Here is a 57671-nt window from a genome sequence, read left to right on the forward strand (position 1 = left end):
TCTACGGCTATGCCGCCGCGCAGACTCTGGTACAGACATTGAAGCAGTGCGGCGACGATCTGACCCGGGAGAACGTGATGAAGCAGGCCGCGAGCCTGAAGGATTTCGCACCCGACACGCTGATCCCCGGCATCAAGATCAATACCGGCTCCGGCGACTTCGCCCCGATCGAGCAGCTCAAGATGATGCAGTTCAAGGGCGGCAAGTGGGACCTGTTCGGCGACATCATCAGCGCCGAAACGGGCGGCTGACCCGACGCGATGCCCCGCACAGACGATCGGGAGCCGTCCCTGACGGAGACGGCTCCCGCCGCGATCGATGCGGCGGGCGCTCCGCCGCTTTTCTTTCTGCACATTCGCAAGACCGCGGGCGTTTCGCTGCGCGGCTTGCTCGCAAACCGCTTTCCCGCCGACCGGGTCCTGTTTCAGGCCCATTCGCTCAGCGGTCGACAACAGCCGGGCGATGCGCACTTCGTCACCGGTCATGTCGGCTTTGACTATGCCGAACGCTTCAGGGTGCGGCCGACGATCTTCACGGTTCTGCGCGAGCCGATGGCACGTTGCACCTCGGCCTATGATTTCTTCCAAAGCCACAGCGAGGCGTTCTTTCGTACACTCGCCATGGAGCTCAGCACCGAGGAATACCAGGCTCGGCGCCGGTTCCAGGATCGCGCGCGCCAGCTCGGCGCAGCACGCTTTCTGGCCGAGGAGGCGACGCTGGCGCGCTACTGGCTTGCAAATGTGCAGACGAGGCAGCTGGCCGGCGCCACGTGCCAACATCTGCGCGACGATGATCCGCGCCTGCTCAGTGTGGCACAACGACATCTCGCCGACATCGATCTGGCGGGCATCCTGGAGCGGCAGGCGGATACGCTGCAGTTGCTCGGACGGATGATGGGCTGGGGCGCGCTCGGTCCGCTGCAGCACCTCAACCGAACGCCGCGATCAGGCGAGGCGGTAATCGATCCGGATTCGCTCGAGGTCTTGCGGTCGTGGAACGAGCTCGATTTGCAGCTCTACGATGGGGCACGCCGATTGTTCGAACAGAAGCTTGGCGCGTCTGCCAGCGAACCGGTTCCGGAACTTGCGGCTTCGATCCCAACCGATGGCTTCACCCCGGACCAGCCGCTGCATGGGTCGGGTTGGCATGAGCGGGAGCGTCATGAGGGCGGTGGCTGTGCTGGAATTCCGGGTCGATCGCGACATTGAACCTGCGAAGTGCGACTGCAAGCCCATCCCGGTTTCAATGCCGACTCTCCCATGTCTTCAACGAGGATGCGCTGAAACAGCTCAGTATCTCGCTCAACAGCCGTAGGCTCACATTGCGCCGACGCACAGACAAAGGCGGCTTCCTGCTCGAAAGCGAGGTCCCCGTCGAAGCATGGACAGCAGACACCCATCGCGCATCATTCGCGTACCATTGTCCGATCATGGGACGTCCGCAACAGCTTAACCCATCGTCGCCCGACGCCCGACAGCTCGGCTTTGCGCTCGAACGGCTCAACTTGCTTTGAACAATCGCATGCCTGAATGCGGAGCGGCCGGAAGGCTGTCAGGCGGCTCGGAGCTCGATTGCTGCCACGGCGAGCCCGAGGCGGCGTGAATCACCGGCACCTCTGAATACGGGGCACGCCCATGCAAGAATTGCGACACCTGAGGCCGGCAGATCGAGGCTCAGCGTATAGCTCTCGCGGTCGATTGTGACCGCCGAAGAGGCGACGTTCGCGCCGTCGAGGTAGAAATGCACACCGATCTTGTCCAGCGGCGCGCGGAGTCCGGGGCTTTGGATGCGGGCAATATTGCGACCGGGAGCGCCTTTGATGCGGACCGCAGCCTCCGGCTCACTCCAGCAAAATCTGTAGCCAGCCCAGGACTCCATTCCGTGGAATCCAAGCTGCCCGAGGACGCTGTCGCCGATCAATTTCGCCGGTGACCTTGAATACGAGCGAAGGCGACGGATGCAATCGAGCCTTTGCTGGTGGATCAGCGCTCCGATATAGCACCTCAGCCACCGCGCAATGGCTGCGGGGGATCCGAACACCGCAAGCCCGCTCAGAACCGTGCGCGCATGCGAGACAGCTAGCCACGCCGCCATACGCGCGCCGAGGTCGCCGAACAGTGCCGTCGTGGCCCAGCGCCAGAAGGCACGCAGCTTTTCGTCAGGTCGCTTCCAGCCCCGGCCCGTGAGGCTGTAGCGGACCAGCGCGTTCAGCGCATTGCGGGCGAGCGCTGCGTCATCTTCGTACCACGCGCTCCATTCGGCCGGGATGTCGAGCAGCTCGCCGCCGGGATCGCGGCGGCCCTCGCTGAGATAGCGGATCTCACCTTCAACGAAATCGAGCGTGAATTTCTTCAACTCGCCGATCTCGCCGATGTAGTAGTGATGGAAGCGCGCTTCTTCGAGATAGCCGATCGCATGGCCTCTGGCGTAATATGCGGCGGCGAGCACCCATTCGGCAAAATGGCCGAGCTCCTCGCGCAGGCCGCCGCATTCCTCATATACGTCGCGCCGCGTCACGAAACATTGATCCAGGACCTTGCGCCATGGGTGCACCTTCATGCCGAACTCTATGTCGGCCTGGTATATCGCGGCCTCCGCCTCAGACAGACGGTTGTGGCAGATCGGCACCGATCTGCAGGAGAACCCGACCCAATCGGGATGCTCGTCGATCGCGCGGATGCAGAGCTCGATTACATCCGGCTCCGGCCGACAGTGCGATTCCGTGAAGAACAGATAGCTGCCGCGAGCCTTGGTTGCGCCGAATGCGCAGAGCCCGATGTCGTGCTCCGATGCCGTGAATTCCAGGCGCGCCCGGTCGCCGGCGAGCGCCCTCAGCTCGTCGCGCGCCGTGAAGTCGGGCGGCACGACCAGGATGATTTCGTAGAGAGATTTCTCAGCGGTCTGCGACACCCAGCCGAGCCAGGATTGCTCCCACTGCCCGCGATGATATTCGAGCGGGATGATGACGGAGAACACGGGCTGGTCGGGACTCACGCCGGATCTCACTCCTCAACATGATCGCGCACGTCGCCGACTCATGCGCAGGGTCTAGGCGGGCAGAAACAGAGCAAACGATTCGTCGACCGTGCGGCGAAGGTGATCCCGATATAATTTGTAGTTTGCGTGGTCGGATGTGACCCGTCCCACGGACGGATTGGAAATATTTCTTGCGGGCACGTAGGCGATCGGTGCTGCGATCGGCGTCAGTTGCGAACCGGGGCCGGCCCGGAGAGTCGAGATGATGCCGTACATCTCGCCGGCCACCGTCGGCCGCGACACCGTGATCACGCGATGCTGGCCGTGCTTGATGATGACAAGATAGATGAAGCCGGACTGGTGCGGCACAGCGACCTCGCCGGTGTGCTCATAGGCCGCATCGGTCCGCTCGCCCTCGCGGAACACCAGTGCAGAGACCTTCGGCTCCCAGACGATTTCGGTGCGGTAGGCGAAGATCGCGTCCTTGTCGCCGAACGACGGCCGCAGCGTGATGTAGACGTCCTCGAGCCAGGTCACGGCGCGATGCGCATAGGAACCGAGGCTGTCGGGCGCGACATCGCTTGCGGCCGGAGGCGTCACCACGACGGCACTTTTTCGCAAGGACACGCCAAGTGCCTGCTCCAGCCGCACGGTCGTCGCCAGCGTGAATGGCCGGCGGCCGCCAAGCACCTTCTCCAGCGTCGACAGGCTGAGCTTGGCCTGCTCGGCCAGCGCCTGCCGGGAGATCCGGCGCCGGGCGAGCTCCTCGCGAATGGTCTCCGCGATCTCGCGGCTCTGCTCGTCCGACAACTGCTTGTCGGTGAATTTATCCTGCGTCTGCATCGTGGCCCTGCCTTGGAAGCACCAGTGTAGCAGGGCGGACAGACCGGCACAAAACCGCACATGGCCGCCTCGACGCGGGCCAGCCGGGCCGCCCGCGGCGGAACATTGCCGATCGTTCTGCTCGCGAAGTCTCCCCTCCCGGCGGAAGCTGACCCCACCACACATCCTTCGGGAGCAGGTCAAATGGACACCTACGACGCAGCCGACAGCGACGAACACCCCATGCTGGGCCGGCTGATCAAGCTCGGATTGTTTCTTCTCGTGCAGGGCATCGCGGTAATGCTGGTCGCCTTCGTGGCGCTGCTGGTGAGCTTCGAGCCGGGTTGGTCGGCAACGACGGAGCAGGCCAGCCTGCTGCAGCCCGGCGATGCCAAATCCGGATCCCTGCTGCTGAAGGACGACGGCGCCACCATCGAGGCGATCCGGCTCGGCGTCGACGTCGACATCACGGTATCAGGCCCGACCTTGCGTGCCCGGGTCACCCAGATCTTCCGCAACCCGACCAAGGACTGGGTCGAGGCGACCTATGTCTATCCGCTGGCAGCCAACGGCGCCGTCGATACGCTGAAGATGGTGGTCGGCGACCGCGTCATCGTCGGCGACATCAAGGAGCGGCAGCAGGCCCGCGTGATCTACGAGCAGGCGCGCCGTGCCGGCCAGAAGGCGACGCTCACCGAGCAGGAGCGTCCGAACATCTTCACCAATTCGGTCGCCAATATCGGCCCCGGCGAGACCGTGCTGGTGCAGATCGAGTACCAGGAGCCCGTGCATCAGAGCGGCAACGAATATTCGCTGCGCCTGCCGCTGGGGGTCGGGCCGCGCTACAATCCGTCACCGATCGTGCAGAGCGTCGACTTCCGCCAGGATGGCTCCGGCTGGGGCGCGACCAATTCGGATCCGGTGCCGGACCGCGACCGCATCTCGCCGCCCGTGCTGGATCCCGCCAGGAACGCGCCGGTCAATCCGACCAGCATCACGGTCCGTCTGAAGGCCGGCTTTGCCCTGGGCGAAGTCAGGAGCCACCACCACAACGTCAAGGTCGAGAGCCCGGACAGCACGACGCGAATCGTCACGCTCGCCGATGGCGCCGTGCCCGCCGACCGCGATTTCGAGCTGACCTGGAAGCCGGCCGCCGCGAAGGCGCCGTCGGTCGGCCTGTTCCGCGAGCGGGTCGGCGATGCCGACTATTTGCTCGCCTTCGTGACCCCGCCCAGCGCCGAGCAGGCGACACAGAAGCCGCTGCCGCGCGAGGTCGTGTTCGTGATCGACAATTCCGGCTCGATGGGCGGCACGTCGATCGTGCAGGCCAAGGCCAGCCTGACTTACGCCCTCTCCCGGCTTCAACCCAATGACCGCTTCAACGTCATCCGCTTCGACGACACGATGGACATGCTGTTCCCGACCTCCGTGCCGGCCGACGCCGCGCATGTCGACGAAGCCACATCGTTCGTCAGCGCCCTGCAGGCGCGCGGCGGCACCGAGATGGTGCCGGCAATGCGCGCCGCGCTGACCGACAAGCTCGGCGACACCAGCACCGTTCGCCAGGTCGTGTTCCTGACCGACGGCGCGATCGGCAACGAACAGCAATTGTTCGAAACGATCACGGCGATGCGCGGCCGCTCGCGCGTGTTCATGGTCGGCATCGGGTCCGCGCCCAACACCTATCTGATGACGCGCGCTTCCGAGCTCGGCCGTGGCGCCTTCACTCATATCGGTTCCGTCGAGCAGGTCGAGGAACGCATGCGCGGCCTGTTCGCCAAGCTGGAGAACCCGGCAGTGACCGGCCTCAGCGCGAAATTCTCCGAAGCCAGGGCCGACGTGACGCCGGGAATCATTCCCGACGTCTATCGCGACGAGCCGCTGGTGCTTGCGGCAAAGCTCGACAAGCTCGCCGGCTCGCTCGAGATCAAGGGCCGTGTCGGCGACCGTCCGTGGTCGGTGACGCTGCCTCTGCAAAACGCGGCCGAGGGCAAGGGCCTGTCGAAGCTCTGGGCCAAGCGCAAGATCGGCGATGCCGAAGTGGCGCGCTCCCTGCGCGAGATGACGCCAGACGACTCCGACAAGGCGATCCTGGCGCTCGCGCTCGACCATCAGATCGTCACGCGGCTCACCAGCCTGGTCGCAGTCGACAAGACGCCGAGCCGTCCCGAAGGCGCACCGCTCAAGCTCAGCGAATTGCCGATAAACCTGCCGGCCGGCTGGGATTTCGAGAAGGTCTTTGGCGAACGGCCGCATTTGACGCCGACACAGTTGCGCGAGCGGCATGCCGACGCAGGCAACCAGCCGGCGGCCCGGCGGCCGGCACCCGCCGCACCCGATGCGATCCGCCTGCCCAAGACCGCAACCTCGGCCGAGCTGAAGATGATCGCAGGCCTGATCCTGATCATGCTCGCCCTGATCCTGTTCGTGTTCAACCGTCGTCAGTCCTTGCTCACTGACGCCGCTTGAGAGAGGAGCCCCCCGAACTCCTCTGCTTGGCGCGCGCGGCTGCCCGTCCCGCAACAACGGCCGCGCGCGCCCTTTTATCTCGCTGTCACTGAGCCCAAAATGTTTCGCTTCATCTCTCCCCTGGCTCTCGCACTGACCGGCACCCTCCTGTTCGGCGACGGCGCCTATATTCATGCCAAGGCATGGCTCGCTCAGGTGCTACTCGAGCGCGCGTTCGACCGGAGCGTTGCGACCGGCGAGGCCGTCAAGCCATGGTCGTGGGCCGACACCTGGCCGGTCGCGCGGATCGAGGTGAAGCGGATCGGCGCCAGCGCCATCGTGCTGGAAGGCACCAGCGGCCAGGCGCTCGCCTTCGGGCCCGGCCATCTCCACCGAACGGTTGATGCCGGAGAGCGCGGCATTGCTGTATACGCTGCGCATCGCGACACGCATTTCCGTTTCTTGCGGAATGTTGCCATTGGTGACGTGATCGATGTCACACGCGGTGACGGCAAGCACTTTCGCTATCGGGCGGATTCCTCCGCCGTGGTTCGCTTCGATGAGTCTGTCATCGATCCTGTAACGCAGGATGTGGAACTCGTGCTCGCGACCTGCTGGCCGTTCGACGCGGTCACGCCCGGCCCCGAGCGCTACATCCTTCACGCGACCTTGATCGGAACCGGTGAATAGCCATTCCCAATCGACCCGCCGGGATCGAAGATCGACGGAAGCAGCGCCAAATAGCCAGCGAACCGCGCCGATGGCACCGCTGACTGGCGTCATCGTCCGTAGCCCTGTATGGATGGGCGATTGACGTTTTGACGCTACAATTTTCAGGACCACCAGTAATGGACGACGAGTGCAGGCAGCGTCTGGAACAACTCGAAAACCGCGTCGCGCTGCTGGAAAGAAATCTGGACCTCATGTCCGCCGGGCAAAGACGCTCGAGTCTACGCAGCCTGTGGCGGCGCCCGCCGTTATGGACCTTCGAGCAGTATCCGCCCCGCCTCCTCAACCTGAATACCTTGGGACCCGCGCCTGCAATCCCCGCCGATGCGCCGCGGATTGCGATGGTCACGCCGAGCTACAATCATGCGCAATATCTCGGCGCCACGATCGCGAGCGTCACGGGCCAGGGCTATCCGAACCTGCATTATCACGTTCAGGACGGCGCCTCGATCGACGGTACGCTCGATCTCCTGAAGAGCTTCGGCGAGGGCTTCAGCTGGAAGAGCGAGCCGGACGCGGGGCAGTCGAGCGCCATCAATCTCGGATTCGCCGGTGTCGACTGCGAGATCATGGCTTACCTCAACAGCGACGACATGCTCCTGCCAGGAACACTCGCCTATGTCGCCAATTACTTCACGTCGCACCCCGACGTCGACGTCGTCTACGGCCATCGCGTCTTCGTCGATCGCGATGGGCTTGAAGTCGGGCGCGCCGTGCTGCCGCCGCACGACGGCAACGCGTTGCAATATGCCGACTACATTCCGCAGGAGACGATGTTCTGGCGCAAGCGCGTGTGGGACAGGATCGGGCCGATCGACGAGAGCTTCCACTACGCCATGGACTGGGACTTCATCCTGCGGGCGCAAGCGGCGGGATTCAAATTCGCGCGCCTGCCGCGATTTATCGCCTGCTTCCGCATCCACGATGCACAGAAGACAGCGGCAACCTATGCAGTCGGCGTCAGGGAGATGGGTATCCTGCGTCGGCGCGTTCTCGGCTTCGATCCGTCGCAGATGCAGATCCGACGCGCCATCGCTCCCTATCTCACGAAGCAACTGGCCTACCACTACGCGTACAAGCTGAGCCTGCTGCGCTACTGATCGGGCGCAGATCGGCGAAGTCGTGAGGCAGGGACGCCATCGTCGAGCCAGATCCGCTCAAGGCCGATGCCGAGCGGGCGCACGTCGGAGCTCAAAGCCAGATCGGCAGGCGAGCGAGGATCGGAGAGCGCCAGACTGATGGTCAGCGTCCCGTCGGCGCCGATGGCAGCCGGATCGAGCCTCAACCTGCGCAATCCGGCGAACGCGGCTGTCGAGAATGTCAGCGGCTGCGGCACTCCGCCGCCGACGCGGCAGTCGACCCGCAATTGCGGATTCTTCTCGGACACGAACGCCCGACACGCCAGGACAATCTCGATCGGACGTGACGGGACGGAACGGACCTCGAAGCGGAGCACGCAATTCCTGGCGATTGACCAGGTGCCCCATTGCTCCGGCTCGCTCCAACCCTCGATCAGCGCGGCGACGCCGGTCCCGTCACGCGTGAATTCGAGCTCTCTCGCGCCCAGGATCGGCGTGGATTCGGAAGCCTCGAGAGCGGCCGGATCGAACGGCTCCTGATCCGGAACGAACTGCGCGATCACGCGCACCGCATCCGCGATCGAAGCCAGCCCAAGCACAGACCCGTCCAGCTCATAAGCCACACGGTTCGGCCCGGTTACGCGGACGCCCCGGCCAGGCGGCGGGCGCTCCGCGCCGCGCGCAGGGATGATGATATCGGCGACGTCGAAGCCATGCGCACGAGCGAGCTCGCCGATCGTGCGCGCGGTTCGATCATAGAGCTGCGGCCGATCGTTGATGCCGATCGCAAGCGCCTGTGCCAGCCCCCTGTAATCGAGCCGCACGCCATCGTCATCCGCCAGCAGCAGACGTTTGAGGGTGAGCATGTCCCTGGCGATGAAGAGCTGGAGCGCGTTGAGATCGGGAAGCCGGGGATCGCCGTCGATGGCTCCGAAATCGCGTTCACCGCGCGCGGTCTCGAGCAGATCCATCGTCTCGAAGAACAATGCATGGCCGGTGCTGTGCCTCGAAATACCGGACATGCCTAGCGGGCGCGACAGGCGGACAAAGCTGTCGGTCAGCGCTGCGTTGGCGATGCCCGAGGCGACGTCCGGCGACAGACCGATGAAATACCGGCCACCGATCGCGCGCATTCGCTCGATGACGCTGCGGCGGACGAACGAATTGTAGATCATCGGCAGATACGCATAGTGCGCCTGAAAGGCGAAGATGCGCGCCAGTTCGCGGCGTGACGAGACACGTTTGGCAGACGAGGTGAGGTCGATCTCCGCCAACAGCCGGTTGCGGAAAGCCGGATGGTAATAATTCGGCCAGTGATAGCTATAGGCACGCCAGCTCAACAGATCGATTGCGCCGCCCGCGAGAATGTCCGTCGCGGTGGTGCAGGCGTAGGGCATCAGCCCGTCATCGTCGCCGATGAAGGTGACGTATTCGCCCGCGGCATGGCCGAGCGCGCGCTCCCAATTGTCTGTCATCGTGAGTACGGTGTCGCTGGCGAAGTGCTTGAAGCGCGCGTCCCTCAGGCCCGCGACCATCTCCGCAATCTCGGGATTTCCGCCGTTGTTCTGGACGATGAACTCACAATCCGCGTCGATGGGCTGGCACGCCATGGTCGCCAGCGCGTGACGAAGCGTGTCGGGACGATCGAGAGTCGGCACCACGACGGAGAGCAGCGGCATGATCACCAATGAGAGAATGAGCGTCACGAAGTCGTAGCACGTCGTCCCGCCGTTCGCACTTTCGCCAGAAGTCTGGTGATGCTAGCCTTTCTCGCGAAGCCCGACCATTCCGCCACGCGGCATGGGGTTCGTCACGATCAATCCCGCCAGATGCCGGCGCATGGCAGCGCGCTGCAACAAGAACAATAGGTGAGGAAGCGCCATGGAAGCCCAAGCGCCTGCGTCCGTCTCTCCCCGTCCATGGTCTCCCTCGCCAAACGCCAGCGACATCGTCAAAGGCATCCACGCCATGCTGCACCCGCACAACATCGTGCTGGTGGGGGCGACCGACAAGCCCGGCAACTACGCCGAGCGCATCTGGAACAATCTGGTCAAGTACGGCTACGAGGGCGGGCTCTATCCGGTCAACGCCAAGCGGGAGACCATCTGGGGGGTGCCCTGCTTCAAGGACTTTGCGAGCCTCCCGGAAAAGCCCGACCACGTGCTGGTGCTGGTGCCGGCGCGCTTTGCGGTGCAGGTGATCCGGGATGCTGCGGCGGCCGGCGCGCGTTCGGCCACCATCGTCACCTCGGGCTTCAGCGAGCTGCAGGATGAGGAGAGCCAGAAGCTCGCTGCCGAACTGCAAGCCGCGGTGCGCGAGACGGGCCTCGCGGTTACCGGCCCGAACTGCCTCGGCAATCTGAGCGCGGGCGAAAAGCTCTTCACAAATATCGACGACCGCATCGTCACCATGGCGCAGGGCGCGGTGGCGATCGCCGGGCAGTCCGGCGCGATCGTCATGGCGATCCGCCAGGCGCTGGAGGATCGCGGCGTCGGCGTCGGCTACATGGTGACGACCGGCAACGAGGCCGGGCTCGAGACGCCGGACCTGATGCGCTATTTCGCCGAAGACCCGAGCATCAGGGTGATCGTGGTCTATCTCGAAGGCGTGCGCAATACCAAGGCCTTTCGCGACGCCTGCAAGGCGGCCCGCGCCGCGAGCAAACCCGTGATCGCGCTCAAGCTCGGATCGTCGGAAGGCGGCCGTGCCGCCGCAATGGCCCATACCGGCGCGCTTGCGGGCTCGATCGAGACATTCGACGCCATCGCAACGAGGGAAGGTGTGATCCGCGTGAGCGGACTCGACGAGTTGATCGAGACCACCGAATGCTTCGTCCACGCAACGGTGCCCAAGGGCGGCCGGCTTGCCGCGGTCACGCTGTCCGGCGGCAAGCGCGGCATGCTGATCGACGCTTTCCATGCAGAGGGCTTGAACTTTGCGCCGCTGAGCCCGCATGTCAGCTCGGAACTGGCAAAGATGCTCGGGCCGGGCTCCATCGTCGGCAACCCGCTCGACGCCGGTTTCGCCGCGGTGGTGGATCCCTCCGTCTACATGAAATCGATCGAGCTGATGATCGACGATCCCGAGATCGACATCGTCATCATCGACGCGGAGCTGCCGAAGGCGCCGCACGAGCTGCGTGAGCGCAATCTGCGCATCGTCGACGGGATGGCCAGCCGGGCCTCGAAACCCGTGATCTACATCAGCGCGATGTCGATCGGTTTCACTGAATTCACCAAGGGTCTACGCAAATCCCTGCCTCATCTCGCCGTCATGCAGGGCATGGACCGCGCCGTGAAAGCGATCAAGTCACTGCTCGACTATGCGAAGCTGCGCAAGGAGGTGCCCGACATCGTCTCGAGTTCCAGGCCTGCCGCACGGGCCGTGCTGGAGAGGGCGCTGAAATCGGCCAGCGGCGCAGCGCTCGACGAGGTCGCCTCGAAGAAGCTGCTGAAGGCCTATGGCATTCCGATCTCGAAGGAAGCGATCGCGCAGACGGCGGCGGAGGCCGTGAAGATCGCCAAGCAGATCGGCTTTCCGGTCGTGGCAAAGCTCGTCAGCGCCGAGATCCTGCACAAATCCGATATCGGCGGCGTGGTGCTGAACCTCAACAGCGCGGCCGAGGTGAAGAGGGCATTCACCGACATCACCGCGCGGGTGAACCGATTGAAGGGCAAGCCGAAGCTCGACGGCATCCTGATCGCGCAGCAGGTCAAGGCCGATCTCGAACTGGTGGTCGGCGCCTCGCTCGACGCCGAGATGGGACCGGTGGTGCTGTTCGGCACCGGCGGCATCGACATCGAGCTGATGAAGGACGTCGCGCTCGCCGGCGCACCGCTGGACGAGGCCGAGGCACGACTCCTGATCGGCCGCACCAAGGCCGGCATCAAGATGCGTGGCTATCGGGGCAAGCCGGCCTTGCACGAGGCCTCGGCGGTCAAGGCGCTGGTCGGCCTGTCCAACCTGATTGCCGATGCCGGCGACCGGATCGCCTCGATCGACATCAACCCGTTCCTGATCAATGCCAGAACGGGCGTCGCGGTCGATGCCCTGATCGTGCTGAACAACGCTGCAGCAACACGCGCGGTTGAGCACTGATGTATCGCAGGGTGGATTAGCTCAGCGTATTCCACCAATTGTACGGCGGAAGAAGTGGCGGGTTACGCTTCGCTAACCCGCCCTCTTTAACATTGCGGCTTCTTCCAACTTCCCGGCTTTGGCCGTAGAATCGCACCTGATGGCACGCGCGAGCAATCTTGTGATCGGAACGGCGACGCTGACGGTGATTGCCGTGGCGTTCGGCGGCCTGCTCGGCGTGCAGAAATGGCGTGCCGCCCAGAGCCGCAGCCAGTTGCGCGTGGTGTTCGAAGGCGGTTCCGCCAGCGGCCTGCGCCGCGGCGGTCCGGTCAATTTCGACGGCGTGCTTGCGGGCCAGATCCTGTCGATCAAGCTGGACAATCCCCGCAAGGTCGTGGCGCTGGTGATGCTCGACAACTCCGCGCCGATCCGCAAGGACACCGTGGCCGGCATCGAGTTCCAGGGGCTCACCGGCGTCGCCGCGGTCTCCTTGATCGGCGGAGCGCCTTCCGCGCCGCCGGTGCCGCTGGATTCGGACGGCATTCCCGTGCTCACCGCCGATCTCAGCGACGTCGAATCCATCGTCGACACCCTGCACAGTGTCGACCGTACCATCGTCAGCAACGCACCTGCGATCAAGGACGGCTTGCGCACGTTCGAGGGCTACACCGCCGATCTCAGGAGCAAGGGCGGCGAGATCGATTCCGTCATGGCCAAGGTCGACAGCGCTTTCGCGGGATTCGACAAGGCGGTCACCAAGATCGAGAGCGTGATGCCCGGCTTCGCCGACGGCAAGGCCGACGAGCTGTTCGAGAAGATCAAGGGGCTGCACGAGCTTGCCGACACCATGAAGAAGAAATCGGCGAGCTTCCTCGAGGACACCCGCCGCTCGCTGCTCGATGTCAGCGAGGCCGCCAACAAGATGAGCGGGACGCCCTCGCCCGCCGCCGCTCCGCGGCCACCGCGCAAGCCTCCGCAAAAGAAGCAGTAAGGCCTCACCACGCGTAGCGGACGACGCCCTTGCCGGCGTAGGAGCGGGTGACGTTCGAGAACTCGCCCTCGAAGGTCGCCGCAGCAGACCAGCCGTTCATCCAGCTCATCTGCACCGATGCCGTGGTCAGCGCGGAATCGCGCGCCTGCGCGGCACCGTTCACGACGAAGGCCGAGCCCGGCAAAGTCTGGAACACTGCGCCGACGGTACGATCGGGATTGTAGTCATGCGCCCAGGCGAGGCGGCCTCGCAGGGTCATCAGGCCGCCGGCCGCGGCAAACGACCTGTCCGCGCGCAGGCCGAGCTCGGTGCGGGTGCTGGTGACATCCTTGGCAGCGTAGTTGAGCGCGAAGGTGTTGCTGCCGACCACCGCGAACTCCGAATAGCTCGGCAGGCTGAACAAGGTGGCCTGCGCCGCGGCATAGGGCGTCAGGCCGATCCACTGCGTGGCATAGCGATAACCGCCTTCGACACGGCCCGAGAGGGCGTTGGCGTTGAACTGCGCGCGCAGCTGATCGGTGCCGGCCGCCGTGACAATGCGGTTGGTCGTGACGTCCTGCCAGCCATAGGCGAGTGCGGCCGAGATATAGGCCGGTCCCGCCGTATGGCGCACGAAGGCCCCGGCCTGGAACAGGTCGGAGCGGCCCCAGCCGAGCCCGTTGACGTTGAAGCCGGTGCCGCCGCCGGCCAGCGCGAAGCCGGCGATCGTCGACGGCGAGAAGCGGTAGTCGAGGCCGACGGCCGTGCCATAGACGTTGCTGCTGGTGCTGTTCGAACCGAGCACGGCACTGCCGTCGGTGGTCTGCGAGCCGCCATAGCTGGCCGCCCACACATCCCAGCGTTGCTCGAACGTCGCAGCCGGTGCCTTGCGGTAGATCGAGGCAAAGGCATCGCGCGCATCCTTGCCGCGCGCGCTCTTGCCGGTCGCGGCATAGGCACTCGCGCTGGTGTCGTCGGCGTAAGGCGTCGCACCGGGCGTGCCGCTGCGCCCGGAGCCGAACACGTCGGTCAACAGGCTCATGAACAGGTTCATTGCGTTGAACGTCGTCTGCTGCGAACCGGTGCCGGACTCGCCGGAGGCTTGAGTCAGGCCGTTGGGCCCGAGGCCTGCAAATCCGGCCTGCAGGACGCCATTGGCGTTGAAGAAATTCTGAAGCGTCGCGGCAACGTTCTTCTGATTGACGTTGAGGGCGTATTTCGTCCCGTAGTCGAGTGTGAAATCGAGGAAGACCTCGTTCGATCCGACGGTGGTCGTGCCGATGAGGCCGCCTGGCGCGGCGACGCCGGCAAAATTGCCGGTGGCAGTCCCGAAAAATTCCATGATCGAGTAGTGCCGCATCACCGTGCTGCCAGGATACAGCGAGACACCGACCGTGCCGTCCAGCGTGACAACCGCGACATCGCGCAGATTCTGGGCCTCAGCCCGCGCACGGTCGACAAGCATCTGGAGCAGATCTACGCCAAGCTCGGAGTGGAGAACCGGACCGCGGCGGCAGCGATCGCGACGAATGCGACGCGGCGGAATTCGTAAGCGGTACTGCGAATGAGCTGAGACGCCACCTGCCCAACAAACAGTGTCGTCCCGGACAAGCGCAGCGAAGCGGAGCGCAGATCCGGGATCCATAGCCACAGGGAAACATTTGGCGAAGACTCGGAGTTGCCCGCTCGCCCTATAACCACTCCCTGGGAGTATGGGTCCCGGGTTCGCTTCGCGCCCCGGGACGACAGCGGAAGGTGTCGCGACCGCTATCGCCCCTTACACGAACAACCTCCTCACCCGTACACGAACGCCTTGTCATCCAGATCCGTCTTCGGGATCTCGTCCTTTTCGGTCCAGTAATCCTGGCTGTGCTGCCATTCCGGCTTGTCGCCGCGCTTGGGCAGCAGGTTCATGTCGCGCATGATGTAGCCCGGGTTGAAGTTCTCCGGATCGATCCAGGGCAGGATCGGCATGTTGTGGTCTTCGGCGCGGAGCTTGACCTCGACCTTCTTCGCGCCTTTGGCCTTCATGTGACCGAGCAGACGGCAGACGAAATCCGCGACGAGATCGACACGCAGCGTCCAGCTGGCACGAAAATATCCGAACACCCAGACCAGGTTCGGCACGCCCGTGAACATCATGCCGCGATAGGTGACGGTGTCGCCGAAGGCGAGCGGCTTGCCGTCGATCTCGAAGGCGATGTCGCCGAGGGCCGAGAGATTGAAGCCGGTCGCGGTGACGATGACATCGGCCTCGAGCAGCTTGCCGGACTTCAGCTCGATACCGTTTTCGACGAAGCATTCGATTTCGTCGGTGACGACGGAAGCCTTGCCGCTGGCGATGCCCTTGAACAGATCGGCATCCGGCACGAAGGCGATGCGCTGCCGCCACGGCCGGTAGGTCGGCGTGAAATGCGTCTCGACGTCGTAGTCCGGGCCGAGCACCGCGCTGATCTGGCCGATCAGCTCTTTCTTCACTTGCTCTGGCTTGGAGATGCAGAGCTTCGTGAACGCATCCTGCTCGAACAATATCTTGCGACGGACGATCTCGTGGATCCAGGCCTCGTCGACCTGGAGCCTGCGCAGCTCCTCCGCGATCTCGATGGCGTTACGGCCGAGACGGAAATAGGTCGGCGAACGCTGCAGCATGGTGACATGCTCGCATTTGTCCGCGATGTTCGGCACCAGCGTCGCCGCCGTCGCGCCCGAGCCGATCACGACCACCTTCTTGCCGGCGAGATCGATATCGTCAGGCCAGGTCTGCGGATGGACGATGCGGCCCTTGAAGCGATCGGCGCCCTTCCACTCGGGCGTATAGCCTTCGGAATGGCGATAATAGCCCTGGCACATCCAGAGGAAATTCGCGGTGAAGGTCTTTGCTTCACCGGTATCGGTCGTTACCGCCTCGATGGTCCAGAGATTCTGCTCGGTCGACCAGCTCGCGGAATTGATCTTGTGCTTGTAGCGGATGTGCCGGCCGATATCGTTGTCGTCGATCACCTCGTTCATGTAGGCGAGGATTTCCTCGGCGGTTGCGATCGGCGGCCCCACCCAGGGCTTGAAGCTGTAGCCGAAGGTGTGGAGGTCGCTGTCCGAGCGGATGCCGGGATAGCGATGCGTGCTCCAGGTGCCGCCGAACGTCGCCTGCGTTTCCAGGATGACGTAACTCGTGCCCGGAAGCTGCTTTTCGATGTGATAGGCACTGCCTATTCCGGAGATGCCGGCACCGACGATCAGCACATCGAAATGTTCAGAAGCCTGCTTGGCCGTGGCGTGACTGCGAACAGCGACATTCATTGTTGCTTCTATGCCTTGCTTGTTTTTGTGGCCGTCCTTGATTGGACGACGCGTTTCCTCCGCGACAGGCATCGTCACCCATCGCGCGTCCACTACAAAATGACATAGATCAATTCGCGGTCAAATCACAGCGCCGCACCCCAGCCCCGCGCGGTCTGCAAGATCCAGTCGCGATAGAGCGTGAGAGGCGTGACACCGGTCAATCCGCCGCAGCCGGCGGCACCGTTCGGTCCCGTGGACCAGCTGATGACGCCGACGAGCACGGGGCCGTTCGCCTTGTCCTCGAACACGGGGCCGCCGGAATCGCCGGTACAGGCGCCAATTCCGTCGCGAACACCGCTGGTTACGGGATCGACCAGGCGAATTTGCAGCGTGCCCGGCTGCCCCGTGGCAACAAGGCCGGCAACGCGCGTCGTGCCGCCGCTCTTGCCGTCGCCGCGCACAGTGACGCCAATACCGGCGATGACGAAACGGCTACCGACCTGGATTGGAATATTCGGCGCACCGACCGCGACCGTCGATTTTCCCTTGAGTGGAATATCGAGCTGCAGCAGTGCCACATCGGCAGTGGCGCGATGGGCCTGCATCGCCTGCATGTTGAAGCTCGGATGGATCGCGACAGTGCGAACGTTCAGCAATTGCGGCACACCGTCGGCGCCACGATCGACGATCTTGTAGTCCGCGCCAGGCTGCACGCAGTGAGCGACCGTGAGCACCAGCTTCGGTGCGATCAGGCTGCCGGTGCAGAAATTACCGCGCGAGCCGACGATGGTGACGATAGCGCGCGCGACGCCATCGGTCTGCGGCGTACCGCCACCGACAATGGCGAAAGCGGGCGTGGCGAGCAGCAACGCAGCAATGACGAGAGTTGCAGGCTTCTTCATGGGAACACGCTTTGGCATCGGCATCGGTAAGGCGGGTGATTGCTTCGGACTGGTCCTTGCCGATAGCGCATGCTAGCCCTCTTGGAAAGGAATTGACGAGGGCAGGATAGTGGCGATCGAGGCTGTGATCTTTGATTTTGGCGGCGTGCTGACGAGCTCGCCGTTCGAGGCATTTGCGCGATTCGAAGCGGAGCGCGGCCTGCCCATCGACATCATCCGGCGCACCAATGCCGCCAATCATCTGGAAAACGCCTGGGCGAAATTCGAGCGGGCCGAGGTCGATATCGACACCTTCGATCATTTGTTCGCGGAGGAGTCACGCGCACTCGGCGCAGAGGTGCGCGGCCGCGACGTGCTGCCGCTGCTCCAGGGCGATCTGCGCCCCGCGATGGTCGAAGCGCTGAAGCGCATAAAGGCGCAATTCAGGACCGGCTGCATCACCAACAATCTGCCGGCCAACGCGATCGGCAGCATGACAGGTCGCTCGCTCTACGTCGCCGAGGTGATGGTGCTGTTCGACCACGTCATCGAATCCGCCAAGATCGGCCTGCGCAAGCCTGATCCGCGCATTTACCAGCTGATGGTCGAGACGCTGAAGGTCGATCCGAAGGCTTGCGTCTATCTCGACGACCTCGGCGTCAACCTGAAGCCCGCGCGCGAGATGGGCATGACTACGATCAAGGTCACGAGCGGCGCCCAGGCCATCGCCGAGCTCGAGGCGGCGACAGGGCTGAAACTGGGGTAACGGCAGTAGGGTGGGTTAGCGCAGCGTAACCCACCACGTCTCGTCGATCGCCGAACGTTCTTGGTAGGTTACGGCTTCGCCTAACCCACCCTACGCTTCTTTCACCGCGATCCGCTCCGGAAAGGCGGCCGCCAGCGAAGCACGATCCGGCTTCAGCACGCCGCGTTCGGTGATGAGGCCGGTAACGAGCCGCGCCGGGGTCACGTCGAAGGCGTAGTTCGCGACCGGCGAACCTTCCGGCACGATCCTGACCGTCTCGAGCCGTCCATCGGCGGCACGGCCGGTCATGTCGGTCACTTCCACTCCGCTGCGCTGCTCGATCGGAATGTCGCGAATGCCGTCATCGACGGCGAAGTCGATCGTCGGCGACGGCAGCGCGACGTAGAACGGAACGCCATTGTCGTACGCGGCAAGCGCCTTCAAATAGGTGCCGATCTTGTTGCAGACGTCGCCATTGGCCGCGACACGGTCGGTGCCGACGATGGCAAGATCGACCATACCGTGCTGCATCAAGTGCCCGCCGGTGTTGTCGGGGATCACGGTATGCGGCACGCCGTGATGGCCGAGCTCCCAGGCAGTGAGCGAGGCGCCCTGGTTGCGCGGGCGGGTCTCGTCGACCCAGACATGGACCTTGATACCGCGCTCATGCGCCAGATAGATCGGCGCCGTCGCGGTGCCCCAGTCGACGGTGGCGAGCCAGCCGGCGTTGCAATGGGTCAGCAAATTGACGGCCTCGCCCGGCTTCTTCGCTGCGATCGCCTCGATCAGCTTCAGGCCATTGTCGGCGATGCCGCGGTTGATCGCCACATCCTGTTCCGCGATCTCGTCGGCGCGCACATAGGCGGCCTCTGCCCTTTCCAGAGGGTCAATCGGCGTGAGCGTCGCACGCATTTCGTCGAGCGCCCATTTCAGATTGATCGCGGTCGGTCGCGCCACGACAAGCGCGTCGTAGGCGCGCTTCAAACCCGCATCCGAGGCATCCTCACGCATCGCGAGGGCCATGCCGTAAGCGGCGGTGGCGCCGATCAGCGGCGCACCGCGCACCAGCATGTCGCGGATCGCGACCGCTGCGTCCTCGCAGGAGGTCAGGCGCGCGACGACGAACTCGTGAGGCAGCTTGCGCTGGTCGATCGCGCCGATCGACCAGCCGTCACGCTCGCGCCAGATGCTGCGGAAATGCTTGCCGTCGACCTTCATGGCATTCTGCCTTTCGTCTCAACCGCGCAGGATGCGCCCCGCCACCGCATCGAGCTTCTTCAGAAGCTCGGGATCACGCGCCTCGGGCGCCGTGATCAGTGCGGTGTCGAGCGCGCGGTCCGAGCCAATCGGGCACGGCTCGTGCTCGCGCGGGAACTCCTTTGCCAGCCGCGCCACCAACGCCTTCGCCTTGTCGGCGTTTGTGGTCAGCACACGGATGATGTCCTGCACGGTGACGGCGTCGTGATCGGGATGCCAGCAATCGAAATCCGTCACCATCGCGACGGTCGCGTAGCAAATCTCTGCTTCGCGGGCGAGTTTGGCCTCGGGCATGTTGGTCATGCCGACCACGGAATAGCCCAGCGTTTTGTAGGTCATGCTCTCCGCGTAGGTGGAGAATTGCGGCCCCTCCATGCAGACATAGGTGCCGCCGCGCGCGATCGCGATGCCTTCGGCTTCGGCGGCCGCCGCGAGATGGATGCGCAGCCGCGGCGAGACGGGATGCGCCATGGACACATGCGCGACGCAGCCCCGGCCGAAGAACGAGCTTTCGCGCTTGTGGGTGCGGTCGACGAACTGATCGACGAGAACGAAAGTGCCCGGCGGCATCTCCTCCTTGAACGAACCACAGGCCGACAGCGAGATCAGGTCGGTCACGCCGGCACGCTTCAGGACATCGATATTGGCGCGATAGTTGATGTCGGAGGGCGACAGCCGGTGGCCCTTGTCATGCCGCGGCAGGAACACGATCGGCAGGCCGGCGATGGATCCGCGGCGCAGGGGCGCCGACGGCTCACCCCAGGGGCTTTTGATCACCTCTTCGTGCGCGTCCTCGAGACCCGGCAGATCATAGATGCCGGAGCCGCCGATGATGCCCAATACCGCCTGCGTCATGCCTGCTCCACCCTGTTCGCCATGTGCGACATGGTTAAGCTATGCCAGCTTTGGGACGGCTTTCCAACGGGGGATGCAGTGGACGGCGTCTCGTGCGCTGCGGTGAGCGCTCGCTACAAACTCGCTGTCGTCCCGGCAAACGCCGGGGACGGAACGGCATCCTTGACTAGGCCGCGGTCGCCGGCTGCAGCTGGGTGGCGACCATGCGCTCCAGCGTCTCCACGGATTGGAAATTCTCCGGCGTGATCTCGGACTGCGGAATGGTGAAGTCGAACTCGGCTTCGACGCCCAGCATCAGATTGACCATGTCCATCGAGGTCAGGCCCGCGTCGACGAGCTTTGCCGAAGGCGTGACATCTGCGGTGAGCGAATTCTGCTCGAGGATGCCCTTCACCAGCTTGATGATGCGATTACGCACGTCGGTATCGAAGGCCTGCATCGGCAATTCCCATCTGTCTGTCAAAGGTCGGACCGGTTGTCGGGTACGATGAGCACGACGGGCCGATCCCGCAATGGGCCGCACCATTACTTCGCGTTTCTTAGTAAACAATGACTCAGATTGTCCGGAATTCGAGCTTCTTCCAGATCCCTAACGCGACACCCTGATCTTCGGCGATTCAAACAACCGGGCCTTAACTGTTCATTCGGAATTGCAGATCGTTTACCCTCTATTTCATCGACGAATTTGAATTAAATCCGTAGCCTCCAATCACAAGCAAGATAGTCGGATGATCGCGAACGGCATCGCAAATGATGCCTGCGGTTTCGAACGACGAAATGGAGGCGGACGAGCATGAACGTGCGTGAAGCAGTCTTGACTGTCGACGAGGCGCAAGCGAGCCTTCTCGAAGGCCCCTCCTTGATCGAGCGCACCGCGCGCACCGCCACTGTGGCAGCCGCCGACGCCGACGCGGTCGATCGCGATGCCCGGTTCCCCCACAAGGCTTTCGACGCTGCGCGTGAGCAGAAGCTGCTCGGCGTCATGATCCCCGTCGAGTATGGCGGCTTCGGCGCTTCGATCCACGACGTCACGGACATCTGCTACACGCTCGGACGCGCCTGCGCCTCCACGGCGATGATCTACGCAATGCACCAGACCAAGGTCGCCTGTGTCATCAGGCACGGTCATGGCATCCCCTGGATGGAGACCATGATGCGCCGGGTCGCCCGCGACCAGTGGCTGCTGGCCTCCTCGACCACCGAGGGCCAGAACGGCGGCAACATCCGCGCCAGCGCCGCCGCCGTCGACCACGCCGGCGACACCGTCTCGCTGGTGCGCGACGCCACCGTGATCTCCTACGGCGCCGAGGCCGACGGCCTCGTCACCATCGCCCGACGCGCCACCGATGCGTCCGCGTCCGATCAGGTGCTGCTGGCGCTCGCCAAGGACGATTATTCGCTGAAACGGACGCTGGGCTGGGAGACGCTCGGCATGCGCGGCACCTGCTCGACCGGTTTCGAGCTGAAGGTCGACTGCCCCGCCGATCGCGTCTTTCCCGAATCCTATGACAAGATCCACGCCCAGACCATGACGCCGTTCGCGCATCTGTGCTGGTCATCCGCCTGGGCCGGCATCGCCGCGGCCGCGGTGACGCGTGCGCAGGCCTTCATCCGCAAGGCGGCGCGCAGCTCCGGCGGCCAGATGCCGCCGGCCGCGGCGCATTTCACCGCCGCCAAAATGTCGCTGGCCAAGCTGCGCGCGTTGATTTCGGCCAATCTCGATGCCTTCGCCCGTGCCGAGCATGACGAGCGAGCGCTGAGCTCGCTCGACTTCCAGTCCTCGATCACGCTGTTGAAGGTGCAGGCCTCCGAGCTCGCGGTCGAAACCGTGATGCACGCGATGCGCACCGCCGGTCTTTCCGGTTACCGCAACGACGGCGAGTTCACCATGGGCCGCCACCTGCGCGACGTGCTGTCGTCGCCGATCATGATCAACAACGACCGCATCCTGGCCAACGCCGCGACATCGACGCTGATGAGCGGCGTGCCGACGAGCCTTCGAGACTAGAAAGCCTTCGTGACTGACGTGCCTTTGAGGCCAACAAGAATAATTTCAGATAGCAGGAAGTCGAACATGAACATTGCTGTTCTCCCCGATTCGCCCGAGACCGCGCCGCAAATCGTCGACCCGCTCGATCATCTCACCGACAAGCTGTTCCACGGCATGGGTGCCGACGGCGTCTATGCCCGCACCGCGCTTTATGAAGGCGTCGTCGAGAAGCTTGCCGCGCTGATCACGAACCATCGCGAGGCCAGCACCGAGGTGATGCGCTTCCCGCCGGTGATGAGCCGCACCCAGTTGGAGAAGTCCGGCTATCTCAAGAGCTTTCCGAACCTGCTCGGCTGCGTCTGCGGCCTGCACGGCACCGAACGCGAGATCAACGCCGCGGTGAGCCGCTTCGATGCCGGTGGCGATTGGACCAGCTCGCTGTCACCGGCCGATCTCGTGCTGTCGCCGGCCGCCTGCTATCCTGTCTACCCGATCGCCGCGAGCCGCGGACAGCTGCCGAAGGGCGGCCTGCGCTTCGACGTCGCCGCCGACTGCTTCCGCCGCGAGCCGTCAAAACATCTCGACCGGCTGCAGTCGTTCCGGATGCGCGAATATGTCTGCATCGGAACGCCCGACGACGTCGCCGATTTCCGCGAGCGCTGGATGGTTCGCGCGCAGGCGATTGCGCGCGACCTCGGCCTCACCTTCCGCGTCGACTATGCCAGCGACCCCTTCTTCGGCCGCGTCGGCCAGATGAAGGCGGTGAGCCAGAAGCAGCAGCAGCTCAAGTTCGAGCTGCTGATCCCGCTGCGCTCGGAAGAGCAGCCGACGGCCTGCATGAGCTTCAACTATCACCGCGAACATTTCGGCACGACCTGGGGCATCCAGGACGCCAACGGTGAACCGGCCCACACCGGCTGCGTCGCCTTCGGCATGGACCGGCTCGCCGTCGCCATGTTCCACACCCACGGCACCGACCTTTCCGCCTGGCCCGCCAAGGTGCGGGACATCATGGGCCTGCAGCCGCAAGTCGCGGCCGATGCCCATGGCGAAGGCTGGCGCTGAGAGAACGAGGCCCTCCATTTCCACGGGTAAGACGAGCGTGATTCACACCAAGGTCCGATGCCGCGAGATCACCGAAGCCGACGTCGACGCAGTCGCGGACCTGCTGACGCGCGGCTTCGTCGGCCGCTCGCGCAACTACTGGATCCAGGGCCTGCGCCGGCAGGCCTTCCGGCCCGTGCCGGAGGGCTATCCGCGCTTCGGCTACATGATCGACAATGACGGCACGCCCGTCGGCGTGCTGCTGCTGATCTACACGGCGCGGAAAGACGGCGAACAGACCGCGATCCAGTGCAATCTGTCGAGCTGGTATGTCGACCCGGCCTACCGCAACTACGCCCCGCTGCTGACCAAGATCGCGCAGCGGCACAAGGACGTGACCTATCTCAACATCAGCCCGGCGCCGTGGACCTGGCCGATCATCGAGACGCAGGGTTTTCGTGCCTATTGCCGTGGAATCTTCTTCTCGGTGCCTGCGCTGGCGCGCGCGCCGCGCTGGAGCAAGATCGAGGTCATTTCGCAGCACGCCAAGACGATCGAGGGGCTGACCGACGAGGAGAGCGAGCTACTGACGCGGCATGCACGCTACAATTGCCTCAGCCTGGTCTGCCGCACGCCGAAAGGGACGTTCCCCTTCATCCTGCAACCGGTGCGCATCCGCCGCGGCTTCATCGCGCCGCCAGCGATGAAGCTGATCTACTGCCGCAGCGCCGCCGAATACACCGCCTGCGCGGGCCGCATTGGCCGGCTGCTGCTGCGGCTCGGCAAGATCGCGGTGGCCGTCGATTCCGACGGCCCGATTCCCGGCCTCGTCGGCATCTATACCGAGCGGCGCGGCAGGAAATATTTCAAGGGCCCGCACCGGCCGCAGCTTGCCGACCTCACCGACACCGAGCTCGTGCTGTACGGACCGTAGGGGCCCCCCGAGCCTCGACGTCTGCTGTCGTCCCCAAGCTCGCAGAGACGAGGCATCCTGCCGTCACGCCACATCTTCGCCTCTCCGGTCATCCTCCGTAAACTACTGCGCTTAAGGGAATTTTCCGGCCTCTTCGCTACGCTCGGCGGTTGAATTACGTTGCGTTAAGCCTATTGCCCGCCGAGGCCCGCCGATCCCATGACGTCGACCCGCGACAACAAGCCTGATGCACGCCGCGATGAGGGCCCGCAGGCCCTGGTCGGGCTGAGCCAGCTTGCGCTCGATCACATGGAGCAGGGCGTCTGCGTCTACGACGCCGACAACCGGATCGTGCTGGTCAACCAGCGCTACCTCACGCTGTTCAACATGTCGGCCGAGATCGTGCGGATCGGCACGAGCTATCGGGACGTGCTCGGTCACAGCGTTGCGCTCGGCAACATCCCGGCAGCGGAAGTCGACGCACTCTATGCGTCCCGGATTGCATTGATCGCGGCTGGAAAGCCGTTCCGGACCCGGCAAACGCTGGCAAGCGGCGTTGTCATAACGCTCGAGCTGAAGCCGCTTCCCGGCGGCGGCTGGATGACGATCTGCGACGACGTCAGCCGCCTCGCCCGTCTCGAGGCGGAGCTGCGCCTCCAGACCGAGCGCAGCCAGCACGCGCTCGCCAACATGTCGCACGGCCTCATCATGTATGACGCCGACAGCCGTATCGTCGTCTGCAACGAGCGCTTCCTGAACCTCTACAATCTCGACCCCGACATCGTGAAACCGGGCGTCTCGCATTGGACAGCCATCGACCACTGGCTCTCGCGCGGCAACAGAGCGGACGTGTCCGGAGACGAGTTCCGCGATGCCCGGCTCGACGACGTCCGAACCAGGAGCTCGAAAACCGTTCACGTGACGCGCCACGATGGGCGCAGGATACAGACCGTGTCACGGTTCATGCCTGACGGCGGCTGGGTGACGGTGCATGAAGACGTCACCGAGCGGCTGCAATATGAAGAGACGCTGAAGCAGCAAAACATCATGCTGGACGCGGCGCTCGAAAACATGGCGCACGGGCTCGCCTTCTACGACGGCGACATGCGACTTCGGGTCTGCAACAGCACCTACCGGCAGATCTACCGATTGTCGCCGGAGCAGACGCGGCCGGGCACGCATCTGTCCGAGCTGATCAGGCAGTCGATGGCGAATGGTGCCTTTGCTTCCGAATACAGCCCGCAGCAGATCCTGGAAGCCGCCCGCGAACGGCTCGCGCGCCGCGACTCCTCGCCGATGCGCCGGCGCATGGTCAACGATACCGTGATCTCGGTACGCTACTGCGCGCTCGCCGAGGGCGGCTTCGTCGCCACCTATGAGGACATCACCGAGCACGAGCACGCGGTCGAGGAGCTGAGCGAGCAATATCGCCGCTTCGATGCGGCGCTGAACAACATGAGTCAGGGCTTGTGCATGCTCGATTCGAGCCTGCACGTCATCGTCTGCAATCGCCGCTATATCGAGATGTACGGTCTGTCGCCCGAGATCGTGAAGCCTGGCGTCTCGATGCGCGAGATCATGGAACACAGCTGCCAGCTCGGCATCCACCCGAACATGACGGGTGCCAGGCTCTACGCCGACTACGTCGAGCGGCTACGCGAGGGCGAGCACACGCTGCATCGCCATCTGAGCGACGGCCGCATCATCAAGCTCAATCACAAGCGGATGGAACACGGCGGCTGGGTCGTCACCTATGAGGACGTCACCGAGCGCCACAAGGCCCAGGCCCGCGTGGCGCACATGGCGCGGCACGATTCGCTCACCGACCTGCCCAATCGCACGCTGTTTCGCGAGAAGATGGGCGAGGGGTTGAACCACGTGGCGATCGCCGGCGGCGCCATGGCCGTGCTTTGCTTCGACCTCGACAAGTTCAAGACCGTCAACGACCGGCTTGGCCATGCAGCAGGTGACCGGCTGCTGCGCTGGGTCGCAGCGCGGCTGAAAGAGAATGTCGGCGAGCATGATACCGTCGCGCGCCTCGGCGGCGACGAATTCGCAATTCTTCAGCGCGGACCGCAGCCGCAATCGGCCGAGACTCTCGCACGCCGTCTGGTCGACATCATCGCTCACCCGCCGCAGCTGCAAAGCCAATCGGTCCATGTCGGCGTCTCCGTCGGCATCGCGGTCGCGCCCGATCACGGGCTCGATGCCGACGAACTGATGAAATGCGCCGACCTCGCTTTGTACCAGGCCAAGGCCAAAGGCCGTGGCGCCTATCAGCTGTTCGAGCCCGAGATGGAGGAAGAGGCGCGCAGCCGGCACGCGCTGGAGCACGATCTGCGCGGCGCGCTCGAGGCCAACGAATTCCACCTGGTGTTCCAGCCGCAGGTGCGACTCGACACCACCGAGCTGACCGGCTTCGAGGCGCTGCTGCGCTGGAGACATCCGTCGCGCGGCCTGGTTTCGCCTGCCGAATTTATTCCGCTCGCGGAGGAGAACGGGCTGATAGTTCCGATCGGCGAATGGGTGCTGCGCACGGCCTGTGCCACGGCCGCCTCATGGCCTGATGTCACGGTCGCTGTGAACCTGTCGCCGGTGCAGTTCCGCTCGCGCGGGCTGGTGGCGATGGTCACGAGCGCGCTTGCCGAGGCCGGCCTGCCGCCGCGGCGGCTCGAGCTCGAGGTCACCGAAACGGCGCTGCTCGACGACAGCAAGGCGACGATCGAGATCCTGCACCAGCTCCGCGCCCTCGGCGTGCGCGTCAGCCTCGACGACTTCGGGGTTGGCTATTCCTCGCTGAGCTATTTGCGCAAATTTCCGTTCGATCGCATCAAGATCGACCGCTCCTTCGTCGGCACGCTCGGCGAAAGCCCGGAGAGCGTTGCCATCGTCCGCACCATTGCGAGCCTCGGCTCCGTGCTCGGCGTCGAGACCACGGCGGAAGGGGTCGAGACGATCGAGCAGCTCGATTTCGTCCGCGAATGCGGCTGTACCGCAGTGCAAGGATATTATTTCGGCAAGCCCTGCCCCGCAGCCGAGGTCGGACGCGCCATCGAAACGCTGAACGCGGTTCGCCGCGTGGCGTAAGGGCTCAGGGGCCCTCAAATTCCGCCTCTCGGCACACCGCCACACGACCAATTGTCGCACGTGCCTTTTCCGGCGGGATTGCTCTCGCGTCCGCTGCAGTCTCTCCGCGCAACGCGCTTTTCTTCTCCGGTGATTTCGGGGACAATCCCGTCATAACAATGAGAAACGGCGGTCCAACGAGGCCGCCGCGAGGGAGGAGTTTCGATGTCGAGATTCGGGCTGAAGACGATTGCCTTTGCTGCCATGCATGCTGTGGGCGCGTTGCTCGCGACCGCTGCCGGTGCGCAGGATTATCCTATCAAGCCGATCACGCTGATCGTGCCATGGCCGGCGGGCGGCTCGACCGACATCTCGATGCGCGCGATCGCCGACAGCGCCTCGAAGGTGCTGGGGCAGCCGATCGTCATCGACAACAAGGCCGGCGGCGGCGGCACCGTCGGGCCGGCGACCATGGCAGCGGCTGCGAAGCCGGACGGCTACACCATCGCGCAGATCCCGATCACCGTCTTACGCCTGCCCCTGATGCAGGAAGTCTCATGGGATCCGGCCAAGGACTTTACTTATATCATTCACCTCACCGGCTACACGTTCGGCGTGACCACCAGCGCGGAGTCGCAGTTCAAGTCCTGGAAGGACGTGGTAGAATTCGCCAAGGCGAATCCTGGAAAAGTGACCTATGCCACGCCGGGCACTGGCACCTCGCTGCATATCGGCATGGAGCAGATCGCGGCCATGTCGGGCATCAAGCTCACGCAGGTGCCGTTCAAGGGCGGCGCGGAGACCAATGCCGCGGTGCTCGGCCAGCACACCATGCTGCAGGCCGATTCCACGGGATGGCGACCGCTGGTCGACGCAGGCAAGCTGAAGCTCCTGATGGTGTGGACCGGCGCGCGGTCGCCGAACTACCCTGATGTGCCGACACTGAAGGAGCTCGGCTATCCCATGGTCTACGATTCCCCGTTCGGCGTCGCCGGCCCGAAGGGCCTGGATCCCAAGATCGTCGCCAAGCTGCACGATGCCTTCAAGAAGGCGGTCGAGGATCCCGCGGTGATCGCGACGCTCGCCAAATACGACATGGTGCCGAACTACAGGAACACCGAGGACTACAAGAAGTTCGTCGTCGAGCTCACGGAGTCCGAGCGCAAGGTGATCGATAGCCTCGGGCTGGCGAAGAAGTAGGACCGAGTCCGTTTCGTGTCCCGGACGCGGTGCAGCGCTTCTTCAGCGCTGCGCCGCAGAGCCGGGACCCACTCTTCCGTCCCACACTCATGGCCCCGGCTCTGCAGCACATCACTTCGTGCTGCGCTGCGTCCGGGGCACGAGAGAGCATCAATGAACGACCAGACCAACGTCAAACTCCGCCTCAACAACTCCGAACTCTGGGGCGGGCTGATCGGGCTCGGGCTCGGCGGCTTCGTGATCTGGCAGGGCCTGAAGCTGAAGCTCGGCACCATCAACGACCCCGGCTCCGGCTACGTGCTGTTCTATACGGGCATCCTGATGTGCGTGTTCGCGGGCTCCATCATCGTCTCGGCGGTGACCGAGGGCGGCCCGACGCTGGCTTCGCGGTGGGAGAATGTGAGCTGGAGCAAGCCGCTTCTCGTCATCGTCTGCCTCATCGCGTTTTCGTTCGCCCTGGAGCCATTGGGATTCCTGCTGTCGTCGATCCCGTTGATGCTGCTGCTGTTGCGATTGATCGATCCCGTGCGCTGGACACTGGCAATCCCGGTCGCCGTGCTGGTGCCATCAGGCATGTGGTGGGTGCTCAAGCGCCTGCTCTTGATCCAGTTGCCCTCGGGCCTGTTCGGGATCGGTTGACCTCATGGATACGCTTCTCAACGTCGCGCATGGGTTCGGGGTCGCACTGCTTCCGATCAACCTGCTCTATTGCTTCATCGGCGTCTTCATCGGAACGCTGGTCGGCGTGCTGCCGGGCATCGGGCCTATCTCGGCGATGTCGCTGCTGCTGCCCGTAACGCTGTCGGGTACGCCGGAATCCGGCATCATCATGATGGCCGGCATCTATTACGGCTCGATGTATGGCGGCTCGACCACCTCGATCCTGGTCAATATCCCCGGCGAGGCGGCTTCCGTCGTCACCTGCATCGACGGCCACCAGATGGCGAAACAAGGCCGTGCGGGCCCAGCGCTCGGCATCTCCGCCTTCGGCTCCTTCATCGCCGGCACGTTTGCGCTGATCGCGCTGATGCTGGTGGCACCGAGGCTTGCCAGCATCGCGATCGCGTTCGGTCCGGCCGAGTATTTCAGCCTGATGGTGCTCGGCCTCGTGGTGCTCACCTTCCTCACCCAGGGCTCGATGCCGAAGGCACTGCTGATGGCGTGCATCGGCGTCGTGCTCGGGCTGATCGGGCTCGACAGCATCACGGCGCAGCCGCGCCTGACATTCGGCCGCATGGAGCTGATCGACGGCATCGGCCTCGTGCCGGTGGTGATGGGCCTGTTCGGCGTCGCCGAGGTGCTGCTCAACACCGAGCAGGCGATCAAGCGCGACATCATCAACGCCAAGATCACGCAGCTCCTGCCCAACAAGGCCGACTGGCAGGCGAGCGCCGGTCCCGTCGCGCGCGGCACGCTGCTCGGATTCCTGCTCGGCATTCTGCCGGGCGGCGGCGCGGTGGTGGCTTCGTTTGCGTCCTACGCGCTCGAGAAGCGACTATCGAAAACGCCCGAGCGCTTCGGCCATGGCGCGATCGAAGGCGTTGCGGGCCCGGAATCCGCCAACAATGCGGCAGCCGGCGGCGCGTTCATTCCACTGATGACACTTGGCATCCCGCCGAACGTGGTGATGGCACTGCTGCTCGGCGCCTTCGTCATCCACGGCCTGCAGCCGGGGCCGCTGCTGATCACGCAAAACCCCGGCCTGTTCTGGGGCATCGTCGCCAGCATGTATATCGGCAACGTCATGCTGCTGATCCTGAACCTTCCGATGATCGGCATGTGGGTGCAGCTCCTGAAGCTGCCCTACAACATCCTTTTCCCCCTGATCATCCTGTTCACGATCCTCGGCGTCTATTGCTCGAGCAACAACGTGTTCGACGTCTATGTGATGATCGCGTTCGGCATCGTCGGCTATTTCATGCGCAAGCTCGGCTACGAGCCGGCACCTCTGGTGCTCGCCTTCGTGCTCGGGCCGATGCTGGAGAACAATCTGCGCAAGTCGCTGATCCTGTCGCAGGGCGATCTCTGGACCTTCGTGCAGCGGCCGATCTCGGCCGCCTGCCTTGCGCTCGCGCTGGTGCTGCTGATCGCACCGCTGTTGCCGTCGCTGCGCAAGAAACGCGAGCTGGTGGCGCTGGATGAAGGCGCGTGAATGTCTTCCTTGGAAACGTTCGTCAAAACAACCCCATGCACAGTAGAAAGGGGTTGATTCCAAAGAGGAAATTTTGACGCGAACCGCTACCCCGCCGCAGGCAGCGCGCTGTCCGGCGGTGCGCTCCACGGGCGCTCGGCCGAGGCGAGTCCGATCAGGCGGCCCTGGATGTAGTCGCAGCCCCAGTCGCGCAGCATGTGTGCGGCATCCTCGTCCTGGACCCATTCGGCCACTGTCTTGATGTCGAGGCGGCGGGCGAGGTCGATCAGGGTCTGCACGAAGGCGCGGTCGTCGGCGGAATGGGTGATGTTCTGCACGAAGGCGCCGTCGATCTTGACGATGTCCACGCCGAGCTTGCGCAGGTTTCGGAACGAGGTGTAGCCGGCGCCGAAATCGTCGATGGCGATGCGGCTGCCGAAGTTCTTCAGCCGCGTGACGAAGCCGCGGACGTCCTCGATGTCCTGGATCGCGACCGTTTCGGTGATCTCGACGATCAGCCGGTCGGCAACGCCGGGATGCGCGTGCATGAGCGATTCGATGCTGGCCCACCAGTCCGGATCCATCGTCGTATCCGGCGAGATGTTGAGGCTGAGGCAGATGTCTGGCGCGGCCGCGAGCTCGGCGACCACGAGCTCGAGCACGCGGTGATCGACGAGGCGGATCAGGCCGAGCCGTTCGGCGACCGGCACGATGTCGGGCGCGAGCAGCACCTGGCCGCCGCCCTGGTCCATCCGCACCAGGCATTCGTGGAACGCGCGTTCGCGCGAGGCGGCCGACACGACCGGCTCGTAGGCGAGCTTGATGCGGCGCTCGTTCAGCGCCGTGACGATCTCGTCGGTGACGCGGATGTTGACGCGGCGCTGTGCGTCGCGCGCGGCATCCGGGCGCCATGCCGCGAACGAGCCGGCACGGCGGCGCTTGGCGGCGTCCAGCGTCTCATGGGCGCGATTGACGGCCTCGTCGGTGTTGCGGGCATAGCGCGGCACGCTGACCGCACCGATCGAAGCGGTGACCGAGACCGGTCCGGATTTGGTCGGCACCACCTCGTCGCGAATGCCGGCAAGGAAACGCTCGGCGGCGACGTTCATGTCGTCGACGGTGCAGTTCTTCAGGATCAGGCCGAATTTGTTGCCGGAGAAGCGTCCGAGCACGTCGCCGCCGCGCAGCCGTGCGCGAATGCGCTTGGCAACGTCGAGGATGACGGCGTCGGCAACGTCAAAGCCGAAGGCGTCGTTGACTCGGGCGAGATGATCGATGCCGACCAGCATGAAAGACGCGGTCGAGCGGAAGCGGGTTGTCTCCTCGATCGCTTCGGCCAGAGCCGCGATCAGGTGCGAGCGGTTGAGCTCGCCGGTCAGCGGATCGAGCCGGGCGAGCTTGGTCAATTCCTCGTCGCGGGCATGGCGCTCGTTGTTGATGCGGACGGAGCCGATCGCGCGGACCGGGCGGCCGTCGGGGCCGGCAAACCAGCGTCCGGTCTCCTCGATCCAGACCACGGGATCGGAGGCGCTCATGCGCACGCCGTACTCGACCCGGTAGGGCGTGCCATCGGCACCATGCACCGCCGAGGTCTGCGCCAGCGCCGCGGTCCGCAGCGACTGCGCGGGCTCGATCAGCTTGGCGAATTCGGCGCCGGTCGCCAGGCGCTCGGCCGGGATGCCGGGGAAGATGGCACGGGCCTGCTCGCCCCAGACGATGACGTCGCTGGTGATGTCCCAGGCGAACACGGCCTGACCGAGGGCGGCCAGGATGTCGGAGGCTTGCGGCAATGCAGGGGTCAAAATCGCCTCGTTTCGGGACAGCGGGGAGTCCTGAGTCGGCACAGATTACGGCCAGATTCGACTCCAACCCTAGGCAAAGTTCATAAACAATTTGGAAACCACGTTGCGCAGCCTTCCGGAACCAACCCGGCCCGGCCGGCATAGGCCTTGCGAGTACATGACACGCAGCGGCGCCAACGTCTCGCAACGGGACAGGCCGCCGAATCAACGGTGATTGCGATGTTGAGTACCAATCAATCGGACGGGATGGACAACGGCCCGGGCACGACCCTGGTGCCGATGATGCCGACGCTTGCATGGATCCAGAAGGCGCCCCTGCCGCGCCCCGATCCGAGCTTCCTCGCCCAGCTGATTGCCAACGCCGAGCATCTGCCCCAGACCAGCCGGCTGCGCCGCGCCTCGTCCGAAGACGCACAGATGGCCTATGGCAGCAAGCGCCCGCTTCCGAGCGTCACTGCGCGCACGCGGCAGGTGGCTTAGAGCAGATCAGCGCGGCGGCGCGTCGGAAGACGGCTGCGTGCCGTTGCCCGGCTGCAGATGCGGCGAGGGAATTTCCGGCGAAGGAGCGCTCACCGGCTTCGGCGCGGGGTGATCCATCAGCACGGATTCGGCAACAGACTGCGCCGAGGGCGCGGGCGTCTCGACCACTGGCGGCTGCGGCACGTTGACCGGCTCGAAGCTGGGCTCCGCGACGGCTTCATCGGCCGGCAGCTGGGTCTGGCGCCTGGACTTGCGCGGTGCCGGCACCGTCGTCTCGGCGACATAGGTGACGCGGCGGCGCGTCCGCTGGGCGATGCCGCCGAGGAAATCGGCCATCGCAAGCAGCACCAGCAGGAAATAGGTGGAGTTGCCGAATTTGGGCCACATCACGAATTCGGCCGCGGCGGCACCGAACACGATCAGCGACAGCAGATGATCCATCAGGAATTTGGAGCCGGGCCGCGCGCCTTTGACCACTTCCAGCAGCAGCAGCACGACACCGAGCGCGAGCATCACGTCGGCGAGCGTGACCGGCCAGACTTCGCCCGTGATCATCGGCACCTTGAACAGCACGTCCGTAAAGGACACGCTCGGCATCAGGAAGGCGATGATGTTGTAGACCGCGAGCGGAATCAGGAGCAGCGGGAAACCGACCATCGGCGAAATGCCTTCTCGATCAAGATATCCAGACAGGACAATGCGGCGGCGGAGCATTGGCTCCGCCGCCGTCACTGGCATATCTCAAGGGTTGGCCGAAATCAGGCAGGCGAAATCATCCTGCCCGAGAAAAAAGTCCTGCTTCAGGACTCTTTTTTCTTCAGGACCTGACGGCCCTTGTACATGCCGGTCTTGAGGTCGAGATGGTGCGGACGACGGAGCTCGCCGGAGTCCTTGTCTTCCACATAGGTCGGCTTCTTGATGGCGTCTGCCGAGCGGCGCATGCCACGACGCGACGGCGAGGTTTTTCTTCTCGGAACGGCCATTTCAATATCCTCTAGGGATTGGTGTTGTCAGGGCATCGTCCGAGGGACGGCTCAGCACCCCAACGGGGCGAGCAAATGCCGATCAAGGCCGGGCTTATAGAGGAAGGCTGGTCGTAAAGCTAGGGTTCTGGGCCGGAAATTGCGGCCGAAAGGGGCTCAAAATCAGCGATTATCCCGCCAGCAGGTCAAAAGTGAGCTGGCCTGCGCCCTTGCCACGTAGGTCCCCGCCAGCCGTCGGACCCCCGGCCCCGGGGTCCTGGCGCTGCGTTTGACCGGATTCGGCAGAATCGAGGCCAGAAGAGCCGCCTCCCGGGGTGAAAGGTCCTCGGCCGACTTGCCGAAGGCATAGGCGCTGGCCGCCTCGACGCCAAACTGGCCCTGTGGCCCGAGCTCGGCGATGTTGAGGTAAATTTCCAGGATCCGCGCCTTGGGCAGGACGAAGTCGATCCACAGCGCCAGCGGGAATTCCAGCGCCTTGCGGACGAAATCCCGCCCCTGCCACAGGAACAGGTTCTTGGCCACCTGCTGGGTGATGGTGGAGGCGCCGCGGAAGGCGGTGCCGTCCTCCTGCGCGTCGTCGATCGCCTCCCGCAGCGCGCCCCAGTCGATGCCATGATGCTTGCAGAAATGGGCGTCCTCGGCCGCCACCACCGCGCGCGGCAGGGAGGGCGACATTGCCGCCAGATCGATCCACTCCCGCTGCATCGGCGCGCTCCGGAGCGAACGCCAGGCCATCAGCGTCGAAACCGGATGGCCGGCGCGGTAGAACGGGGCGATCACATAGGGCGCGAGGACTACGAGCGCGACCAGCAGGAGGAGGATTTTAACGATGCGCAAATCGACCTTTCCGGCGCGAAATAAACGCGGCCACGGATCCCGGCATTAAGTCTGTGATAATTCGGGCCTTTTCCAGCACTTTTTAGGCCTTCCAAACGATTGACTGAGGCCGGCTCATAAAGGATTGTCCCGCCGAATTTTAGTTCTGGAGCCCTTCTTGATGACCGGCACGTCCCCGTCCGATTTCGCCAAACGTCTGGACAAGACCGCTGATGATACCGAGGCCCTGCTCGGGCGCCTGTTGTCGGACGACATCCTGCACGATGAGATCGCCCGGCCCAAGCGACTGATGGACGCAATGCGCTATTCGAGCCTGAATGGCGGCAAGCGTCTGCGGCCGTTCCTGGTGGTCGAGAGCGCCGCCGTGTTCGGTGTTCCCCGCGAGGCCGCGCTGCTCGTCGGCGCCGCGCTCGAATGCATCCACTGCTACTCGCTGATCCATGACGACCTGCCGGCGATGGACAATTCGGACCTGCGCCGCGGCCGCCCCACCCTGCACAAGAAGACCGATGACGCCACCGCGATCCTCGCCGGCGACGGTCTCCTGACGCTTGCCTTCGACATCGTCACCCGCGACGAGATCCACCGCGACGCCAATGTGCGGCTGCTGCTGACGCGCGCGCTTGCGCGCTGCGCCGGCATCGGCGGCATGGTCGGTGGCCAGATCCTCGATCTCGCCGGCGAAGGCCGCTTCGGCGGCAACGAGCCGATCGATGTCGCCCGCATTCAGCAGATGAAGACCGGGGCGCTGCTGCGTTACGGCTGTATCGCCGGCGCGATCCTCGGCCAGGCCTCGCAAAAGGAATATCAGGCGCTCGACGATTACGGCCGCGCCCTCGGTGAAGCCTTCCAGATCGCCGACGACCTGCTCGACGTCGAGGGCGACGCGGCCGCGCTCGGCAAGCCCGCCGGTGCCGATGCCGCGCTCGGCAAGACCACCTTCGTCACCCAGCTTGGCATCGAAGGCGCCAAGCAGCGCGTGCGCGACCTGCTCGCGCGTGCCGACAGCGCGGTGTCGATCTTCGGCGACCGCGCCGCCGTGTTGCAAGCCGCCGCACGGTTCGTGGCCGAGCGGAAGAACTGACGTAGCGGACGATCTTCACCTCGCCCCGCTTGCGGGGAGAGGTCGATATTCAAGCGCAGCTTGAATATCGGGTGAGGGGGATTTTCCACGAGTCCAACTCTCACCGTCCTCGCGGAGGCTCCCCCTCACCCCGACCCTCTCCCCGCAAGCGGGGCGAGGGAGCAGATCACCACTGCGGCAGCAACGAGAGCCAGCGAGAGAGCCGTAGTCATCATGGCCACTGACAAAAAAGAAGATCCCGTCCTCGTCCGCTTCCGCCAGATGTCGCGGCCGATGCGGCTGATTTATGCGCGGCCACGAACCTTTATCTCGCTTGGTATCGGTATCCTCGCCTGCCTGCTCTTGCCCGGCTCGATGCGGCTGACGACGCGGCTCGTGCTCGGCTGGGACGCGCTGATCGCGGTCTATCTGGTGCTGGTCTATGTGATGATGTTGTGCAACGACCACGAGCACATCCGCCGCAGCGCCGCGATGCAGGACGACGGCCGCTTCGTGATCCTTCTGATGGCGGCGATCGGTGCGTTTGCGAGCATCGCGGCGATCGTCGCCGAGCTCGGCGCCCACCGGGGCGCCGCGGAACTGACGATCGCGATCACGACCATCGCGTTGTCATGGGCCGCCGTGCACACCACCTTCGCGCTGCACTATGCGCATGAATATTACCTTCACCCGCCGGGCGGACTGCAATTCCCCAGCGGCGACAAGGAAGACCACGCCGACTATTGGGACTTCGTCTATTTCTCGTTCGTGATCGGCATGACCGCGCAGGTCTCCGACGTCGGCATCACCGACAAGACCATCCGCCGCACCGCCACCGCGCACGGCATCGTGTCGTTCATCTACAACACGGCCTTGCTGGCGCTGACGGTGAACATCGCGGCGAGCGCGATCTCGAACTGACGTCGCCCCCGGTTGTCCGGGACGACGTCGTGAATAGTGCGAAATCCTAGTTGCACACCTCGGCATTGGCGTCGTTGCCGGGGCCGCCGCCGCCGCGATATTCGAGATGGCAGCCGCGGTTGACCGGGCGGCAGCCGCCGCCATTGCAGAACACCTGCCCACCACCCGCAGCACGGCCTGCGCCGGCTGCGGCACCGGCCGCGGCGCCGATTCCGCCCATGCCGCCGTAACCGCCCGCAGTGCCGACCTGCCGACGCTGCCGTGCCGGACGGTCTTCGCTGTCGTCGCGCCGCGAGGTCGCGGGCTTGGATGCCGACGGCTTGGCGGCGCGCTGCTTCACGCAGTCATTGTCGTCGTCGAGCACATAGCCGTCGCCACAGACGATCTTGGTGCACTTGTCGCTGTCGGCCTTGAAGCCGTGCTCGCACACCAGCGGACAGACGCGCGACGGCTTTGACTTGACCGTGTCGAGGGCATCGGTGCTCGCCACCTTCACGTCCAGCTTGGTGCCGGCATAGCGGTTGAACTGCGACAGCGACCGCTGCGCGGACGTGTTCCAGTTGCCGTCGGCCTGGCCAGAGAAGCAGCCGACGCGGCCGAGCTCGGTCTGCATCGACCGGTTGAGGTCGACCGGTGCCGTTGCAGGCGTCAACGAGGCGACGTTGGTGCCGGCGGGGCTTGCCGTGCCGGCCGGCGCAGCGCTCGGCGCCGCGGCGGCAAGACTGACGCGCTGCTGCTCGGCGGCGGCGGCCTGCTGCTGCGCCTGCTCCTTGACCTTCTGCGCAGCCAGCTGCGCCTGCTCGGCGGCTTTCGCATCGGCCGCGGCCTTGGCCTGCGCATCCTTCTGCGCGCCAAGCGCGGCGAGACGATTTCGCTCCGCTTCGGCCTGCTTCGCCTTCTCGGTGGCAGCCGCATGGGCCTGCTCGGCACCGATCTTTTCAAGCTGCAGCTTGGCGAGGCTCGAATAGAAGCCGTCGGGATGCTGGGCGAGGAACGCATCCCACGCCGGCCTGTTGCCGACCTGGAGCGCGAGCTCGTAGTCGCGGCGGATATCGGCCTGCGGATTCGCCACTGGCGCCGCCGGGGCTGCAGCCAACACCTTGACCGGCACCAGCGGCACGTCTTCGCCGCCGAGCGAGCCGTACACGAACGGCTCCTGCTTGTTGCCGGTCGACTTGAGCACCTCGTCGCGCACGAAGCCGAAGGCGCGGCGGACATCGAGGCCCGGCGTCGTCAGATGCTTCGACAGCGCGACAGTAAAGGGACTGTTGGCGCCGTCGCCGTCCTGCGCGGTGAAGCCGGCCTTGGCCGAATAGGCAATCAGCGTGTTCGGGCTGGTCGGCTCGACCTGGGCGAGGCCGCGGCCGATGCCGCGCGAGGCGATCGTGCGCCGCATGGTCTTGCCGAACGGATTGTCGCGGCAGGCATCCAGGATCACCAGGCGAAGCTGCTTGGCGGGCTCGACCGCGACCAGGACGCGGTCGAGGGAGAGCGCTTCGTCGTAAACGTCGGTGTCGCGCTCGAGCTTGGCATCAACCGGGATCAGATAGTTCGAGCCTTCGACCTCGATGCCGTGGCCGGCATAATAGACCACGGCGATGTCGGCACCGCGGGTTGCGTCGGCGAATTCGCGCAGCACACGCCGCGTGTCCAACGCCGACAGATCGTGCCGGGAATCGACGATGTCGAAGCCGGCCTCCTTCAGGGTCCTCGCCATCACCGAACCGTCGTTGACGGGATTGGTGAGCGACGGCGCGTGCTGATAGGCCGAATTGGCGATCACCAGCGCGACGCGCTTTCCGGCGAACGCGGGCCCGGCGCCGAACAGCAGCGCGGCAGCGAGGAGGAGCGGGCAGAATCTGAGAAAATTGCGCATGACACGACTTCCACGAGTTCAGGGCAGTTCAAGCCCCTTTGGGACCGCTTTAGCAAGATCCGCCGCTGGCGCTTGTGATGGAGGTCACGAACCCCGCGCCGGCGACCGGCCGAAAGACCCCTTTTGTTTGTCGCGCCAGTCCGGTCGGGGTTCGCCCGGAAATGCGCGTGCGGGCCGGGTTCCCGTCAAACCTGCCCGATGTGCCCCCGATATTGCGGCAGACCGTCCGTGATCTCATGCCAGGGCGCTTTCGAGCCCACGAAAATATGGGCGCTCGGCCGGATCGAGGGGGCATCGACCAGGGTTCCCATGGCGACATGGACCCATTTGCCGTCGCGCACCCGGGAATAAAGCAGCGAGCCGCAGCGGGCACAGTGCGCGTCATGGGTGGTGGCGTCGCCGTAGATGAGGCGCCGGTCCTCACCCCGGACGAGACGGAGCTGGTCCTGCACGATTCCGGCGAATGGCTTGAAAGCGGAGCCGGTGGTGCGGCGGCAGTTCGAACAGTGGCAGTTCATCGCGTAGGAAAACGCATCCGCCACCTCGTAGCGCACGGCGCGGCAATAGCATTCGCCGGTGAGGATGCGAGCGTTCGAGTTTTCTGATCCGGTCATGGCGAGGCCTTCGCGCAAATGGCTGACACACCCATAGCGCATTCCAATGTCTACGACTAAGTTCGCCCCAAACCATCAGCCAAAAGGATGACCCATGAGCCAGAACCGTTCGAGCGTCGAAGCCGTCGTGCAATCCTATTTCGACGGACTTTACGAGGGCGACGCCGAAAAGCTCGGCGCCATCTTCCATCCCTCCGCCGATCTGCGCTGGGTCGAAAAGGGCGAGCTGCAGGTGCTGACCGTGCCCGACTGGCTCGACCGCGTGCGCAAGCGCCCCTCCGGTAAGGCCGAAGGCAAGCCGCGCGAAGATTTCATCGTCACCATCGACCGCTCCGACGACAAGACCGCCTTCATCAAGGTCCGCTGCCAGCTGCCGCCGCGTTTCTTCACCGACTATCTGGTGGCGATGAAGCTCGCCGACGGCTGGCAGATCGTGTCGAAGTCGTATCGGTATGACCTGAAGGAGTGAGGGCGCGCCTCTTCGCTCTGCCCGCAGTTTCGGACGCTCTGTCCATATCCTCCGTCATTGCGATGTCTGAAAGCTCCCCATGCCTCTCGACCGCCGTTCTCTGCTCGCTTCGCTGTGCTCGATGGCCGCCTCTTCCGCGTTCGCCGCGGACGCGCCGCCCGAACTCGAATCCTACGAGCGCGAGACCGGCGGCCGGATCGGGGTCTACGCCGAGAACCTTGCGACCGGCGCAAAGCTCGCCTGGCGCGCTGATGAGCGCTTCGTCATGTGCTCGACCTTCAAGGCCTCGCTCGCGGCTTGCGTGCTGGCGCGGGTCGATCGCGGCGAGGAGCAGCTTGCCGCCATGATCCCCTACGGCAAGGCCGATTTGCTCGACTACGCACCGGTCGCCAAGCAAAATCTCGCGACCGGCAGGATGTCGGTCGCCGAGATGTGCAAGGCGATCGTCGAGCTCAGCGACAATAGTTGCGCCAATCTGCTGCTGGCGCGGATCGGCGGGCCGGCCGCGCTCACGGCGTTCTGGCGATCACTCGGCGACACCACCTCGCGGCTCGACCACAATGAGCCCGAGCTCAACCGCTCACAGCCCGGCGATCCCCGGGACACCACGACGCCGGCGGCGATGGCCGGCAATCTGCGGAGGCTGGTGACGGGCGAGGCATTGTCGCCGTCATCGCGCGCGCAGCTCACCGAATGGATGGTGGGCTGCAAGACCGGCGCGAACCGGCTGCGCGGCGGCCTGCCGGCGAGTTGGACCATCGGCGACAAGACCGGCAACAACGGCAAGGATGCATCGGTTGACATCGCGGTCGCCTGGCCCAAGATCGATACAAAGACAGATACGAAGACCGGCACGAAGGCCGACATCAAGCCCGCTGCGCCGATCCTGATCGCGGCCTATACCCAGGGCGGCACGCCGACCGCGGCGCAGATCGAGGCGGTGTTCGCACGGATCGGACGCATGGTGGCCGAGCGGCTGGCGTGAGCCGGCCGCATTGACCTTGCGGGCGCTTCCGGGTCAAGACAGACCATCATGGAAGTGAAGTTTCAGATCTTTCTCATCCTGCTCGCCGTGCTGGCCGGCACGGCGCTCGCCGCACGCCGCTTCAACGTCGCGCCCGCCATCCTCCTGATGCTCGTGGGCGTCGGACTCGCCTTCGTGCCGGGCATGCCGCCGGTGGAGCTGCCGCCGGCATTGGTGCTGCTGTTGGTGCTGCCGCCGCTGATCTACTCGGCGAGCGTCGCGATGAGCTGGCGCGAGTTCAGGAACAACCTTCGCCCGATCGTGCTGCTCGCGGTCGGCGCGGTGATCTTCACCGCGGCGATGGTCGCGGCCGCCACGCATTATCTGATCGGCCTGCCCTGGACCATCGGCTTCCTGCTCGGGGCCATCGTCGCACCGCCCGACGTGGTGGCGCCGCTCGCGATCGCGCGCCGGCTGAACATGCCGCGCCGGCTCCTGGTCATCCTCGAAGGCGAAGGGCTCGCCAACGACGCCACCGCGCTGATCCTCTACCGTTTTGCGGTCGCGGCCATCATGGTCGGACATTTTTCGCTGCCGCTCGCGGCCGGCCAGTTCGTGCTGATCGTCGCCGGCGAGATCGCCTTTGGCATCGGCGTCGGCTGGCTCTCCTTGCGCTTCCGCAAATGGGCGAGGGATCAGCAGATCGAGCTGACGCTGTCGCTGATCACGCCCTACGTCTCCTACTGGCTGCCCGAGCATGTCGGCGGCTCCGGCGTGATCGCGACCGTGGCCTGCGGCCTCTATGTGAGCTGGAACGGGCCGCTCCTGATCTCGTCCGCGACGCGCCTGCAAGGCGTCTTCTTCTGGGACCTCGTGATCTATCTGATCGAGGGCCTGCTGTTCCTGCTCACCGGCTTCCAGATGCGCGCGCTCTACGAGAGATCGAAGGCATTCCCGCTCGACGACATCATGATCGCGACCGCCTTGGTCATGACCATCATCGTCCTCGCGCGCTTCGCATGGCTCTATCCCGCGACCTATCTGCCGCGGATACTCAGCAAGTCGCTGCGCGCGCGCGATCCGTCACCGCCATGGCAATGGCCGTTCGTGCTCGCGTTCACCGGCGTGCGCGGCGCCGTGTCGCTCGCAGCAGCCCTGGCGCTGCCGTTCACTCTGCCTGATGGCGATGCCTTTCCCTATCGCGACCTGATCCTGTTCGTCGCCTTCGGCGTCATCTTCATCACGCTGATCGGCGTCGGCCTGACACTGCCGCCGGTGGTGCGCTGGCTCGGCATCGCCGAAGCCGGCCGCAACGAACATGTCGCCGAGCACGAAGCCGAGATCGCGGCGCGACGCCAGGCCCTCGACGCCGCGCTGAAGTCGCTCCACGCGCTGACCGCGAAGAAGGACATCTCCGACGAAGTGATGCGGCTCCTGCGCGCGCGCCACGAGATTCGCTTCAGCCAGCTTCCCGATTCGCTCGATCCCGCCCATCACGACGTCTCCGCCGCCGGCACCGCACTGACTCGCGAGCTGATCGCCGCCGAACGCAAATTCATCCATGACCTGCTGCGCGACGGCCAGATCACCGACGAGACACGGCGCCGGATCGAGCGGGATCTCGATCTGGAGGAGGCGAGCCTGGCGAACCGGGAGTATCGGAGCGTGCTATAGCAGAGCGATCTACCGCCTTCCGCAAAACTCCCCCACCGCCGCGGCCACCGCTCCTGCGATCAGCTCGTGCCGCTCCGATGAGTTGAGCGCCATTTCCTCGTCGCGGTTGATGATGGAGCCGGCTTCGAGCAGCACCGCGGCGCTGCGCGTTTGCGACAGCACGACGAGGCCATCATAGCGGTAGACGCCGACATCCTTGTCGAGCAACTGGCGCCGGTAGCGGCCCATCAGCGGCAAGGTGTATTGGCTGGCATAGCGCAGGCCCTGCTCCTTCAACTGCCGTCCGATGATCCGGGCCAGCTTCAGGCTGGTGGTGAAGTGCGGATTGCGCTCGGATACGAACAGCGAGTGTCCCGAAAAGCGGTCGCTGAAATAGCTCTTTGCCCCGTCGAATTCCCAAGTCTCGAGCAGCGTGTCCGGCACCGAGTCGTGATGGATCGACAGGAACAGATCGGGCCGGCCGTCATTGGCAGCACTGACGCGCTTGACGAGGCTCGCCTTGGCCTTGCCGTCCGTGACGAGCAGGCGGGTCGCAGCAAAACCCTCGGACTTGAGCTTCGCCGCGACGAGCCTTGCAAGACGGAAGTTGAAGCCGAATTCCGGATCGTTGCGCGCGCTGAGCGCGCCGTAGGATTCCGGAGTGTGCCCGACATCGACGACGATCCGGAATTTGGGCGGCTCGCATCTGGCCTGCGCTTCCGGCGGCCTCGGTCTCGCCTTTGCAGCCTTGCGCAACTCGACCCCGTGGCTATCGTCGACGGAGCAAAACAAGAGCGGGACCAGCGAGACAGCGACAGCGGCAATGGTGCGCCACGGCTTTCTCACACCGGCCGCTCCCCCTTCACCGTCACGCGCGTGCCCGAGCGTGTGTGCGGCCAGTAGTCCCACATCGCGCGGTGCTGGGTGCAGCGGTTGTCCCAGAAGGCGATGGCGTTCTCGGTCCAGCGGAAGCGGCACTGGAACAGCGGGTTCTCGGCGTGCTGGTAAAGGTAGGCGAGCATTGCGTCGCTCTCGTCGCGGGGGATGCCGTTGATGTGACGGGTGAAGCCGCGGTTGACGTAGAGCGCCTTCCTGCCCGTGACCGGATGCGTGCGCACCACGGGATGCTCGGCGTTCGGATAGGAGGGACGGTCGGCGACGCCGTAGTTCGCATACAAACCGCGATAGATCGGCTCGCCGTCATGCAGCGCGGTGAGCCCGTCGAGATAGGCCTTCATGCGATCCGACAGCGCTTCATAGGCCGCATACATGTTGGCGAACAGCGTGTCGCCGCCGCGCGGCGGGCACTGCTTGATGTAGAGGATCGAACCCATCGGCGGCTCGAGATCGCAGGACACATCCGAATGCCAGCCCTCGCCATTGGCACGTGGCGAGTTCTTGTCGGCGTAGATCTTCATCAGCGCCGGGTCTTCGTCCTCATGCGGCGCGGCAGGATGAAAATGCAGCTCGCCGAACTTGCGGCCGAAGGCCAGATGCTGCTGCGGCGTGATCTGCTGGTCGCGAAAGAAGATGACGAGGTTTTCGGCGAGCGCGCGGTGGATCTCGTCCATCTGCCGGTTCGAGCGCGAATCGTCGGAGACGAGCCTGCCGATATCGACACCGGTGATTTCCGCGCCGATGATGGGGGTGAGCTTTTCAACGGCGATGGTCTCGTAAGGCGCACCGTCTTCGGCCGTGTGGCGATAGCGCGGGCCCTGCTTGCCGGCGAGTGAGCTCATGGCATGTCTCCCGATCATTGTTGATTGGAGACATCGTAGCGCGCGGTGATGGATGTGCAATCTGCATCGCGAACGCAGCCGTCGTCCCGGGGCGCGCAAAGCGCGAGCCCGGGACCCATAACCACAGGATTGAATTTAGCGAAGATTCGGAGTGACAGCTCACCAAAACCACAAAGGCCTGTGGTTATGGGCCCCCGCCCCCGTGCGCAGTTGCGCACTAGGCGGGGCGACGAGCAGGGCGCGGGCTACAGCCGAGCTAGCTCACTCCGCCGCGGTCACCGGCGCCTTGGCGCCCTGGCCGTAGCGCTGGTCGATGTAGTCGATCACCAGCGCCTTGAAGTCGGCGGAGATCGTGGGCCCGCGCAGCGTACGGAACTTCTTGCCGTCGACGAAGACGGGCGCGGCCGGGGCTTCGCCGGTGCCGGGCAAGGAGATGCCGATATTGGCGTGCTTGGATTCGCCGGGGCCGTTGACGATGCAGCCCATCACCGCGACGTTGAGCTCTTCGACGCCGGGATATTTCGTCTTCCAGCCCGGCATCTCGTCGCGAATGAATGCCTGGATCGAGCTGGCCAGTTCCTGGAACGTGGTCGAGGTGGTGCGGCCGCAGCCCGGGCAGGCCGCAACCAGCGGCACGAAGGTGCGGAAGCCCATCGTCTGCAGCAGTTCCTGGCCGACCTGGACCTCGCGGGTGCGGTCGCCGCCGGGCTCCGGCGTCAGCGAGATGCGGATGGTGTCGCCGATACCCTGCTGCAACAGGATGCCAAGCGCGGCCGAGGAGGCCACGATGCCCTTGGTGCCCATACCGGCCTCGGTGAGGCCGAGATGGATGGCGTAGTCCGAGCGGGACGCGAGATCCTGATACACCGCGATGAGATCCTGTACCGCCGAGACCTTGGCTGAGAGGATGATGCGATTCTTCGGCATGCCGAGCTCTTCGGCGCGCGCCGCCGAGAGCAGCGCGGACTGCACCATGGCCTCGCGCGTCACCGCGCGGACGTCGCGCGGATTGGCGGATGCGGCGTTCTCGTCCATCAGCTTGGTCAGCAGCTCCTGGTCGAGCGAGCCCCAATTGGCGCCGATGCGCACCGGCTTGTTGTTCTTGTTGGCGATCTCGATGATGTCGCCGAACTGGGTGTCGCGCTTGTCCTTGAAGCCGACATTGCCGGGATTGATGCGGTACTTGGCCAGCGCCTCGGCGCAGGCCGGATAGGCCGCAAGCAGCTTGTGGCCGATATAGTGGAAGTCGCCGATCAGCGGCGTGGTGATGCCGCGCTTGAGCAGGCCGTCACGGATGTGCGGGACGGCGGCGGCGGCCTCCTCGCGGTCCACGGTGATGCGGACCATTTCGGAGCCGGCGCGCGCGAGCGCTGCGACCTGGGCGATGGTGCCGTCGATATCGGCGGTGTCGGTGTTGGTCATCGACTGCACGACGATCGGCGCACCGCCGCCGACGGCGACGTCGCCGACCTTGACCTGGGTGGTCTGGTGCCGGGGCGCCGGGCCCGCGATATCGGAATCGATGGGGTTTTCGAGCTTGTTCATGGGGTCCAAATATCAGGTTTTGGTGACGTTCAGCAATGCATCGCGAGGCGCCGCGGCCGTTTGGCTCGGACGGTTAACCAGAAAAAGCCCAGCAATTACAAGGACGGCTGCCGCCCCGAAGGCCAGGCTCAGGTGATCGTGCATGATGAAATAGCTACCCACCACGCCAAACAAAGGGGTGATGAAGGTAAAAGCCGACAATTTGCTGGCGGAATAGGCCTTCACCAGCGCGAACCAAAGCGTGAACGTGGTTCCAACCACCCAGATCGCCTGGAACGCCATCAGGCCGATCGACAGCGGCGAGGGGGTGTGGGTGATGGTCTCGCCGAACAGATACGCCGCGGCGCCCAGGATCGGGATCGAGGTCGCAACCTGGTAGCCCAGCGCCTTCTCCGGCGCGGCGAAGCGAAGGCTCGTGCCCTTGGCTACCAGCGTGGTCGCCGCCCACAGCCCGGCGCCGGCGACGATCATGAGGTCGCCGAGCAGGACGTGTGAATCGACATTGGCCTGCGGCACGCCGATCGCCAGCGCGACGCCGGCAAAGCTGATCGCCAGTCCCAGCCATTGCGTGCTGCCAAGGCGCTCGCCGAGCACCTGGTAGGAGCCGAGCGCGACGAAGAACGGCGCGGTGTAGAGAAACACCACCGCGCGCGAGGCGGAGGTCAGGCGCAGGCCTTGAAAGATCAGCACGAACTCGATGCCGAACATCAGTCCCGCGATGAGGCCCGGCTTCCACGTGCCGTCGCGCTCGAAGAATTTGACGCCGCGCAGGCTGCCGATGATGAACAACACGGGCAGCGCGCCCATCGATCGGAACATCGCCTGCAGCATCGGCGGGATATCCGGCAGCACCAGCTTCACCGCGATCTGGTTGAAGGCCCAGGTCAGGCACAGCATGAGCATCAGGGCAATGGCGCCGGCACTGAGGGGGCGACCGGCGGACGGCATGGCTTGAGGTGAGGACATTTCTACCCGAAATCCGGCTTCACGCCGTTGTTGCTTCAAGACGTTTGCTGACAATGGGTGCAGACGCCCGTGATCTCGACCACGGACAATTTTGGCGCAAACCCGGAGCTGCGCGCGGCGGCGTTGAGGTCCTTCGCGAACGAGGCTGATGGAATCTCGCCGACCAGGCCGCAGCGCTCGCAGATCAGGAACGCAACCGCCGAGGTCGAATCATGGTCGTGGGCGGCGCAGGCGAGATAGGCGTTGCGGCTCTCGATGCGATGCACGAGGCCGTTGGCCATCAAAAAATCGAGAGCACGGTAGACCGTGATCGGCGCCGGCCGCGCCATCGACTTGGCGAGCTCGTCGATCACCTCATAGGCGCCGAGCGGGCGATGGCTCGACAGCAGCGCCCCCAGCACATGGCGGCGAATCGGCGTGAATTTCTGCGCACGCTGCTCGCAAACCGCCACGGCATGCGACAGCGCGTCCGCAGTGCAGCGGCCGTGATCGTGGTCGGGCGCGGGAAAGGCCGGCTTTGCGAGGGTCATGGGATCGGCGTTCTAGCATTTCAGCCGGGGAACCCAAAGCGCGACCGGCGAGCGGCTGCCAGCCATGCTTTTGCTGCGGGACAGCACCGCGTTAACCTGCCGTGAAATAATCATAAGCTTGCTTATCATATGCGAGCTTATTGGAGACAAAGCTTATGACCCGCGGGTCCGTCGACCAGAACTTCCTGTTCACGCTCGGTGAGCTCTACCGGCTGCTGCGCGTCTACGCCGACAAGGAGGCCTCGCGCTTCGGCATTACCCGCGCCCAGTGGGCGGTGCTGGCCAAGGTCGAGCGCAGCGAGGGCATGAAGCAGTCGGAACTCGCCGAGCTCATGGAGATGCAGCCGATCACGCTGACGCGGCTGATCGACAAGCTCTGCGACAGCGACTGGATCGAGCGCCGCAACGACGCTTCGGACCGCCGTGTCAAACGGCTCTACCTGAAGAAGGCCGGCCGTACCTTGCTCGGCAAGATGAGCGGCCTGAAGTCCGAGCTGACCGCAAACGCGCTCGACGGCATCAGTCCGGCGGACGCCCACCGCCTCCTCACCCAACTCGAAACCATCAAGGAAAACATGCGTCACGCGATCCAGGCATCCGGAGCGGAACAGGCACGGAAGGAGCAGCGCTATGGCTGATCAGGTCCTCAAGTTCCAGCCCGAGCAGAAGAGCGACAGCGGCAAGCCCACCAAGAAGGCCGGCACCAACCCGCGCCGCCGCCTGCTGGCCGGCCTGCGCCGCTATCGCCGGTTCCTGCTGATGGTCGTGCTGCCTGTCATCGTCGCCATCGGCGGCATCACCTTCTATCTCAATGGCGGCCGCTATGTCGGCACCGACGACGCCTATGTCGGCGCGCAGAAGGTGCTGGTGACGCCCGACATCTCCGGCAAGATCGAGAAGGTCGTCGTGAGGGAAGGCCAGATCGTCAAGCAGGGCGACGAGCTGTTCGAGATCGATCCCGTCCCGTTCCGCCTCGCGGTGGACGAGGCCAGGGCGCAGGTCATGCAGGCGCAATCGACCTATGACAACCTTCGCGCCAACATCAAGATCTACGGCGACATGCTCAACCTCGCCCAGCAGGGCGTCGATCTGAAGCAGCGCGACGTCGAGCGCAAGCAGGCGCTGGTAAAGAACAGCTTTGGCTCGCAGCTCGACCTCGACAATTCCGCGAACGCGCTGGTGACGTCGGGTTCAATCGCGCAATACGTCAAGCAGCAGATCTCGGCGGCCAAGACGCAGCTGCTCGGCGACACCGACCTGCCGCTGGAGAAATTCCCGCCTTACGCGCAGGCCAAGTCCAAGCTGGACAATGCCGAGCGCAACCTCGACCACGCCGTGGTGCGCGCGCCCATGGGCGGCGTGGCGACGCAGGTCGAACAGATCCAGCTCGGCCGCTACGTCTCGGCCGGCACGCCGGTGTTCTCCATCATCGACGTCGCCCATCCCTGGGTCGATGCCAATCCGAAGGAGAGCGACCTCACCTACGTCACCGAAGGCCAGCCCGTCACGCTCGAGGTCGACGCGTTCCCGAACCACCTCTTCAAGGGCAAGATCGGCTCGCTCTCGCCCGGCACCGGCGCGCAGTTCGCGATCCTGCCGCCGCAGAACGCCACCGGCAATTTCGTCAAGGTGGTGCAGCGCGTGCCGATCCGCATCTATTTCGACGAGACCGACAAATACGTGCGGAAGCTGAAGGCCGGCATGAGCGTCTACGCCACCATCGACACCGGCCACAAGCGCTCGCTCGCCGGCCTGTTCGGCCTGTCGGCGACGGCAAGCCAGGACAAAGATCAGGACAAGGACTGATCCGATGGCGGAGTCCAATCCCGCTCTGATGGTCCCGGGCCTGCGCCGGAACATGGTGACGATCTGCGCCATGACCGCGACCATCATGCAGGCGCTGGACACTACCATCGCCAACGTCGCGCTGCCCTACATGCAGGGCACGTTGTCCGCCTCGCAGGACCAGATCAACTGGGTGCTGACGTCCTACATCGTCGCCGCCGCGATCATGACGGCGCCGGTGGGTTGGATCTCCAACCGCTTTGGCCGCAAACGCATCTTCATCATCTGCGCGGCCGGCTTCACTTTCGCCTCCGTGCTGTGCGGTCTGGCGCAGGACATCAATCAGATGGTGCTGTTCCGGCTGCTGCAGGGCGTATTCGGCGCGGCGCTGGTGCCGCTGTCGCAGTCGGTCATGCTCGACTATTACACGCTGCAGGAACGCGCCACGGCGATGTCGATCTGGGGCATGGGCGTGATGATGGGGCCGATCATGGGGCCTTCGCTGGGCGCCTGGCTCACCGAGACCTATTCCTGGCACTGGGTGTTCTTCGTCAACCTGCCGTTCGGCGCGATTACCGTGCTCGGGCTCGCGGTCTTCATGGACGAGACCGACAAGAATCTCAGCCTGAGGTTCGACTGGTTTGGCTTCGCCGCGCTTGCGATCGGGATCGGCGCGCTCCAGCTTGCGCTCGATCGCGGCGAACAGCTCGACTGGTTCGAGTCGGTCGAGATCGTGACCGAGTTCGTGATCTCGGGGATCGCCTTCTATTACTTCTTCGCCCACTCATTCACGACCTCGCAACCGTTCATCCAGTTCGCGCTGTTCCGGGATCGCAACTTCCTGACCGGCTGCATCTTCATGACGGTGATGGGGCTCGTGCTGTACTCGACCATGGCGCTGGCCTCGCCGTACCTGCAGAACGTGATCGGGTATCCCATCATGACCGCCGGCGGGCTACTGGCCAGCCGCGGGTTCGGCACGTTCTTCGCGATGATGATGGTCGGCCGCATCATGCGCTACATCGAGGCGCGCACGCTGATCATTTCCGGCCTGACGCTGACGGCGGCGTCGCTGTTCCAGATGACCGGCTGGACCGACCAGACCCAGGTGCCGGAAATCGTGGTCGTCAGCGTGATCCAGGGCTTTGGCTTCGGTCTCGTCTTCGTGCCGCTCTCGACCGTGTCGTTCCTGACGCTGCCGAACCACCTCCGCACCGACGGCACCTCGATGCTGACCCTGCTCCGCAACGTCGCGAGCTCGGTCGGCATCTCCATCGTGATCGCGCAGCTGACGCAGGGCACGCGAAAGACCTACGCGATCCTGTCCGAGCACATCAACCCGTTCAACCACGCGCTCCAGATGCCCGACGTGCGCGGCATGATCAACCTCTCCACCGACGCCGGCCGCGCCATGGCCGACCGGATGGTCAGCGTGCAGGCGCAGATCATCGCGTTCGCGCACGACTACATGCTGGTGATGGTCTTCATCCTCTGCACCATCCCGCTCGCTTTGATGATCGGCTCGACCAAGGCGACGCTGCGCAAGCAGTCGGCCGGGCCGGACCATGCGGTGATGGAGTAGCCGGAGGTGTCATGCCCCGGCTTGACCTGGGCATCCAGTACGCCGTGGCTTCTCCGAATCCCGCGAACGTCTCTGGGGACTGGGTCGCCCGGTCAAGCCGGGCGACGACAGTGAATTTGTGGCGCGAGTGGCTACAGCAGCTCCTCACACCCCAGATCCTCGACCGCCATCATCACCCGCTCCAGATTGTTCCACCAGATCAGCGGCGGGAGGTTGATGCTCCACTGCCAGACCGGCTTGGTAATCTGCCAGAGCACCGACAGGCGATAGTCCTGGTCGAGCGCGCCGCGGGTGTAACCGCCGACGCCGCAGGAGATCAGCGTCTCGTAATAGCGGTTCAGCAGCGCCCGTTCGAGCGCCTGCCGTCGCTCCGGATACCATTGCATCGCGATCATGTAGGCGAGGTCACTCGTCGGCACGTTGATGCGCCACTGGTCGAAATCGAAGATGCGCACGGTATCGGCGACGCCGAAGCGCGGCAGCAGGAAGTTCCAGATATGGGCATCGCCATGCGCAATGCTGATGTGACGGCGCGAATGATAGCGCTGGGACAGCCGAACCGAGTGCTCGATCAGGCGCCGATAGAGGATGCGCCGCTCCTCGCTGAGGCGATCACCGAGCAGGTCGGCAAAGCGATCGTAATGGCCGGCGAAAGTCTCCATGTGCTGCGCGCGGTCCTCGGCGCTCGCCCAGTTGCCGACCGTGTCACCAAGACCGGGATGGTCCCACCAGGCCGCATGCCAGCGTGCCAGCGTCGTGACGATCGCCACCGCCTGCTCACGCGACGGCGGCAGCGGCCATTGGGTTGCGATCTCATGGCTGTCAGTGAGGTCCTCGAGCAGCAGATGCCAGGCTTGGCTCTCCTCGTCGAAATTCCCGTCGAAGCAGCGCGGCACCAGACCCTGCGGCATGCTCGGCGCAAGCTGCGTGTAGAAAGCCACCTCCTGTCGGCCAGCATCTGCAAGCGTCTTGGCGAAGTCGGAATTCGCTGTCTTCAGGATCAGCGATTGCGGCGCCCCGGCGGACTCACCGACGTAGCGCAAGCCGAGACGGACAATATGTGACACGACGGTATCGCGCTGATGCAGCACCTTCACTTCGCGGACGGCGCCGGCGTCCAGCACGCCGCCCCTGCGCAGCGCCGCAGTCAACCGGGCGGGCTCGACCACTTCAGGCAGTTGTGGAGGTGTCATGAAAGTCACGATGCCCCTGTCCCGCGCCATACTGCACGATCACAACCGCGGGCACCAGCCGCCGTCCTGATGCCCGGCTTCAAGCCGCGGCGGTCGAGTCGCGCACGGTCCGGACCACGACCGAGCGCAACGATTCCAGATTGGCCGCCATGCCCGCGATCGCCTGCCTCACCTCAGCGGCGCGCTCGTTCACGGAAGCCGCGTCGCGGCTGACATTGCCGATCTTGGCCGAGACCTCCTTCGCGGCGGAGGCCGATTCGGAGATCGACCACGCGATCTCGCGCGGTGCGGCGTCCTGTTCTTCCATCGCGGCCGCAACCGACGTCGCCACGCCGTCGATCTCGACGATGTGACCGCCCATGGTCTCGACGGCATCGACCGCGGCCTGCGTCGAGGCCTGAATCTCCGCAATCAGCCGCCCGATCTCCTCGGTGGATTTGGCGGTCTGGTCGGACAGGGATTTCACCTCGGCGGCGACCACCGCAAAGCCGCGCCCGGCCTCGCCGGCCCGCGCCGCCTCGATCGTGGCGTTGAGCGCCAGCAGGTTGGTCTGGCCGGCGATGCCGCCGATCAGGTCGGAAACCTCGGCGATCTTCTTCACCGATCCGGCCAGCGCCTGGATCGTCGAACGTGCCTGCTCGCGGCCGGCAGCCGCGGATTTGGTGACCGTGCTGGTCCGCGCGACCTGGCTCGCAATCTCGCGGATCGAGGCGCTCAGCTCTTCGGCGGCGGCCGAGACGGTCTGCGAACTGCCGAGGGCCTGGGTGGAAGCCGCGGCAACCGCCTGGGACTCCGAGGACAGCGACCGGGCGATCTCGGACAGGCTGGAGGCGGCGCGTTCCACCCCTTGCGTCGCTGCGCTGTAGGCGTCCTTGACCTGCGCATAGGCGCGTTCGGCCGCGGCCATATCCTTGTTCTTCAAGGCCGGAAGGAGCTGGTCGGAGAGGAGCTTCCAGAACTTCTGCACCTCGGCGTCCGATTTCGACACCAGCGCGGTCTTCAGGTCGGCGGCCAGGCTTGACGTGACCCAGAATGCCTTGCGCTCGTCGTAATCCTTACGGAGCTGGACCAGGCGCTCGCCATGGGCCGCCAGCTGGTCCGGCTCGCGCATGGCGAGAGTCGCTTCGAGATAGGCCTCGATGACATATTCGGGCGGCGGCAGGATGTCCGCGATGAGGTCGTTGCCGAGCTTGATGTCGGTGTAGAGCGGCCCGCCGACCTTGAGCTCGCGCACCGCGTACAGGCTGGTCAGGACCACAGCCGTGAAGCCGATGGCGAGAGCGACGCCGAACGCGATGATCGCGGAGGACAGCGAAAGGCGAATTTTCATGAAACGATCCAGGTCGCGTGCCGAAACCGCGGTGAGTCTAGATCAATGTGGTAAATACGGAATTGCCGGGCAGAACCGTCGCCGCGCGATGCGCTGCGGAAAACTACGGCAATCGGCGACGATCTGCCTGTTTTTGAGTAAGTGAAGCTGACGCATGAACGCGAGACCGGTCATGTCGCACGCCAATACGAGGCAGGGCGATCGTCCGTGCACTTGGTGAGAAGCGTGTGCCGGCGACCTGATATCGCCGGCATGTCCTCGCCTCAGACGTCGAAGAACACCGTCTCCTCGTCGCCCTGCAGGCGCAGGTCGAGCCGATAGACCGGCTTGCCGGCCTCGCGCGTCGCGATCAGCGTGGCGCGGCGGTCGGCGGGCACCACCGCCAGCACGGGATCGGCGGCGTTGCCGGCTTCGTCGCTGAAATAGATGCGGGTGTAGAGATGCCGCAGCATGCCGCGACCGAACACCGCAAGAACGATGTGCGGCGCCTGCGGCTTGCCGTCGGGATCGGGCACGGTGCCCGGCTTGATGGTCTCGAACGAATAATGGCCGTCCTTGTCGGTGCCGCAGCGGGCGAAGCCCCGGAAGCTGGCGTTCGGCAGCGCGCGCTTGTCCTGCGGGTCGGCAAAGCGCCCTTGCGCGTCCGCCTGCCAGATCTCCAGCATGACGTCAGGCACGGCGACGCCGTCGCCGTCGAACACGCGGCCCTCGATGCGGACACGATCGCCCGTGACGTCAGGCGTGAGGGTCGAGTTGGTGAATGCGTCGTTCCAGGCGTACTCGCCATTCGGCGTCAGGCCGTACTTGAAGAACGGACCGACGGTCTGCGACGGCGTGATCCCGCTGGACTTCAAAGAATCCTGGGGCTTCAGAGCATCCTGCACCTTAGTGGTTCTCCATGGGGGTGGCGTTCTTGCCGCGCAGCACGATGTCGAAGCGGTAGCACAGCGCCCATTCGGGCTTGGTGTTCTCCAGGTCGAACGACGAGACCATGCGCGCCCGCGCCTTCTCGTCCGGCACCGAGTTGAAGATCGGATCGAACGGGAACAGCGGGTCGTTCGGAAAATACATCTGCGTCACGAGGCGCGTGACGAAAGAATAGCCGAACACCGAGAGATGGATGTGCGCCGGACGCCAGGCATTGTGATGATTGCCCCAGGGATAGGCGCCGGGCTTGATGGTGACGAAGCGATAGTAGCCGGCGGCGTCGCTCACGGTGCGGCCCGCGCCCGTAAAGTTCGGATCGAGCGGCGCCGGGTGCTGGTCGCGGACATGGACGTAGCGGCCGCAGGAATTGGCCTGCCAGATCTCGACCAGCGAGTTCGGCACGCCGCGACCGTCCTCGTCCCGCACATGGCCGTGGACGATGATCCGCTCGCCGATCGGCTCGCCTTTGTGCTGGGTGGTGAGATCGTTGTCGCCGTCGCGCACGGTCTCGTGACCGTAGACCGGGCCGGTCAGCTCCGACAGCGTGTGGCGCATCGGGATCAGCGGCTTGTTCGGCGCGCGCTTGATCGAACTCTTGTACTCGGGCGACAGCGGCAGCGGATGCGCCTTGTTGCTGTCCGTGGGATAGATGAATGTCATTGGCGAACTCCTCCCCCAGCCATTCCGGTCCGGCCGGTCAACGCTTCCGCCGATCATTATAGAATATAACTAATCGTGGGAAGCGGGTTTCCTTCGCCTCTCCCCGCCTGCGGGGAGAGGCCGGAATTCGCGCCAGCGAGTTCCGGGTGAGGGGGACTCTCCGCGAGTCCAACTGATGCCGTCCCCGTGGAGACTCCCCCTCACCCCAACCCTCTCCCCGCAAGCGGGGAGAGGGAGAGGAGACACCGTCAGTTCAGCTTCTCGATCGCGACCGCGACGCCCTGGCCGACGCCCACGCACATCGTCGCCAGCGCGAGCTTGCCGCCGCGCTTTTCCATGCCGTGCACGGCGGTGAGCGCGAGGCGGGCGCCGCTCATGCCGAGGGGATGGCCGAGCGCAATGGCGCCGCCATGCGGATTGACGAAATCGGCATCGTCGGCGACGCCGAGCTGCCGCATGCAGGCAATACCTTGCGAGGCGAAGGCTTCGTTCAGCTCGATCAGGTCGAAATCGCTGATCTTCTTGCCGAGCCGCTCCATCAGCTTGCGGGTCGCGGGCACTGGTCCGATACCCATGATGCGCGGCGGCACGCCGGCCGAGGCGAGGCCGAGGATGCGGGCGCGCGGCGTCAGGCCATGCTTCTTCACGGCAGCTTCCGAGGCGAGGATCATCGCGGCGGCGCCATCATTGACGCCGGAGGCATTGCCGGCGGTGACCGTGCCGGGATTGCGCACGATCGGCTTCAGCTTGGCGAGGGCTTCGAGCGTGGTCTCGGGACGCGGATGCTCGTCCTTGTCGATCGTAACAGGGCCGGCCTTGCCGCCGGGAATGGTGATCGGGATGATTTCTTCGGCGAAGTAACCTGACGCAATCGCGGCCCCCGCGCGCTGCTGCGAGCGGATGGCGAAGGCGTCCTGATCGGCGCGCGAGACCTGGAATTCTTCGGCGACGTTCTCGCCGGTTTCCGGCATCGCATCGACGCCGTACTGCGCCTTCAGCAGCGGATTGATGAAGCGCCAGCCGATGGTGGTGTCGAAGATTTCGGCGGAGCGCGAAAAAGCCTCCTGCGCCTTGCCCATCACGAAGGGGGCACGGGTCATGGATTCGACGCCGCCGGCGATCGCAAGCTCGATCTCGCCGGAACGGATGGCACGGCCGGCCGCACCGACCGCATCGAGACCGGAGGCGCAGAGCCGGTTCAGGGTCTGGCCGGGAACCGAGTCCGGCAGACCCGCGAGCAGCAGCGCCATGCGCGCGACGTTGCGGTTGTCCTCGCCGGCCTGGTTGGCGCAGCCGAAGAAGACTTCGTCCACCTGCGCCCAGTCGAGATTGGGGTGCTTGGCCATCAGCGCCTTGATCGGGGCTGCGGCCAGATCGTCGGCACGCACCTTGGCGAGCGAGCCGCCGAAACGGCCGATCGGGGTCCGCACGGCATCGCAGATAAAGACGTCACGCATCGTTGTTCTCCCTCAATGTCGCGGTTCGGCGGAAATTCTTCCAAATTCTTGGATGTCGGCGGAGTTTTAGGAGGGCGCCTGCGGCAGGTCAATTGACGGTTTCTTGCGTATTCCGAAGGCGCCGCACGCCGCCAGCGCATGCCGCGGTGCGGACAACGTGGAAAACCTCCCCTGTCGGGCCAAAGCGATAGGAGCAAGGGGCGAAATTTTGTAGGTTGCGCCGCTCATGACTATGCAACAGCCCATTCCTGTACCGCCCCCCGACGAAGCACCCGCGCCGCAGGCCGAAGCCGCCGCGCGCGTCACGCCGATGATGGAACAATACCTGGAGATCAAAGCAGCGCATCAGGGCCTGCTGCTGTTTTACCGGATGGGCGATTTCTACGAGCTGTTCTTCGAGGATGCCGAGATCGCCTCGAAGACGCTCGGCATCGTCTTGACCAAGCGCGGCAAGCATCAGGGCGCGGATATCCCGATGTGCGGCGTGCCGGTCGAGCGCTCCGAGGACTATCTGCATCGCCTGATCACCGCCGGCCACCGGGTCGCGGTGTGCGAGCAGACCGAGGATCCCGCCGCCGCGAAAGCGCGCGGCAACAAGAGCGTCGTGCGCCGCGGCGTAGTGCGGCTGGTCACGCCGGGCACGCTGACCGAGGACACGCTGCTCGACGCGCGCGCCAACAATTATCTGCTGGCGATCGCCCGCGCCCGTTCGTCCGCCGGCGGCGACCGCTTTGGCCTTGCCTGGATCGACATCTCGACCGCCGAATTCACGGTGATGGAATGTTCGGGCGGCGAGCTTGCGGCAACGCTGGCGCGCATCAATCCGAACGAGGCGATCGTCACCGACGCGCTCTACAGCGACAACGAATTGAGCCAGACCCTGCGCGAGCTGCCGGCGGTGACGCCGCTGACCCGCGACGTCTTCGACGGTGCCACCGCCGAGAAGCGGCTGTGCGACTATTTCGCGGTCGCGACCATGGACGGGCTGGCGCAACTGACGCGGCTGGAAGCGACCGCCGCGGCCGCCGCCGTCACCTATGTCGACCGCACCCAGGTCGGCAAGCATCCGCCACTGTCCCCGCCGGCACGCGAGGCCTCCGGCGCGACCATGGCGATCGATCCAGCGACGCGCGCCAATCTCGAACTAACGCGAACGCTCGCGGGTGAACGCCGCGGCTCGCTCCTCGACGCGATCGACTGCACCGTGACCTCGGCCGGCTCACGCCTGCTGGCGCAGCGGCTCGCAGCGCCCTTGACGGATGCACCGGCAATCGCGCGGCGGCTCGATGCCGTCAGCACCTTCGTCGCGGACTCCGCCGCGCGCGAGGACATTCGCAGCATACTGCGCGGCGCGCCCGACATGTCGCGGGCGCTGGCGCGGCTGTCGGTCGGCCGCGGCGGGCCGCGCGATCTCGCCGGCCTGCGCGATGGCATCGTCGCCGCCGACCAGGTGCTGGCGCGGCTCGGCGAGATCGACCAGCCGCCGCAGGAGATCGCGGTCGTGATGGCAGCCTTGCAGCGTCCATCGCGCGAACTCGCGGCGGAATTCTCCAGCGCGCTCGACGATCAACTGCCGCTCATCAAGCGCGATGGCGGCTTCGTGCGTCAGGGCTACGAGCCTTCGCTCGACGAAACGCGCAATCTGCGCGACGCCTCGCGTCTCGTGGTGGCCTCGATGCAGGCGCGCTACGCCGACAGCACCGGCGTCAAGGGTCTCAAGATCCGGCACAACAACGTGCTCGGCTATTTCGTCGAGGTGACCGCGCAGCACGGCGACAAGCTGATGTCGGCGCCGCTGAACGCGACCTTCATCCATCGCCAGACGCTGGCGGG

At 64.9% G+C, this 57671-nt stretch carries 49 protein-coding genes and 2 pseudogenes (2 of these 51 running past the window's edge); 26 read left to right on the plus strand and 25 right to left on the minus strand.

Translation table 11 applies throughout. From position 1 onward, the window contains the following. On the plus strand, positions 1-251 hold the 3' portion of the coding sequence (locus F8237_RS13480) for an ABC transporter substrate-binding protein (RefSeq protein ID WP_151645372.1). 970 nt of this gene lie to the left of the window's left edge; only the last 251 of its 1221 coding nucleotides appear in the window; its start codon lies beyond the left edge, outside the window; the stop codon is at positions 249-251. Positions 252-260: 9 nt separating this feature from the next. After that, the gene (locus tag F8237_RS13485; RefSeq protein WP_151645374.1) at positions 261-1208 is read left to right on the plus strand and encodes a sulfotransferase family protein; all 948 of its coding nucleotides are present in this window, start codon (positions 261-263) and stop codon (positions 1206-1208) included. Between the two features lie 343 nt (positions 1209-1551). Here F8237_RS13485 and F8237_RS13490 read toward each other — a convergent pair whose 3' ends face one another. Together F8237_RS13490 and F8237_RS13495 are read right to left on the minus strand one after the other, a co-directional pair. Continuing rightward, a complete protein-coding gene (locus tag F8237_RS13490) occupies positions 1552-2994 on the minus strand; it encodes a glycosyltransferase family 2 protein (RefSeq protein ID WP_151645376.1) in 1443 nt (480 codons plus the stop codon). Between the two features lie 54 nt (positions 2995-3048). Then, on the minus strand, positions 3049-3819 hold the full coding sequence (locus F8237_RS13495) for a helix-turn-helix transcriptional regulator (RefSeq protein ID WP_151645378.1): 771 nt from the start codon (positions 3817-3819) through the stop codon (positions 3049-3051). Between the two features lie 183 nt (positions 3820-4002). Here F8237_RS13495 and F8237_RS13500 point away from each other — a divergent pair, with 183 nt between their 5' ends. From F8237_RS13500 to F8237_RS13510, 3 genes are all read left to right on the plus strand, one after another. After that, positions 4003-6267: a marine proteobacterial sortase target protein gene (locus F8237_RS13500; protein ID WP_151645380.1), complete on the plus strand. Its 2265-nt coding sequence runs from the start codon at positions 4003-4005 to the stop codon at positions 6265-6267. Positions 6268-6366: 99 nt separating this feature from the next. Further along, a complete protein-coding gene (locus tag F8237_RS13505; protein WP_151645382.1) occupies positions 6367-6936 on the plus strand; it encodes a class GN sortase in 570 nt (189 codons plus the stop codon). A gap of 158 nt (positions 6937-7094) precedes the next feature. Further along, positions 7095-8075, plus strand: coding sequence for a glycosyltransferase family 2 protein (locus F8237_RS13510; protein WP_151645384.1), 981 nt, complete (start codon positions 7095-7097; stop codon positions 8073-8075). Here the strand turns inward: F8237_RS13510 and F8237_RS13515 are convergent. Continuing rightward, the gene (locus F8237_RS13515; protein WP_244626121.1) at positions 8069-9760 is read right to left on the minus strand and encodes a glycosyltransferase; all 1692 of its coding nucleotides are present in this window, start codon (positions 9758-9760) and stop codon (positions 8069-8071) included. The genes F8237_RS13510 and F8237_RS13515 overlap by 7 nt on opposite strands. Before the next feature lie 175 nt (positions 9761-9935). Here F8237_RS13515 and F8237_RS13520 point away from each other — a divergent pair, with 175 nt between their 5' ends. Further along, positions 9936-12152, plus strand: coding sequence for an acetate--CoA ligase family protein (locus F8237_RS13520; RefSeq protein WP_151645386.1), 2217 nt, complete (start codon positions 9936-9938; stop codon positions 12150-12152). A 139-nt stretch (positions 12153-12291) separates the two neighbouring features. Then, positions 12292-13122: an MlaD family protein gene (locus F8237_RS13525; RefSeq protein WP_151645388.1), complete on the plus strand. Its 831-nt coding sequence runs from the start codon at positions 12292-12294 to the stop codon at positions 13120-13122. A 4-nt stretch (positions 13123-13126) separates the two neighbouring features. Here F8237_RS13525 and F8237_RS13530 read toward each other — a convergent pair. After that, positions 13127-14512, minus strand: a pseudogene (locus F8237_RS13530) (autotransporter outer membrane beta-barrel domain-containing protein); the annotation flags it as partial. Between F8237_RS13530 and F8237_RS13535 the strand changes: the two are divergent. Next, positions 14507-14653 (plus strand): annotated as a pseudogene (locus tag F8237_RS13535) (LuxR C-terminal-related transcriptional regulator); the annotation flags it as partial. The pseudogenes F8237_RS13530 and F8237_RS13535 overlap by 6 nt on opposite strands. Before the next feature lie 242 nt (positions 14654-14895). On the opposite strand, the gene F8237_RS13540 reads toward F8237_RS13535, so the two are convergent. Both F8237_RS13540 and F8237_RS13545 read right to left on the minus strand, forming a co-directional pair. Beyond that, positions 14896-16398: a flavin-containing monooxygenase gene (locus tag F8237_RS13540; RefSeq protein ID WP_162006035.1), complete on the minus strand. Its 1503-nt coding sequence runs from the start codon at positions 16396-16398 to the stop codon at positions 14896-14898. A 125-nt stretch (positions 16399-16523) separates the two neighbouring features. After that, on the minus strand, positions 16524-17282 hold the full coding sequence (locus tag F8237_RS13545) for a S1 family peptidase (RefSeq protein WP_151645390.1): 759 nt from the start codon (positions 17280-17282) through the stop codon (positions 16524-16526). A gap of 109 nt (positions 17283-17391) precedes the next feature. Between F8237_RS13545 and F8237_RS13550 the strand changes: the two genes are divergently transcribed. Continuing rightward, entirely contained in the window at positions 17392-18027 is a 636-nt protein-coding gene (locus F8237_RS13550; RefSeq protein ID WP_162006036.1) for an HAD-IA family hydrolase, read from the plus strand. A gap of 90 nt (positions 18028-18117) precedes the next feature. Here the strand turns inward: F8237_RS13550 and mtnA are convergent, their stop codons facing one another. From mtnA to F8237_RS13565, 3 genes are all read right to left on the minus strand, one after another. Continuing rightward, positions 18118-19224: an S-methyl-5-thioribose-1-phosphate isomerase gene (gene mtnA, locus F8237_RS13555; protein WP_151645392.1), complete on the minus strand. Its 1107-nt coding sequence runs from the start codon at positions 19222-19224 to the stop codon at positions 18118-18120. Between the two features lie 18 nt (positions 19225-19242). Then, on the minus strand, positions 19243-20118 hold the full coding sequence (locus tag F8237_RS13560; RefSeq protein WP_151645394.1) for an S-methyl-5'-thioadenosine phosphorylase: 876 nt from the start codon (positions 20116-20118) through the stop codon (positions 19243-19245). A 166-nt stretch (positions 20119-20284) separates the two neighbouring features. Beyond that, on the minus strand, positions 20285-20557 hold the full coding sequence (locus F8237_RS13565) for a phosphopantetheine-binding protein (RefSeq protein WP_015689285.1): 273 nt from the start codon (positions 20555-20557) through the stop codon (positions 20285-20287). Between the two features lie 354 nt (positions 20558-20911). Here F8237_RS13565 and F8237_RS13570 point away from each other — a divergent pair, with 354 nt between their 5' ends. The 7 genes from F8237_RS13570 to F8237_RS13600 all read left to right on the plus strand — a co-directional run bounded on the left by F8237_RS13570 (position 20912) and on the right by F8237_RS13600 (position 30483). Further along, positions 20912-22126 carry an acyl-CoA dehydrogenase family protein gene (locus tag F8237_RS13570; protein ID WP_151645396.1) on the plus strand — a complete coding sequence of 405 codons (1215 nt, stop codon included), beginning with the start codon at positions 20912-20914 and terminating at the stop codon, positions 22124-22126. Between the two features lie 66 nt (positions 22127-22192). Then, the gene (locus tag F8237_RS13575; RefSeq protein ID WP_151645397.1) at positions 22193-23173 is read left to right on the plus strand and encodes an amino acid--[acyl-carrier-protein] ligase; all 981 of its coding nucleotides are present in this window, start codon (positions 22193-22195) and stop codon (positions 23171-23173) included. Between the two features lie 37 nt (positions 23174-23210). Continuing rightward, positions 23211-24086 carry an acyl-CoA acyltransferase gene (locus F8237_RS13580; RefSeq protein ID WP_151645398.1) on the plus strand — a complete coding sequence of 292 codons (876 nt, stop codon included), beginning with the start codon at positions 23211-23213 and terminating at the stop codon, positions 24084-24086. 198 nt (positions 24087-24284) lie between these two features. Continuing rightward, positions 24285-27152, plus strand: a complete 2868-nt coding sequence (locus F8237_RS13585; protein ID WP_151645399.1) for a PAS-domain containing protein — start codon at positions 24285-24287, stop codon at positions 27150-27152. Positions 27153-27356: 204 nt separating this feature from the next. After that, positions 27357-28331, plus strand: coding sequence for a tripartite tricarboxylate transporter substrate binding protein (locus tag F8237_RS13590; protein ID WP_151645400.1), 975 nt, complete (start codon positions 27357-27359; stop codon positions 28329-28331). Between the two features lie 153 nt (positions 28332-28484). Next, complete coding sequence (locus F8237_RS13595) at positions 28485-28970, plus strand: tripartite tricarboxylate transporter TctB family protein (protein ID WP_151645401.1); 486 nt, start codon at positions 28485-28487, stop codon at positions 28968-28970. Between the two features lie 4 nt (positions 28971-28974). Further along, the gene (locus tag F8237_RS13600) at positions 28975-30483 is read left to right on the plus strand and encodes a tripartite tricarboxylate transporter permease (RefSeq protein WP_151645402.1); all 1509 of its coding nucleotides are present in this window, start codon (positions 28975-28977) and stop codon (positions 30481-30483) included. Positions 30484-30569: 86 nt separating this feature from the next. Here F8237_RS13600 and F8237_RS13605 read toward each other — a convergent pair whose 3' ends face one another. Continuing rightward, on the minus strand, positions 30570-32264 hold the full coding sequence (locus F8237_RS13605; protein ID WP_162006038.1) for a bifunctional diguanylate cyclase/phosphodiesterase: 1695 nt from the start codon (positions 32262-32264) through the stop codon (positions 30570-30572). A gap of 219 nt (positions 32265-32483) precedes the next feature. Between F8237_RS13605 and F8237_RS13610 the strand changes: the two genes are divergently transcribed. After that, positions 32484-32744: a hypothetical protein gene (locus tag F8237_RS13610; protein WP_162006039.1), complete on the plus strand. Its 261-nt coding sequence runs from the start codon at positions 32484-32486 to the stop codon at positions 32742-32744. 6 nt (positions 32745-32750) lie between these two features. On the opposite strand, the gene F8237_RS13615 is transcribed toward F8237_RS13610, so the two are convergent. The 3 genes from F8237_RS13615 to mtgA form a co-directional block, all read right to left on the minus strand. Continuing rightward, positions 32751-33401 (minus strand): hypothetical protein, encoded by a 651-nt coding sequence (locus tag F8237_RS13615; RefSeq protein WP_162006040.1) that lies wholly within the window; start codon positions 33399-33401, stop codon positions 32751-32753. Positions 33402-33544: 143 nt separating this feature from the next. Then, positions 33545-33727 carry a 50S ribosomal protein L32 gene (gene rpmF, locus F8237_RS13620; protein ID WP_007598106.1) on the minus strand — a complete coding sequence of 61 codons (183 nt, stop codon included), beginning with the start codon at positions 33725-33727 and terminating at the stop codon, positions 33545-33547. Positions 33728-33889: 162 nt separating this feature from the next. Beyond that, positions 33890-34564, minus strand: a complete 675-nt coding sequence (gene mtgA / locus F8237_RS13625) for a monofunctional biosynthetic peptidoglycan transglycosylase (RefSeq protein WP_151645407.1) — start codon at positions 34562-34564, stop codon at positions 33890-33892. A gap of 160 nt (positions 34565-34724) precedes the next feature. Here mtgA and F8237_RS13630 point away from each other — a divergent pair, with 160 nt between their 5' ends. Next, on the plus strand, positions 34725-35648 hold the full coding sequence (locus F8237_RS13630; RefSeq protein WP_145638445.1) for a polyprenyl synthetase family protein: 924 nt from the start codon (positions 34725-34727) through the stop codon (positions 35646-35648). Positions 35649-35861: 213 nt separating this feature from the next. Continuing rightward, positions 35862-36548, plus strand: coding sequence for a DUF1345 domain-containing protein (locus F8237_RS13635; RefSeq protein WP_151645409.1), 687 nt, complete (start codon positions 35862-35864; stop codon positions 36546-36548). Between the two features lie 46 nt (positions 36549-36594). On the opposite strand, the gene F8237_RS13640 is transcribed toward F8237_RS13635, so the two are convergent. Then, entirely contained in the window at positions 36595-38424 is a 1830-nt protein-coding gene (locus tag F8237_RS13640; RefSeq protein ID WP_151645411.1) for a caspase family protein, read from the minus strand. A gap of 185 nt (positions 38425-38609) precedes the next feature. Further along, positions 38610-39038 carry a GFA family protein gene (locus F8237_RS13645; protein ID WP_162006041.1) on the minus strand — a complete coding sequence of 143 codons (429 nt, stop codon included), beginning with the start codon at positions 39036-39038 and terminating at the stop codon, positions 38610-38612. A 94-nt stretch (positions 39039-39132) separates the two neighbouring features. Between F8237_RS13645 and F8237_RS13650 the strand changes: the two genes are divergently transcribed. The 3 genes from F8237_RS13650 (at position 39133) to F8237_RS13660 (ending at position 42145) form a co-directional block, all read left to right on the plus strand. Next, positions 39133-39507 (plus strand): nuclear transport factor 2 family protein, encoded by a 375-nt coding sequence (locus tag F8237_RS13650; RefSeq protein WP_143842779.1) that lies wholly within the window; start codon positions 39133-39135, stop codon positions 39505-39507. A gap of 79 nt (positions 39508-39586) precedes the next feature. Further along, positions 39587-40492, plus strand: coding sequence for a class A beta-lactamase (gene bla, locus F8237_RS13655; RefSeq protein WP_151645415.1), 906 nt, complete (start codon positions 39587-39589; stop codon positions 40490-40492). Between the two features lie 48 nt (positions 40493-40540). Then, complete coding sequence (locus F8237_RS13660; protein ID WP_162006042.1) at positions 40541-42145, plus strand: Na+/H+ antiporter; 1605 nt, start codon at positions 40541-40543, stop codon at positions 42143-42145. A gap of 9 nt (positions 42146-42154) precedes the next feature. Here F8237_RS13660 and F8237_RS13665 read toward each other — a convergent pair whose 3' ends face one another. From F8237_RS13665 to F8237_RS13685, 5 genes are all read right to left on the minus strand, one after another. Further along, positions 42155-42970, minus strand: a complete 816-nt coding sequence (locus tag F8237_RS13665; RefSeq protein ID WP_162006043.1) for an N-acetylmuramoyl-L-alanine amidase — start codon at positions 42968-42970, stop codon at positions 42155-42157. Next, positions 42967-43863, minus strand: coding sequence for a TauD/TfdA dioxygenase family protein (locus tag F8237_RS13670; RefSeq protein ID WP_151645419.1), 897 nt, complete (start codon positions 43861-43863; stop codon positions 42967-42969). The genes F8237_RS13665 and F8237_RS13670 overlap by 4 nt, the downstream gene beginning before the upstream one ends. A 261-nt stretch (positions 43864-44124) precedes the next feature. Then, on the minus strand, positions 44125-45408 hold the full coding sequence (gene ispG, locus F8237_RS13675; RefSeq protein ID WP_151645421.1) for a flavodoxin-dependent (E)-4-hydroxy-3-methylbut-2-enyl-diphosphate synthase: 1284 nt from the start codon (positions 45406-45408) through the stop codon (positions 44125-44127). Between the two features lie 12 nt (positions 45409-45420). Beyond that, a complete protein-coding gene (locus F8237_RS13680) occupies positions 45421-46374 on the minus strand; it encodes a DMT family transporter (RefSeq protein ID WP_151645423.1) in 954 nt (317 codons plus the stop codon). Between the two features lie 35 nt (positions 46375-46409). Then, a complete protein-coding gene (locus F8237_RS13685; RefSeq protein ID WP_151645425.1) occupies positions 46410-46904 on the minus strand; it encodes a Fur family transcriptional regulator in 495 nt (164 codons plus the stop codon). Between the two features lie 155 nt (positions 46905-47059). On the opposite strand from F8237_RS13685, the gene F8237_RS13690 reads away from it, so the two are divergent. Genes F8237_RS13690 through F8237_RS13700 form a run of 3 tightly spaced genes read left to right on the plus strand, consistent with a single transcriptional unit; the run spans position 47060 to position 50271 of the window. Further along, positions 47060-47542 carry a MarR family winged helix-turn-helix transcriptional regulator gene (locus F8237_RS13690; protein WP_151645427.1) on the plus strand — a complete coding sequence of 161 codons (483 nt, stop codon included), beginning with the start codon at positions 47060-47062 and terminating at the stop codon, positions 47540-47542. Beyond that, complete coding sequence (locus F8237_RS13695) at positions 47535-48710, plus strand: HlyD family secretion protein (protein WP_151645429.1); 1176 nt, start codon at positions 47535-47537, stop codon at positions 48708-48710. Before F8237_RS13690 ends, F8237_RS13695 begins: the two co-directional genes overlap by 8 nt. 4 nt (positions 48711-48714) lie before the next feature. Continuing rightward, on the plus strand, positions 48715-50271 hold the full coding sequence (locus tag F8237_RS13700) for an MDR family MFS transporter (protein WP_151645431.1): 1557 nt from the start codon (positions 48715-48717) through the stop codon (positions 50269-50271). 131 nt (positions 50272-50402) lie between these two features. Here the strand turns inward: F8237_RS13700 and F8237_RS13705 are convergent, their stop codons facing one another. The 5 genes from F8237_RS13705 to pcaF all read right to left on the minus strand — a co-directional run bounded on the left by F8237_RS13705 (position 50403) and on the right by pcaF (position 55838). Further along, positions 50403-51494, minus strand: a complete 1092-nt coding sequence (locus F8237_RS13705) for a protein kinase family protein (RefSeq protein WP_151645433.1) — start codon at positions 51492-51494, stop codon at positions 50403-50405. A 49-nt stretch (positions 51495-51543) separates the two neighbouring features. Further along, complete coding sequence (locus F8237_RS13710) at positions 51544-52794, minus strand: methyl-accepting chemotaxis protein (protein ID WP_151645435.1); 1251 nt, start codon at positions 52792-52794, stop codon at positions 51544-51546. A 263-nt stretch (positions 52795-53057) separates the two neighbouring features. Next, positions 53058-53648, minus strand: coding sequence for a protocatechuate 3,4-dioxygenase subunit alpha (gene pcaG, locus F8237_RS13715; RefSeq protein ID WP_151650548.1), 591 nt, complete (start codon positions 53646-53648; stop codon positions 53058-53060). 31 nt (positions 53649-53679) lie between these two features. Then, positions 53680-54381: a protocatechuate 3,4-dioxygenase subunit beta gene (gene pcaH / locus F8237_RS13720; RefSeq protein WP_151645437.1), complete on the minus strand. Its 702-nt coding sequence runs from the start codon at positions 54379-54381 to the stop codon at positions 53680-53682. Between the two features lie 248 nt (positions 54382-54629). After that, positions 54630-55838 carry a 3-oxoadipyl-CoA thiolase gene (gene pcaF / locus F8237_RS13730; protein ID WP_151645439.1) on the minus strand — a complete coding sequence of 403 codons (1209 nt, stop codon included), beginning with the start codon at positions 55836-55838 and terminating at the stop codon, positions 54630-54632. 226 nt (positions 55839-56064) lie between these two features. Between pcaF and mutS the strand changes: the two genes are divergently transcribed. Then, positions 56065-57671, plus strand: the 5' portion of a protein-coding gene (mutS, locus tag F8237_RS13735; RefSeq protein ID WP_151645441.1) for a DNA mismatch repair protein MutS. Its footprint extends 1132 nt past the window's final position; 1607 of the gene's 2739 nt are visible here — the first part of the coding sequence; it begins with the start codon at positions 56065-56067; the stop codon falls past the right edge of the window.

This window comes from Bradyrhizobium betae (assembly GCF_008932115.1).
GTDB lineage: Bacteria > Pseudomonadota > Alphaproteobacteria > Rhizobiales > Xanthobacteraceae > Bradyrhizobium > Bradyrhizobium betae.

Bases quoted from the DNA above. Each gene is read 5' to 3' on its own strand.
- F8237_RS13485 (WP_151645374.1), top strand. From the start codon at position 261: ATGCCCCGCACAGACGATCGGGAGCCGTCCCTGACGGAGACGGCTCCC.
- F8237_RS13495 (WP_151645378.1), bottom strand. From the start codon at position 3,819: ATGCAGACGCAGGATAAATTCACCGACAAGCAGTTGTCGGACGAGCAG.
- F8237_RS13500 (WP_151645380.1), top strand. From the start codon at position 4,003: ATGGACACCTACGACGCAGCCGACAGCGACGAACACCCCATGCTGGGC.
- F8237_RS13505 (WP_151645382.1), top strand. From the start codon at position 6,367: ATGTTTCGCTTCATCTCTCCCCTGGCTCTCGCACTGACCGGCACCCTC.
- F8237_RS13510 (WP_151645384.1), top strand. From the start codon at position 7,095: ATGGACGACGAGTGCAGGCAGCGTCTGGAACAACTCGAAAACCGCGTC.
- F8237_RS13520 (WP_151645386.1), top strand. From the start codon at position 9,936: ATGGAAGCCCAAGCGCCTGCGTCCGTCTCTCCCCGTCCATGGTCTCCC.
- F8237_RS13525 (WP_151645388.1), top strand. From the start codon at position 12,292: ATGGCACGCGCGAGCAATCTTGTGATCGGAACGGCGACGCTGACGGTG.
- F8237_RS13540 (WP_162006035.1), bottom strand. From the start codon at position 16,398: ATGAATGTCGCTGTTCGCAGTCACGCCACGGCCAAGCAGGCTTCTGAA.
- F8237_RS13545 (WP_151645390.1), bottom strand. From the start codon at position 17,282: ATGAAGAAGCCTGCAACTCTCGTCATTGCTGCGTTGCTGCTCGCCACG.
- mtnA (WP_151645392.1), bottom strand. From the start codon at position 19,224: ATGAAGGTCGACGGCAAGCATTTCCGCAGCATCTGGCGCGAGCGTGAC.
- F8237_RS13560 (WP_151645394.1), bottom strand. From the start codon at position 20,118: ATGACGCAGGCGGTATTGGGCATCATCGGCGGCTCCGGCATCTATGAT.
- F8237_RS13565 (WP_015689285.1), bottom strand. From the start codon at position 20,557: ATGCAGGCCTTCGATACCGACGTGCGTAATCGCATCATCAAGCTGGTG.
- F8237_RS13570 (WP_151645396.1), top strand. From the start codon at position 20,912: ATGAACGTGCGTGAAGCAGTCTTGACTGTCGACGAGGCGCAAGCGAGC.
- F8237_RS13575 (WP_151645397.1), top strand. From the start codon at position 22,193: ATGAACATTGCTGTTCTCCCCGATTCGCCCGAGACCGCGCCGCAAATC.
- F8237_RS13585 (WP_151645399.1), top strand. From the start codon at position 24,285: ATGACGTCGACCCGCGACAACAAGCCTGATGCACGCCGCGATGAGGGC.
- F8237_RS13590 (WP_151645400.1), top strand. From the start codon at position 27,357: ATGTCGAGATTCGGGCTGAAGACGATTGCCTTTGCTGCCATGCATGCT.
- F8237_RS13595 (WP_151645401.1), top strand. From the start codon at position 28,485: ATGAACGACCAGACCAACGTCAAACTCCGCCTCAACAACTCCGAACTC.
- F8237_RS13600 (WP_151645402.1), top strand. From the start codon at position 28,975: ATGGATACGCTTCTCAACGTCGCGCATGGGTTCGGGGTCGCACTGCTT.
- F8237_RS13610 (WP_162006039.1), top strand. From the start codon at position 32,484: ATGTTGAGTACCAATCAATCGGACGGGATGGACAACGGCCCGGGCACG.
- F8237_RS13615 (WP_162006040.1), bottom strand. From the start codon at position 33,401: ATGGTCGGTTTCCCGCTGCTCCTGATTCCGCTCGCGGTCTACAACATC.
- rpmF (WP_007598106.1), bottom strand. From the start codon at position 33,727: ATGGCCGTTCCGAGAAGAAAAACCTCGCCGTCGCGTCGTGGCATGCGC.
- F8237_RS13630 (WP_145638445.1), top strand. From the start codon at position 34,725: ATGACCGGCACGTCCCCGTCCGATTTCGCCAAACGTCTGGACAAGACC.
- F8237_RS13635 (WP_151645409.1), top strand. From the start codon at position 35,862: ATGGCCACTGACAAAAAAGAAGATCCCGTCCTCGTCCGCTTCCGCCAG.
- F8237_RS13640 (WP_151645411.1), bottom strand. From the start codon at position 38,424: ATGCGCAATTTTCTCAGATTCTGCCCGCTCCTCCTCGCTGCCGCGCTG.
- F8237_RS13645 (WP_162006041.1), bottom strand. From the start codon at position 39,038: ATGACCGGATCAGAAAACTCGAACGCTCGCATCCTCACCGGCGAATGC.
- F8237_RS13650 (WP_143842779.1), top strand. From the start codon at position 39,133: ATGAGCCAGAACCGTTCGAGCGTCGAAGCCGTCGTGCAATCCTATTTC.
- bla (WP_151645415.1), top strand. From the start codon at position 39,587: ATGCCTCTCGACCGCCGTTCTCTGCTCGCTTCGCTGTGCTCGATGGCC.
- F8237_RS13660 (WP_162006042.1), top strand. From the start codon at position 40,541: ATGGAAGTGAAGTTTCAGATCTTTCTCATCCTGCTCGCCGTGCTGGCC.
- F8237_RS13670 (WP_151645419.1), bottom strand. From the start codon at position 43,863: ATGAGCTCACTCGCCGGCAAGCAGGGCCCGCGCTATCGCCACACGGCC.
- ispG (WP_151645421.1), bottom strand. From the start codon at position 45,408: ATGAACAAGCTCGAAAACCCCATCGATTCCGATATCGCGGGCCCGGCG.
- F8237_RS13680 (WP_151645423.1), bottom strand. From the start codon at position 46,374: ATGTCCTCACCTCAAGCCATGCCGTCCGCCGGTCGCCCCCTCAGTGCC.
- F8237_RS13685 (WP_151645425.1), bottom strand. From the start codon at position 46,904: ATGACCCTCGCAAAGCCGGCCTTTCCCGCGCCCGACCACGATCACGGC.
- F8237_RS13690 (WP_151645427.1), top strand. From the start codon at position 47,060: ATGACCCGCGGGTCCGTCGACCAGAACTTCCTGTTCACGCTCGGTGAG.
- F8237_RS13695 (WP_151645429.1), top strand. From the start codon at position 47,535: ATGGCTGATCAGGTCCTCAAGTTCCAGCCCGAGCAGAAGAGCGACAGC.
- F8237_RS13700 (WP_151645431.1), top strand. From the start codon at position 48,715: ATGGCGGAGTCCAATCCCGCTCTGATGGTCCCGGGCCTGCGCCGGAAC.
- F8237_RS13705 (WP_151645433.1), bottom strand. From the start codon at position 51,494: ATGGCGCGGGACAGGGGCATCGTGACTTTCATGACACCTCCACAACTG.
- F8237_RS13710 (WP_151645435.1), bottom strand. From the start codon at position 52,794: ATGAAAATTCGCCTTTCGCTGTCCTCCGCGATCATCGCGTTCGGCGTC.
- pcaH (WP_151645437.1), bottom strand. From the start codon at position 54,381: ATGACATTCATCTATCCCACGGACAGCAACAAGGCGCATCCGCTGCCG.
- pcaF (WP_151645439.1), bottom strand. From the start codon at position 55,838: ATGCGTGACGTCTTTATCTGCGATGCCGTGCGGACCCCGATCGGCCGT.